This window comes from Mesorhizobium sp. B2-4-6, assembly GCF_006442775.1.
GTDB lineage: Bacteria > Pseudomonadota > Alphaproteobacteria > Rhizobiales > Rhizobiaceae > Mesorhizobium.
Window position 1 is genome coordinate 1,015,206 of sequence record NZ_VFVI01000001.1, and the last position, 54,632, is coordinate 1,069,837.

56 protein-coding genes and 1 other RNA gene (2 of these 57 cut by a window edge) are annotated in these 54,632 nt (G+C 64.1%); 31 read left to right on the plus strand and 26 right to left on the minus strand.

Features of this window, described 5'->3' with window-relative positions; translation table 11 throughout:
• From FJ957_RS04805 to FJ957_RS04815, 3 genes are all read right to left on the minus strand, one after another.
• Positions 1 to 769, minus strand: the 5' portion of a protein-coding gene (locus FJ957_RS04805; RefSeq protein WP_140829039.1) for an aminopeptidase P family protein. 1,076 nt of this gene lie to the left of the window's left edge; only the first 769 of its 1,845 coding nucleotides appear in the window; its start codon is at positions 767 to 769; the stop codon falls past the left edge of the window.
• Positions 770 to 870: 101 nt separating this feature from the next.
• Entirely contained in the window at positions 871 to 1,743 is an 873-nt protein-coding gene (locus FJ957_RS04810; RefSeq protein WP_140829555.1) for a 50S ribosomal protein L11 methyltransferase, read from the minus strand.
• Positions 1,743 to 2,327: an SCO family protein gene (locus FJ957_RS04815; RefSeq protein ID WP_140829041.1), complete on the minus strand. Its 585-nt coding sequence runs from the start codon at positions 2,325 to 2,327 to the stop codon at positions 1,743 to 1,745. Before FJ957_RS04815 ends, FJ957_RS04810 begins: the two co-directional genes overlap by 1 nt.
• A 201-nt stretch (positions 2,328 to 2,528) precedes the next feature.
• Here FJ957_RS04815 and FJ957_RS04820 point away from each other — a divergent pair, with 201 nt between their 5' ends.
• The 4 genes from FJ957_RS04820 (at position 2,529) to FJ957_RS04835 (ending at position 4,804) form a co-directional block, all read left to right on the plus strand.
• A complete protein-coding gene (locus FJ957_RS04820) occupies positions 2,529 to 3,035 on the plus strand; it encodes a cytochrome b/b6 domain-containing protein (protein ID WP_181180496.1) in 507 nt (168 codons plus the stop codon).
• Positions 3,036 to 3,177: 142 nt separating this feature from the next.
• Positions 3,178 to 3,606, plus strand: a complete 429-nt coding sequence (locus tag FJ957_RS04825; RefSeq protein WP_224600994.1) for a CreA family protein — start codon at positions 3,178 to 3,180, stop codon at positions 3,604 to 3,606.
• Positions 3,607 to 3,674: 68 nt separating this feature from the next.
• Complete coding sequence (locus FJ957_RS04830) at positions 3,675 to 4,316, plus strand: DapH/DapD/GlmU-related protein (protein WP_140829047.1); 642 nt, start codon at positions 3,675 to 3,677, stop codon at positions 4,314 to 4,316.
• A 206-nt stretch (positions 4,317 to 4,522) separates the two neighbouring features.
• Positions 4,523 to 4,804 carry a hypothetical protein gene (locus FJ957_RS04835; protein ID WP_140829050.1) on the plus strand — a complete coding sequence of 94 codons (282 nt, stop codon included), beginning with the start codon at positions 4,523 to 4,525 and terminating at the stop codon, positions 4,802 to 4,804.
• Positions 4,805 to 4,948: 144 nt separating this feature from the next.
• Here the strand turns inward: FJ957_RS04835 and FJ957_RS04840 are convergent, their stop codons facing one another.
• On the minus strand, positions 4,949 to 6,157 hold the full coding sequence (locus FJ957_RS04840; RefSeq protein WP_140829053.1) for a hypothetical protein: 1,209 nt from the start codon (positions 6,155 to 6,157) through the stop codon (positions 4,949 to 4,951).
• Positions 6,158 to 6,436: 279 nt separating this feature from the next.
• Here FJ957_RS04840 and FJ957_RS04845 point away from each other — a divergent pair, with 279 nt between their 5' ends.
• Positions 6,437 to 6,931: a low affinity iron permease family protein gene (locus tag FJ957_RS04845; RefSeq protein WP_181180497.1), complete on the plus strand. Its 495-nt coding sequence runs from the start codon at positions 6,437 to 6,439 to the stop codon at positions 6,929 to 6,931.
• An 8-nt stretch (positions 6,932 to 6,939) separates the two neighbouring features.
• Here FJ957_RS04845 and FJ957_RS04850 read toward each other — a convergent pair whose 3' ends face one another.
• A complete protein-coding gene (locus tag FJ957_RS04850) occupies positions 6,940 to 7,806 on the minus strand; it encodes an SDR family NAD(P)-dependent oxidoreductase (protein WP_140829056.1) in 867 nt (288 codons plus the stop codon).
• A 195-nt stretch (positions 7,807 to 8,001) separates the two neighbouring features.
• On the opposite strand from FJ957_RS04850, the gene FJ957_RS04855 reads away from it, so the two are divergent.
• Positions 8,002 to 8,283 (plus strand): hypothetical protein, encoded by a 282-nt coding sequence (locus FJ957_RS04855; RefSeq protein ID WP_140829058.1) that lies wholly within the window; start codon positions 8,002 to 8,004, stop codon positions 8,281 to 8,283.
• A gap of 3 nt (positions 8,284 to 8,286) precedes the next feature.
• Here the strand turns inward: FJ957_RS04855 and FJ957_RS04860 are convergent, their stop codons facing one another.
• Complete coding sequence (locus tag FJ957_RS04860; RefSeq protein WP_140829061.1) at positions 8,287 to 8,862, minus strand: TMEM175 family protein; 576 nt, start codon at positions 8,860 to 8,862, stop codon at positions 8,287 to 8,289.
• Between the two features lie 135 nt (positions 8,863 to 8,997).
• Here FJ957_RS04860 and FJ957_RS04865 point away from each other — a divergent pair, with 135 nt between their 5' ends.
• Positions 8,998 to 10,206: an MFS transporter gene (locus tag FJ957_RS04865; RefSeq protein ID WP_140829063.1), complete on the plus strand. Its 1,209-nt coding sequence runs from the start codon at positions 8,998 to 9,000 to the stop codon at positions 10,204 to 10,206.
• Positions 10,207 to 10,213: 7 nt separating this feature from the next.
• Here the strand turns inward: FJ957_RS04865 and FJ957_RS04870 are convergent, their stop codons facing one another.
• The 3 genes from FJ957_RS04870 to FJ957_RS04885 form a co-directional block, all read right to left on the minus strand.
• Positions 10,214 to 11,680 carry an MATE family efflux transporter gene (locus tag FJ957_RS04870; RefSeq protein WP_140829066.1) on the minus strand — a complete coding sequence of 489 codons (1,467 nt, stop codon included), beginning with the start codon at positions 11,678 to 11,680 and terminating at the stop codon, positions 10,214 to 10,216.
• 102 nt (positions 11,681 to 11,782) lie between these two features.
• Entirely contained in the window at positions 11,783 to 13,264 is a 1,482-nt protein-coding gene (locus tag FJ957_RS04875; protein ID WP_140829068.1) for an esterase-like activity of phytase family protein, read from the minus strand.
• Between the two features lie 516 nt (positions 13,265 to 13,780).
• Positions 13,781 to 16,411, minus strand: a complete 2,631-nt coding sequence (locus FJ957_RS04885; RefSeq protein WP_140829071.1) for a UvrD-helicase domain-containing protein — start codon at positions 16,409 to 16,411, stop codon at positions 13,781 to 13,783.
• A gap of 182 nt (positions 16,412 to 16,593) precedes the next feature.
• Between FJ957_RS04885 and FJ957_RS04890 the strand changes: the two genes are divergently transcribed.
• The 3 genes from FJ957_RS04890 (at position 16,594) to FJ957_RS04905 (ending at position 20,059) form a co-directional block, all read left to right on the plus strand.
• The gene (locus tag FJ957_RS04890) at positions 16,594 to 18,909 is read left to right on the plus strand and encodes a glucose/quinate/shikimate family membrane-bound PQQ-dependent dehydrogenase (RefSeq protein WP_140829074.1); all 2,316 of its coding nucleotides are present in this window, start codon (positions 16,594 to 16,596) and stop codon (positions 18,907 to 18,909) included.
• A gap of 658 nt (positions 18,910 to 19,567) precedes the next feature.
• Positions 19,568 to 19,846 (plus strand): hypothetical protein, encoded by a 279-nt coding sequence (locus FJ957_RS04900; RefSeq protein ID WP_140829075.1) that lies wholly within the window; start codon positions 19,568 to 19,570, stop codon positions 19,844 to 19,846.
• A gap of 12 nt (positions 19,847 to 19,858) precedes the next feature.
• Positions 19,859 to 20,059: a hypothetical protein gene (locus FJ957_RS04905; RefSeq protein WP_140829077.1), complete on the plus strand. Its 201-nt coding sequence runs from the start codon at positions 19,859 to 19,861 to the stop codon at positions 20,057 to 20,059.
• A 368-nt stretch (positions 20,060 to 20,427) separates the two neighbouring features.
• Here FJ957_RS04905 and FJ957_RS04915 read toward each other — a convergent pair whose 3' ends face one another.
• Entirely contained in the window at positions 20,428 to 20,865 is a 438-nt protein-coding gene (locus FJ957_RS04915) for a hypothetical protein (protein WP_140829084.1), read from the minus strand.
• Positions 20,866 to 21,092: 227 nt separating this feature from the next.
• Here FJ957_RS04915 and FJ957_RS04920 point away from each other — a divergent pair, with 227 nt between their 5' ends.
• Positions 21,093 to 21,995: a dienelactone hydrolase family protein gene (locus tag FJ957_RS04920; RefSeq protein ID WP_140829086.1), complete on the plus strand. Its 903-nt coding sequence runs from the start codon at positions 21,093 to 21,095 to the stop codon at positions 21,993 to 21,995.
• 159 nt (positions 21,996 to 22,154) lie between these two features.
• On the opposite strand, the gene FJ957_RS04925 is transcribed toward FJ957_RS04920, so the two are convergent.
• Positions 22,155 to 22,991: a DMT family transporter gene (locus tag FJ957_RS04925; RefSeq protein WP_246685768.1), complete on the minus strand. Its 837-nt coding sequence runs from the start codon at positions 22,989 to 22,991 to the stop codon at positions 22,155 to 22,157.
• A gap of 182 nt (positions 22,992 to 23,173) precedes the next feature.
• On the opposite strand from FJ957_RS04925, the gene FJ957_RS04930 reads away from it, so the two are divergent.
• Entirely contained in the window at positions 23,174 to 23,677 is a 504-nt protein-coding gene (locus tag FJ957_RS04930) for an Lrp/AsnC family transcriptional regulator (RefSeq protein WP_140829089.1), read from the plus strand.
• Between the two features lie 18 nt (positions 23,678 to 23,695).
• Here the strand turns inward: FJ957_RS04930 and FJ957_RS04935 are convergent, their stop codons facing one another.
• Entirely contained in the window at positions 23,696 to 23,893 is a 198-nt protein-coding gene (locus FJ957_RS04935; protein ID WP_027168755.1) for a hypothetical protein, read from the minus strand.
• A 145-nt stretch (positions 23,894 to 24,038) separates the two neighbouring features.
• Entirely contained in the window at positions 24,039 to 24,524 is a 486-nt protein-coding gene (locus tag FJ957_RS04940; RefSeq protein ID WP_140829092.1) for a thioesterase family protein, read from the minus strand.
• A 188-nt stretch (positions 24,525 to 24,712) separates the two neighbouring features.
• Here FJ957_RS04940 and FJ957_RS04945 point away from each other — a divergent pair, with 188 nt between their 5' ends.
• Positions 24,713 to 26,125, plus strand: coding sequence for an FAD-linked oxidase C-terminal domain-containing protein (locus FJ957_RS04945; protein WP_140829094.1), 1,413 nt, complete (start codon positions 24,713 to 24,715; stop codon positions 26,123 to 26,125).
• 93 nt (positions 26,126 to 26,218) lie between these two features.
• Positions 26,219 to 26,737: a hypothetical protein gene (locus FJ957_RS04950; RefSeq protein WP_140829096.1), complete on the plus strand. Its 519-nt coding sequence runs from the start codon at positions 26,219 to 26,221 to the stop codon at positions 26,735 to 26,737.
• Positions 26,738 to 26,761: 24 nt separating this feature from the next.
• On the opposite strand, the gene FJ957_RS04955 is transcribed toward FJ957_RS04950, so the two are convergent.
• A complete protein-coding gene (locus FJ957_RS04955) occupies positions 26,762 to 27,730 on the minus strand; it encodes a Dyp-type peroxidase (RefSeq protein WP_140829098.1) in 969 nt (322 codons plus the stop codon).
• Positions 27,731 to 27,925: 195 nt separating this feature from the next.
• Between FJ957_RS04955 and FJ957_RS04960 the strand changes: the two genes are divergently transcribed.
• Entirely contained in the window at positions 27,926 to 31,867 is a 3,942-nt protein-coding gene (locus tag FJ957_RS04960; RefSeq protein WP_140829100.1) for an AsmA family protein, read from the plus strand.
• Between the two features lie 36 nt (positions 31,868 to 31,903).
• Here the strand turns inward: FJ957_RS04960 and FJ957_RS04965 are convergent, their stop codons facing one another.
• The gene (locus FJ957_RS04965; RefSeq protein ID WP_140829104.1) at positions 31,904 to 32,332 is read right to left on the minus strand and encodes a helix-turn-helix domain-containing protein; all 429 of its coding nucleotides are present in this window, start codon (positions 32,330 to 32,332) and stop codon (positions 31,904 to 31,906) included.
• A gap of 171 nt (positions 32,333 to 32,503) precedes the next feature.
• Here FJ957_RS04965 and FJ957_RS04970 point away from each other — a divergent pair, with 171 nt between their 5' ends.
• Positions 32,504 to 34,306, plus strand: coding sequence for a chloride channel protein (locus FJ957_RS04970; RefSeq protein WP_140829106.1), 1,803 nt, complete (start codon positions 32,504 to 32,506; stop codon positions 34,304 to 34,306).
• A gap of 3 nt (positions 34,307 to 34,309) precedes the next feature.
• Here the strand turns inward: FJ957_RS04970 and FJ957_RS04975 are convergent, their stop codons facing one another.
• The 4 genes from FJ957_RS04975 to FJ957_RS04990 form a co-directional block, all read right to left on the minus strand.
• Positions 34,310 to 34,537, minus strand: a complete 228-nt coding sequence (locus FJ957_RS04975) for a ribbon-helix-helix domain-containing protein (RefSeq protein ID WP_127878830.1) — start codon at positions 34,535 to 34,537, stop codon at positions 34,310 to 34,312.
• 9 nt (positions 34,538 to 34,546) lie between these two features.
• Positions 34,547 to 34,744, minus strand: a complete 198-nt coding sequence (locus FJ957_RS04980) for a DUF4169 family protein (protein ID WP_140829107.1) — start codon at positions 34,742 to 34,744, stop codon at positions 34,547 to 34,549.
• A gap of 9 nt (positions 34,745 to 34,753) precedes the next feature.
• A complete protein-coding gene (locus FJ957_RS04985; RefSeq protein ID WP_140829109.1) occupies positions 34,754 to 35,284 on the minus strand; it encodes an SspB family protein in 531 nt (176 codons plus the stop codon).
• 116 nt (positions 35,285 to 35,400) lie between these two features.
• Positions 35,401 to 36,084 (minus strand): TetR/AcrR family transcriptional regulator, encoded by a 684-nt coding sequence (locus FJ957_RS04990; RefSeq protein ID WP_140829111.1) that lies wholly within the window; start codon positions 36,082 to 36,084, stop codon positions 35,401 to 35,403.
• A 209-nt stretch (positions 36,085 to 36,293) separates the two neighbouring features.
• Here FJ957_RS04990 and FJ957_RS04995 point away from each other — a divergent pair, with 209 nt between their 5' ends.
• Positions 36,294 to 37,499, plus strand: a complete 1,206-nt coding sequence (locus tag FJ957_RS04995; protein WP_140829113.1) for a multidrug effflux MFS transporter — start codon at positions 36,294 to 36,296, stop codon at positions 37,497 to 37,499.
• A gap of 44 nt (positions 37,500 to 37,543) precedes the next feature.
• Here the strand turns inward: FJ957_RS04995 and FJ957_RS05000 are convergent, their stop codons facing one another.
• Positions 37,544 to 38,104, minus strand: a complete 561-nt coding sequence (locus FJ957_RS05000) for an AAA family ATPase (RefSeq protein ID WP_140829115.1) — start codon at positions 38,102 to 38,104, stop codon at positions 37,544 to 37,546.
• A gap of 100 nt (positions 38,105 to 38,204) precedes the next feature.
• Positions 38,205 to 38,565, minus strand: a transfer-messenger RNA (tmRNA) gene (gene ssrA, locus FJ957_RS05005).
• A gap of 168 nt (positions 38,566 to 38,733) precedes the next feature.
• On the opposite strand from ssrA, the gene FJ957_RS05010 reads away from it, so the two are divergent.
• Positions 38,734 to 39,045 carry a DUF2853 family protein gene (locus FJ957_RS05010; RefSeq protein WP_140829116.1) on the plus strand — a complete coding sequence of 104 codons (312 nt, stop codon included), beginning with the start codon at positions 38,734 to 38,736 and terminating at the stop codon, positions 39,043 to 39,045.
• A 143-nt stretch (positions 39,046 to 39,188) separates the two neighbouring features.
• Positions 39,189 to 39,983, plus strand: a complete 795-nt coding sequence (locus tag FJ957_RS05015) for a thymidylate synthase (RefSeq protein ID WP_140829118.1) — start codon at positions 39,189 to 39,191, stop codon at positions 39,981 to 39,983.
• Between the two features lie 15 nt (positions 39,984 to 39,998).
• Here the strand turns inward: FJ957_RS05015 and FJ957_RS05020 are convergent, their stop codons facing one another.
• Positions 39,999 to 40,208, minus strand: coding sequence for a molybdopterin-binding protein (locus tag FJ957_RS05020; protein ID WP_040995706.1), 210 nt, complete (start codon positions 40,206 to 40,208; stop codon positions 39,999 to 40,001).
• A gap of 167 nt (positions 40,209 to 40,375) precedes the next feature.
• On the opposite strand from FJ957_RS05020, the gene modA reads away from it, so the two are divergent.
• The 4 genes from modA to FJ957_RS05040 all read left to right on the plus strand — a co-directional run bounded on the left by modA (position 40,376) and on the right by FJ957_RS05040 (position 43,436).
• Entirely contained in the window at positions 40,376 to 41,170 is a 795-nt protein-coding gene (gene modA, locus FJ957_RS05025; RefSeq protein WP_140829120.1) for a molybdate ABC transporter substrate-binding protein, read from the plus strand.
• Between the two features lie 22 nt (positions 41,171 to 41,192).
• Entirely contained in the window at positions 41,193 to 41,897 is a 705-nt protein-coding gene (gene modB / locus FJ957_RS05030) for a molybdate ABC transporter permease subunit (protein WP_140829122.1), read from the plus strand.
• Positions 41,894 to 43,006, plus strand: coding sequence for a molybdenum ABC transporter ATP-binding protein (gene modC / locus FJ957_RS05035; RefSeq protein WP_140829124.1), 1,113 nt, complete (start codon positions 41,894 to 41,896; stop codon positions 43,004 to 43,006). Before modB ends, modC begins: the two co-directional genes overlap by 4 nt.
• A gap of 88 nt (positions 43,007 to 43,094) precedes the next feature.
• Positions 43,095 to 43,436: a winged helix-turn-helix domain-containing protein gene (locus FJ957_RS05040; RefSeq protein WP_140755223.1), complete on the plus strand. Its 342-nt coding sequence runs from the start codon at positions 43,095 to 43,097 to the stop codon at positions 43,434 to 43,436.
• A 155-nt stretch (positions 43,437 to 43,591) separates the two neighbouring features.
• Here the strand turns inward: FJ957_RS05040 and cobF are convergent, their stop codons facing one another.
• Positions 43,592 to 44,356: a precorrin-6A synthase (deacetylating) gene (gene cobF, locus FJ957_RS05045; RefSeq protein WP_140829125.1), complete on the minus strand. Its 765-nt coding sequence runs from the start codon at positions 44,354 to 44,356 to the stop codon at positions 43,592 to 43,594.
• Between the two features lie 127 nt (positions 44,357 to 44,483).
• Between cobF and FJ957_RS05050 the strand changes: the two genes are divergently transcribed.
• From FJ957_RS05050 to FJ957_RS05075, 6 genes are all read left to right on the plus strand, one after another.
• Positions 44,484 to 45,497, plus strand: coding sequence for a DUF4424 domain-containing protein (locus tag FJ957_RS05050; RefSeq protein ID WP_140829128.1), 1,014 nt, complete (start codon positions 44,484 to 44,486; stop codon positions 45,495 to 45,497).
• Complete coding sequence (locus tag FJ957_RS05055; protein WP_140829131.1) at positions 45,497 to 46,015, plus strand: dihydrofolate reductase; 519 nt, start codon at positions 45,497 to 45,499, stop codon at positions 46,013 to 46,015. The genes FJ957_RS05050 and FJ957_RS05055 overlap by 1 nt, the downstream gene beginning before the upstream one ends.
• Positions 46,016 to 46,261: 246 nt before the next feature.
• Positions 46,262 to 47,377 carry an FtsH protease activity modulator HflK gene (gene hflK, locus FJ957_RS05060; protein ID WP_140829134.1) on the plus strand — a complete coding sequence of 372 codons (1,116 nt, stop codon included), beginning with the start codon at positions 46,262 to 46,264 and terminating at the stop codon, positions 47,375 to 47,377.
• On the plus strand, positions 47,377 to 48,318 hold the full coding sequence (locus FJ957_RS05065) for a protease modulator HflC (RefSeq protein WP_140829139.1): 942 nt from the start codon (positions 47,377 to 47,379) through the stop codon (positions 48,316 to 48,318). The genes hflK and FJ957_RS05065 overlap by 1 nt, the downstream gene beginning before the upstream one ends.
• A gap of 6 nt (positions 48,319 to 48,324) precedes the next feature.
• Complete coding sequence (locus FJ957_RS05070) at positions 48,325 to 48,510, plus strand: DUF2065 domain-containing protein (RefSeq protein WP_140829143.1); 186 nt, start codon at positions 48,325 to 48,327, stop codon at positions 48,508 to 48,510.
• 145 nt (positions 48,511 to 48,655) lie between these two features.
• Entirely contained in the window at positions 48,656 to 50,173 is a 1,518-nt protein-coding gene (locus FJ957_RS05075; protein WP_140829148.1) for a DegQ family serine endoprotease, read from the plus strand.
• Positions 50,174 to 50,218: 45 nt separating this feature from the next.
• Here the strand turns inward: FJ957_RS05075 and FJ957_RS05080 are convergent, their stop codons facing one another.
• Positions 50,219 to 50,791 carry a GNAT family N-acetyltransferase gene (locus tag FJ957_RS05080; RefSeq protein WP_140829154.1) on the minus strand — a complete coding sequence of 191 codons (573 nt, stop codon included), beginning with the start codon at positions 50,789 to 50,791 and terminating at the stop codon, positions 50,219 to 50,221.
• An 8-nt stretch (positions 50,792 to 50,799) separates the two neighbouring features.
• A complete protein-coding gene (serB, locus tag FJ957_RS05085) occupies positions 50,800 to 51,687 on the minus strand; it encodes a phosphoserine phosphatase SerB (RefSeq protein WP_140829160.1) in 888 nt (295 codons plus the stop codon).
• On the opposite strand from serB, the gene miaA reads away from it, so the two are divergent.
• A complete protein-coding gene (miaA, locus tag FJ957_RS05090; RefSeq protein WP_140829566.1) occupies positions 51,677 to 52,621 on the plus strand; it encodes a tRNA (adenosine(37)-N6)-dimethylallyltransferase MiaA in 945 nt (314 codons plus the stop codon). The two genes, serB and miaA, sit on opposite strands and share 11 nt — an antisense overlap.
• A gap of 125 nt (positions 52,622 to 52,746) precedes the next feature.
• Entirely contained in the window at positions 52,747 to 53,538 is a 792-nt protein-coding gene (locus tag FJ957_RS05095) for a GGDEF domain-containing protein (RefSeq protein WP_140829165.1), read from the plus strand.
• A gap of 178 nt (positions 53,539 to 53,716) precedes the next feature.
• Here the strand turns inward: FJ957_RS05095 and FJ957_RS05100 are convergent, their stop codons facing one another.
• Positions 53,717 to 54,632, minus strand: partial view of an ATP-binding protein gene (locus tag FJ957_RS05100; protein ID WP_140829167.1) — the final stretch only. 920 nt of this gene lie beyond the right edge of the window; 916 of the gene's 1,836 nt are visible here — the last part of the coding sequence; its start codon lies beyond the right edge, outside the window — the gene reads right to left on this strand; it ends in the stop codon at positions 53,717 to 53,719.

The following is a 54,632-nucleotide window of genomic DNA, read 5'->3' on the forward strand; positions in this document are numbered from 1 at the left end:
CAGCCAACTGCGTGAGGTAGGCCGCGACCTGGCGCGGGAATTTACGCTGGTCCATGAAGATCTGATGCTTGCCGTCGGCGGCCAGGATGGCGAAGCCGAGTGCCAGCGGCGTATGCGGCACGTCGCCGCCACGGATGTTGAAGGCCCAGGCCATGGAAGAGGGATCCGTCAGCACCGCATGGGTGGCGCCGTCTTTCTCGATCGCGCCCGCCAGCCGAGCCAGCTTGTCCTTGGCGAGCTCGCCGGCAAGGTTTTGCGGATGGATCTCGACAGGCGCGCGCGGCGGCTCCGGCTGGTCCTTCCAGATGATGTCGATGGGATTCTTGTCGAGCGGCACCAGAATAGCGCCGGACTGCTCGGCCGATGCCTTGAGCGCCTTGATCTCGCCGATCGTGTGCAGCCAGGGGTCGAAGCCGAGCCTCGCGCCCTTGCCGAGATTGTCCTTGATCCAGGCGGCCGGCGGATTGTCGATGAGGCTTTCGATGGTGAAGATCGAAAGGTCGACCTCGTTGCGCACCTGCAGCGTGTAGCGGCCGTCGACGAAGATGAAGGCGCGGTCGCGCAGGATTATGGCGACACCGGCCGAACCGGAAAAGCCGGTCAGCCATTTCAGTCGCGCCGAGCGGTCGGCGACATATTCGCCCTGATGCTCGTCGGCGCGGGGGACCATGAAGCCGTCGAGGCCGTTCTCGGCCAGCCATTGCCGCTGCAGCGCCACGCGCGGCTTGCCGACGGCCGGATCGCCAGCGGAATCAAAGGTCTGGAACATTGTGGGCATCTCCCTCGAAATGGCTTATCGCGACCGTAGCGCATGGCCCTGGAAACCGGAATCGATTTCGGCAGGGCCAGATCGGACGGATCTTGCCGGTCTCAACGCTTGAGATGGATGGTCACCCAGCCTTCGCGGTGCAGCGTGCGGACGTGCCGAAAGCTCTGGCCGACATAGGCCGAGATCACCGCGTCGCGCTGCCGGTCGAGGATGCCGGAGAGCACCAGCGAACCGCCGAGCCTGATATGCTTGGCCATCTCCGGCGCCAGCCGCATCAGCGGTCGGGCCAGGATGTTGGCGACGATGAGGTCGAAAGGCGCGCGCCTGGCGAAGATCGGATTGTGGAAGCCGGGCGCCGTCACCGTCTCGACCAGCGCCTTGACATGGTTGAGGCGGGCATTGGCCGCGGCGACCCGGACGGCGACCGGATCGATGTCGGTCGCCAGCACCGGGACATGCGCGAGCTTGGCGAGCGCGATGGCGAGCACCGCGCTGCCAGTGCCGAGGTCGAGCGCGTTGCGCGGCCGCTCGCGCAGCACCACGTCCTCCAGCATTTCGAGGCAGCCGGCGGTCGTGCCGTGGTGGCCGGTGCCGAAGGCAAGGCCGGCTTCGATCTCGATGGCGAGGTCGCCGGCGTGGCGCTTGGCGCGGTCGTGCGAGCCGTGGACAAGGAAGCGGCCGGCGCGCACCGGCTTCAAGCCTTCCAGCGAGCGCGACACCCAGTCCACGTCGGGAAGGACCTCGCGCTCGACGGGCTTCGGCAGGCCGAGACCGGCGAGGAGATCCTTGACCCGCGCTTCGACGGGATCGACGTCGCCATCGGCATAGAGCGACACTTCGTGGATGTCTTTTTCCTCGTCGAGTTCCCGCACGGCGATCGGCAGGCCGTCATCCTCGAAGGCGGCGTCCAGCGCCGCGAAGATGCGGTCGGCCTCGACCTTGTTGGCTGTGAGATGGAGCCGGGTCTGGCCCATCATGTTTGCCCACCGGCAGCCAGCCGCTTCAGCTTGGCGATAGCGGTGTCGGCATTCTCGCCATAGGCGATGGTGCCGGCGAAATCGCCCTTGGCGTTGAGCAGCAGCACCGAAGCCGTGTGGTCCATCGTGTAGTCGCCGTCGCCGGTGTCGACCTTCTTCCAGTAGATGCCGAAGGCCTTGGCCATGGCATGCACCTTGTCCGGATCGCCGGTGATGCCGGTGATGCGGTCGGAGAAGTTGCTGACATAGGTGTTCATCGTCTCCGGCGTGTCGCGCTCCGGATCGACGGTGACGAAATAGGCGTTGAGGTTCTTGCCGCTGTCGCCCATCGTCTTCAGCCAGCCAGCCAGCTCGAACAGGGTCGTCGGGCAGACTTCCGGGCAATGGGTGAAGCCGAAGAAGACGACGCTCGGATGGCCCCTGAAGGCGGCCTCGGTGATTGGCGCGCCTTTCTGGTCGACCAGCGTGAAGGGCGCGCCGAAGGGCTCGCCGCCATAATGGCCCCGGTACCAGTCGAATGTCAGCCAGCCGATACCCGCCGCCATCAGGACGAGAATGCCGACCAGGATTGAACGCATCATCAGTGAATGTCCGTCGCCATTGCCTTGGCAGGAAGCCAAGTTTGGCGACAGTCTTAGCGGGTCCACGCCGGGCGCGCAAAGATGTCGCGTTGCCGCAAGCGGGCGGGTATGCCGGTCGCGGCGCGAAGCCTTGCCGATCCTTAATTTGAACGGCTTTGCCTTCCAACTGTCTTCCATAGGAGTTTGGTGATGGAGCAATCGATGGCCCGTGCGCCGATATCGTCCTATTCGAAGACCCAGATCTGGCTGCATTGGAGCATCGCGGCGCTCATCCTGGTCCAGTTCGTCGCCCATGACGGCATGGAGCATGTGTGGCGCGCGCTGCGCCGCGGGCAGGAAGCCGCCGCCGGCGATTGGCCGCTGGCCTATATGCATGTCGTGCTCGGCCTTGCTGTGCTGATGCTTGCGGCCTGGCGGCTGTGGTTGCGGGCAACGCGCGGCGTCCCGCCGGTGTCGGGCATCGAGCATCCGGCGCTGCGGTTGCTCGCCAAGATCACCCATCTGGCTATCTACGCGCTCATCTTCATCGTGCCGCTTTCCGGCGCCGCGGCATGGTTCCTGCAAGTGCCCGGCGCGGGCCTGGTGCATGTCGTCGGCAAGAATGTGCTGCTCTATCTGGTGCTGCTCCACATCGCCGGCGCGCTCGTCCAGCACTTTGTGCTGAAGTCGAATGTGCTCCGGCAGATGCTGGCCTTCCGGCAGGCTTAGCCTCGTTGTGAGTCATCGGGGCGGCTTGCAAACGCCACGATCCTGTCCCACCTGACACCGGCAAACGTGAACCGTGGAGGCTTCCTTGCGAAAACTGATCGGCTTGTTCGCCGCATGTCTTGCCCTGAGCGCCGGCGCGGCCATGGCTGACGAAGTGGGCAAAGTGGGCGTCGACTGGGTCGGCAACGACATCATGGTCGACGCCATCAAGGACCCGAAGGTCGACGGCGTCACCTGCCATGTCGCCTATTTCGACCGCAGCATCATCGACCGGCTGCATAAGGGCAACTGGTTCGAGGATCCTTCCGATTCCTCGATCTCCTGCCGCCAGACCGGGCCGATCACCATCGGCGACATCGACATGGGCGAGGGCGGCGAGGAGGTGTTCAAGCAGGGCCTCAGCCTGATCTGGAAGAAGCAGGTGGTGAACCGCATCTACGACAAGAAGAACGAGACGCTGATCTATCTGTCGCATTCGCGCCAGGTGCAGAACGGCTCGGCGAAGATGTCGGTGACGACCGTGCCGCTTTACGGCCAGAACGTGGTGTGGACGAAGGGCAAGCCGCAATAGGCTCCGACAGGCTTGCCGGGGAACAGGTCACGCTTGCGGGGCCGTCCCCGCGAGCGTAAAGCCCCACGATGGATCGTCCTGAAAACCTCGTCCTCAAGGACCCCGAGCCGCGCGTCCACCCGACCGCGGAGTTGAAGGCGTGCAAGCTCGGTCGCTATGCCTCGATCGGCGAGCGGGTGATCCTGCGCGAGGTGACGGTCGGCGACTTTTCCTATTTCGAACGCCATTCCGAGGCGATCTACACGACGATCGGCAAGTTCTGCTCGATCGCCGCCAACAGCCGTATCAACGCGCTCGAGCATCCGATCGAGCGGCTGACGCAGCACAAGGTCAGCTACCGGCCGAACGAGTATTTCCGCTGGCTGGGCGTCGACACCGAATTCCGTGCGCGCCGACAGGCAAAATCGGTCAGTGTCGGCCACGATGTCTGGATCGGCCATGGCGCGGTCGTCATGCCGGGCGTCGCGATCGGCAACGGCGCCGTCATCGGCGCCAATGCCGTTGTGACGCATGACGTCGCGCCCTATACGATCGTCGCCGGGGTTCCGGCAAAGCCGCTGCGCCGGCGGTTTTCCGCGACAGTCGCGGCGCGTGTCGAAGTCCTCGCCTGGTGGGACTGGGCGCCCGAGAAACTGGCGAGCGCAATTCCCGACATGCAACTCATGCCGATCGAAGCCTTTCTCGATCGCTGGGAAGACAATACCCTCTGATCCATCTCTCCCCGATCTATTTACCATTGTCCGTAACCAAGGTTTTTAACGTAAAAGATTAGCGTTAAAAATTGGAAAACGAGGTGTATATATCGGAGTTACCACTCTGCGGTTGCAAGCATTTCCGCAAAATGTACAAGTCAATTCGGAGGTAAATATCGGGGTGAAGTTGAAGGAAACACCGAAAGCAACAAAGGAGAGTAGTCATGAAGAAGTTCGTATTTGCACTCACCGCAGCTGTTGTTGTTTCCTTCTCGTCCGCCGGCGCCTATGCCGGTGGCTGGGGTGGTAGCTCGGGCAGCCTTATCAACGTGTCGCCGAACGTCAATCTCGGCGCGTTGAATGGCGCGCTCAACGATAACAACATCCTCAACGGCAACGTCGTTTCGGGCATTCTGAACGGCAACAAGACCAATGTCGTTTCCGGTATCCTCAGCGGGATCGGTGTCAATGTCGGCAGCAACAACTACTCGCTGAAGAAGCACTGAGCAGAAGCGCGGATCGCTAGCATCCGCACCAGACAGGAGGGGCTCGCACACCCTCCTGTCTGTCGTTTTCACGACAATCCGGCAGGACTATGTGGCCAGTAGAACTATGTGCGGTTTTGCGCTCTGGAATTTGCGTTGGACGAATCAAATATTGGTACGCACGCCGACGAAGGCGTCGACCGTGTTTTCATGCTCGTCGAGAATGGTCTTTACTTTCTGCGAGTAATCGACACGGAACACGATGTTCAGCGACTTGGTGGCGCCCCAGGTCGCTTCGGCATAGACGCCCTTGCTGCGCTCGACATTTTCGAGCAGCAGATTGTCCTTGAGCTGAGCAAAGATCCCGGTGCCGACGGCAAGATTTTCGCGCAGCTTCAAGCCAAGCTCGAGTTCGGCACGGCGCAGCCATGAGGCGAGCGGGTCGTCGGTGTCGGATGTTTCGTAGCGGGCGAAGCAGGTGCCGCGCAGCTCGAATCCCTTCGGCAGCGGTTGGACGAAATTTGCCTGCCAGGCCGGCAGGACGCGCTGGTAGATCCCGTCCGCGCCGCGCAGATACTGCACGCCGAGCGCCAGGCCGAAACTCGAGCCGTCCTTGCCCTTGAAAGCCGCCTCGGCCTGCGCGGTGTACTGGAAAAAGGAAAGCTGGAGCGGCGGGAAGCCGACACGTTCGACTGAAGCCAGCAACGCCGATGTCGAGCCGCCGAACGCGTATTCGCCGACGGTTCGCGTCAATCTTGCCGCCATCTGGGAAAGGATGCGGTCGGCGTGAAGCTTGGTGGGCGAAATGAGATCGTCCTGGAAATGGGTGTCGCCGACCTTCTCGATGGTTTCCGTGGCCTCGATGGTGAGCGAAGTCGCATTGCCGAGATCGATGCCGAGCTGCCCTTGAACGCTGAGGATCTGCTTCAGCTCACGCGTGCCTATAATGAACGGGCCGATCTCGAGATCGTCGCCGGTGCTCTGCACGCGATAATCGAGCGTTCCGCGCAACTCGAGCCCTGTCTCCAGGCGCCGGAAAGCTTGCGCCGACAGCGCGAGCGAGCGGTCGTCCTCGATCGAGACCCTGTTGTAGCGCGATGCCTCGAAATCGGCATGGACCCTGGCATTGGCGTCGGCATCGCCCCATTGCCGGTCGATCGAGCCACGCAGCAGCGTGTACCAGTCGGCGACGGCGCGATCGCTGTCCAGCGCGTTGGTGGTCCAGTGCTGTTCTATGCTGCCGGTGATCGTCGGATCGGTCGCGGGATCGGCTTCTGCCGGAGCGCAGACCAGCAGAAAGCCGAGGTACGCGGCGCTGCCAAACAGTCTGGAGGAGAGGTGACGCGTGACAGGACGGGGCGTTTCGATGGTCATGCACCGCGCTCTGATCGTGAGCGCCCCTTCCGCCATGCGGGGGTGGCGCAGCGGAAGGGGCTTGGAGGTAAACCGCCGTGAAGCGGAAGGAACAGGCTTTCTAGCCTGCACCGGCACTATTGCAAACAAACGGATAAGGTGTTTTTTCACGCGCCTGCGCTTTCTGCGTGTGGTCGATTGCAGCCGCGTGCGGACAGGAAAATCCGGCCCCTGGGAACCGGAGCGGCGGCAGCTTGTTTCTTCGCAAATGCCTGCGCAGCTACGGTTCGAGGGACTTGCATGATCGAGAAAGTTTTTACGCGGATAGCCAACCGGGTGGCGCATCTGGCGGGCCTGCCGTCTACCTTCGCCGTCTGCGTGCTGATCGTGGTTGCATGGGCGTTGAGCGGACCGTTCTTCGGCTTCTCGGACACCTGGCAACTCGTCATCAACACCGGCACCACCATCATCACCTTCCTGATGGTGTTCCTGATCCAGAACACGCAGAACCGCGACGGCGCGGCAATCCAGGCCAAGCTCGACGAGCTGATCAGGGTCGGCCGCGCCCATAATCATTTCATCGGCATCGAGCACTTGACGGAATCCGAGGTCGAGGAAATCCGCGCGAAATGCGAGGCGGCAGCAAAACGGCATGACCGCAAGATCGCCGAAACCGCCGCCGACAGAACCGTGGCCGGGAAGACCGTGTCCAGGGACAATCGCAAGGTCGCTCAGGCGGCCGCAAAGAAAGCCGTTGGGGGAAAGAGCGGCCCCAAGAAGAAAACTGCGGCATGACAGAACTGTCAGCGGTTCATGAAGGCCGCGAACGCGTCCTTGTGATCGGAATGCCAGCGCGACAGGGCAGGCCGGTTTTCGATGATGTCGCCGATCGCCCAGGCCATGCGCTTTTCATCCGTCGACCGCGCGACATCGTTGTCGGGGCACAGGATGTAGAAATCGTCGTCCACCAGCGATGCCAGCATGAAGTCGATCACCTGCTCGCCCGTCCAGGCGCCGGCGGGTTTTTCAGTCGCTCCCTCCGTCAGGCCGGTGAAGGTGAAACCGGGGATGAGCAAGTGGGCGGAAACCTTTGCTCCGGGTTCGTTGCGCAATGCGTGCGCCAGTCCTTCGGTAAACGTCTTCACGCCGGCCTTGGAGACGTTGTAGGCGAGGTTGCCGGGCGGCGTGGTGATGCCCTGCTTGGACCCGGTGTTGATGATCAGGCCCGGCTTGCCGGCCGCTAGCATGCGCGGCGCGAAGGCCTCGACGCCATGCACGACGCCCCAGAAATTGATGTCGAGCAGCCGCTTCCAGGCGTCGCGGTTCTCCCAGGGCTTGCCCGGATTGTTGCCTACGCCGGCATTGTTCATCAGCACCGACACCGCGCCGAAGGCGCCGTTGGCGAGATCCGCCAACCGGTCTACCTCCTCCGCCCTGGAGACGTCGGTGGGGATTGGGAGCACGGCGTCGTCGTCGGAGATCGCCGCGACCGCCTCTCTTGCCTGGTCGAGGCGCACGCCGCCGATATCGGCCAGCACCACCTTCATGCCCATCGCCGCGAACCGTTTTGCGGCGGCAAGGCCGATGCCGCTGGCGCTGCCGGTGATGACGGCGACGTTGCCGGAAGCGAAAGCGGGCAGGGTGATCTGGATCTTGGCGTCGCTGGTCATGGTTTCCATCCTTATGAGGGTCGGGCCGAACTTAACGCCGGACGTCGCCGAGGCAAGGCCGGTTCGTCCCGCATGTGACCGCAACAGCCGCAACGGGTTGACGGCAACAGCCGCAACGGGTTGACGGCGACGGCCGCAACGGGTTGACCATGGCGGCGCTCGCCGCGCATGGTGTGCCAAAAAGGAGTTCGGCATTTGACCGACTGGATCGGAATCCTGAAGGAGCAAACCGTCAACGGCGATCAGATGAGCCGCGAGGTGCCGAAGATGCTCGCCAATCCTGACATCAGCGAGGCGCAGGTGAAGACGCTGTTCGCGGCTCTGGAGCAGCAGGCGGATTTCGCCGAGAAGCTGCGGCTGGCGCTGGAGAAGTTCGGCCATGACTTTCCGATCATCAAGGCGGCCGAACGGCTGGAGGAACGCTACGCCGATCTTGCCGCCTCTGTGGCGGAAAAGCTGAAAGTGATGCGGAAATAGGCGTTATTTCTCCACTAACCGTTCGAAGCGCTTGTCCGGCACAAACCAGATAGTCGCCACCAGCACATAGATCGCCACGCTGATCCACTGGTTGAGGAAGCTGAGCAGGACGGCGGCGATGTAGAGCGCCAGCGAGATCTTGCCCTTTTTGTCGTGGCCGACGGCCTTGGCGAAGGTCGTGTCGGCGCCATGCAGATGGCGAAGCTTGATGATCAGGATGGCGTAGGCGACGGCGCAGAGCGCGAGGTCGATGCCATAAACGGCGACCGGCGCAGGCGCGAAATGGTTCTCTCCCATGAACGCCGTGGTCACCGGGATCAGCGACAGCCAGAACAGAAGGTTGAGATTGGCCCATAGCACGCGTCCGTCGACGCGCTGCACGGTGTGGAACATGTTGTGCAGGTTGTTCCAGTAGATGCCGACATTGATGAAGGAGAGCACGTAGCAGAAGAAGATCGGCCACTGCGGTAGAAGTGTTGAAAAATCCTCGCCGTGCGGCACCTTCAGGTCCAGCACCATGATGGTGATGATGATGGCGACGACGCCATCGGTAAATGCCTCGACCCGTCCCTTGCCCATGGTTCCTCCCTGTGGGCTGACAAAGCTACGCGAGGATTCCTCGCAAGACCATCCTATCAGGATTGTCAGGAGGGGGTTCGGTGGCTGGAACAGCGTCATTACATAGGCGTTGGGCTTGCAACGCCGGAGGTGCCGATGGCCAGCGACGCTCAAACCATGACGCGTGAGAATGAGCTTGACGGGGCCGCCGCAAAGGCCGCCGTCGCCGCCATGATCGCCGCGCTCTTTGCCGGCAGCACCGCGCTGACCCCGCTCTACGTGATCTACAAGCAGGAATTCGGCTTTTCGCAGATCACGCTGACGCTGGTCTATGCCGTCTATGTGGTCGGCAATCTGGCGGCGCTGCTGTTTTTCGGCCGTCTCTCGGATGTCGTCGGCCGCCGCCCCGCCGCGCTTGCCGCGATGGCTGTTGCGGTGGTCAGCGCGTTGTCCTTCCTCTTCGCCGAAGACCTCGCCTGGCTCGACATCGCCCGCGTCCTGAGCGGGCTCGGCATCGGCGTCGGCGCAGGCGCCGGTACCGCCTGGCTGGCCGAACTGATCGAAGGCAAGGACAAGTCGCGCGCCGCCGTCATCGCCACCAGCACCAACTTTGTCGGCCTCGGGGCCGGCGCGCTCGTGGCGGGGGTGCTCGCCCAATACGCGCCATGGCCGCTCAGGCTGACATTTGCCGTCTATCTCGTTCTGCTGGTGCTGGTCACCCTGCTGATCTGGCGCACGCGGGAAACCGTCTCCAGGCCTGGACGGTTCTCCGACGTCCCGCTGCGGCCGCGGCTTTCGGTGCCTGACGGTATCCGCGCGCAGTTCGTGGCGCCGGCGGTGACCGGTTTCGGCGCCATGGCGCTGGTCGGCTTCTACGCCGCGCTGGCGCCGAGCATTCTCGCGCAGCAGCTGCACGTGACCAATCATGCCGAAGCCGGCGGGCTTTTCTTCGAGCTGTCGAGCGTGGCGGCCATCACCATCGTCGGCACCGCCTGGTTCTCCAGCCGCTCCACCATGCTCGCGGCGCTGGCGCTGATGATCCCCGCCGTGGCGCTGATCGTGGCGGCGCAGGTCTACGCCTCGATGGCGCTCATGATCGCCGCGACGGCGGTCTGCGGCGTGGCGGCGGCGCTTGGCTATCGCGGCGGCCTGCAAGTGGTCAACCAGATCGCGCCGGCCGACCGCCGCGCCGAGGTGGTGTCGGCCTTCTTCATCTGTTGCTTCTGCGGCAACGCGCTGCCGGTGATCGGCATCGGTATCCTGTCCAGCCTGGCGAGCGCCACCGTGGCAAGCCTGGCCTTTGCCGGCATGATCATCGTCTTCTCGCTGGTCGCGCTCGGCTTTGGCGTCAGATACGCACGGTAGGTCTTGGCTATTCGGTCTCCGGCAGGAGCTGCGCGCGTTGGCGCGGCATGCCAAGGCCGGTGTCGGGCGGCTCGCCCGCCGCCGGCCGATCCTCGATCATGTGCATCGTGCGCCAGCGGCCGAAGCGATAATAGGCGGCGGCCAGCACCAGCGAAGCGATCGAGCCCGCCGGAAAGCTCCACCACAGCGCCTCCTGGCCGATGACGCTGCGCATGGAATAGGCAAAGCCGGTGCGAATGATCAACACCGAGATGATCAGGATGATAAGCGGCGGCATGACGGCGCCGGTGGCGCGCACCGTGGCGAACAGCACGATCGTGATGCCGAACAGGATGAACGACCAGGACGCTATCCTGTTGATGTGGGCGGCGATGTCGATCGCGGCGCTGTCGTTGCTGAGGAACAGGCTGAGCACCGCTCGGTCGAAGACGAAGAGCAGCGCCACCAGCGCGCCGGTCAGCACCAGGTTGAAGCCGACGCCGGACGCCGCGACCTTGCCGATGCGGTCCCAGCGACCGGCGCCGACATTCTGCGCCGCCATCGAGGAGACAGCGGCGCCGATCGCCAGAGCCGGCATCTGGATATAGGTCCAGAGTTGGGCTGCGATGCCGTAGGCGGCGGCGACCTGCGAGCCATAGGAATTGACGATGCCCATCACGGTCAATGCCGCGGCCGAGATGACGACCATCTGCAGGCCCATCGGGATGCCCTTGAAGACGACGATGCGCAGCAGGGCCGGGTCGGGCTTGAGCAAGGCGATATCAGCGCCCGCGAGCCGCAGCGGGTGTTTGCGGGCATAAAGCACGATCAGGATGGCGATCACGCTGACCGTCTGGCCTATGAGCGTCGAAGTCGCCGAGCCGGCGATGCCGAGCTCCGGAAAGGGGCCGATACCGCGGATCAGCAGGGGATTGAGCACGACGTCGAGGACGACCGCCAGCGCCATGAAGACAAACGGCGTGCGCGAATCGCCGGCGCCGCGCAGCACGGTCATGACGAAGGACAAAAGGTTCATCATCGGCACGGCAACGAAGATGATGCGCAGGTAGGCGCGCGCCAGCGGCAAGGCATCCGCCGGCGTGCCGAGCCCGGTGAGGATGGCGTCGACCCAGATCCAGCCGCAGACCGCGAACACCGCCGAAACCAGGAAGAAGAAGGTGGCGCTGGTGCCGACGATGCGCCTGGCTTCCGGCAGATCGCGGGCGCCGACCGCCTGCGCCACTAGGATGGTCGCGGCCATGCCGATGCCGAAAACGGTGCCGAGGATGAGGAAGAGCACCAGATTGGCGTTGGAGGTCGCCGTCAGCGCCGCCTCGCCTAGGAAGCGGCCCACCCACACGGCATTGATCGAGCCGTTCAGCGACTGCAGCACGTTGGAGCCCAACACCGGCAGGGCGAACAGAAGCAGCGTGCGCGGAATGGGGCCGCTGGTCAGGTCGCCGGTCCGCCGGCGGGTGGGCTTCTTGTCATTCATGGCAGCACCGAAAATGAATCAGGCCCGCGATGGTATCGCAGGCCTGATGGTCGTGCATCCTTTTCAGGATCAGCGGGATGACAGGCAATCGCCCGTCGCCGGCTACTGGCCGGCGACAGTGTTCCCAGACAGGCCGGGGAGCGTCACCTGATAGACGAGGAAGGTGGTGTCGACGTCGGCTCCATCCTCGGCCTTGTACGAAGCGCCGACCTGGAAGCCGTCCTGGGTGAGGAAGTCGTTGTCGTTGGCGACGAACAGGAAATAGTCGTCGGGGAGCTTCGGATCGAGCACGGAGACCAGCGACATCGCCTCCCACTTCTCCGAAAGGTTGTCCTTGTCGTTCGGCGCGCCATTGTGCAGGCCGAAGCGGCCGAGCTCGCCCTTGTCGTTGATGTCGATGAACGAGGTGAGCTTGGCCGGCGCCACCGACGGGTCGAGCACGCCCTTCGGCGCGACCGGCTTGTCGGCCGCGTCGAACGGACCGTTGGCGATATCGGTGGCGGCGGAAAGGTCGACGATCTCGATCTTGCGATAGAGCGACTCGTCGCCCTTGAGACCCTGGCCGTTGCCCGAGTCGCGCGCCAGCATCAGGAAGCTCTTGTCGGAGAGCGCGACGATCTCGCTCTGCGCGGCCACCTTGGTCTTGCCTTTGGCATCCTTGAACACCGGCAGCGGCACGACATATTCGTGCGCCAGCTTGAGCTGGGCGAGGTCGGAAGCATCATAGACCAGCGCGCGGGTGTTCTGGCGGGTCGAGCCGGAATCGCCGCCGTCCTGGCGCGCCGCCGACTGCAGCACGGCGATCAGGAACTTGCCGTCGGGCGTCATCGACATGCCTTCGAGGCCCTGGTTGTTCTGGCGGCCGGTCTCCGGGTCCTTCGGATCGGGCTCGGCGGCGCCCGGGCCGGGATTGTCGGAAGCGAAGTTCGGCTTGCCGTGGCGCATCGGCACCAGCGCCGCGGGCGGCTGCGTCGCCGACATCAGGTGACCGTCAGCCGAGAAGCGGTAGATGTTGGGACCATATTCGTCGGAGATGAACATCGTGCCGTCCGGCAGCCGCACGATCGCTTCGTTGTCCAACGCCAGCTTGCCGTTGTCGGCCTGCGGCAGGATCGGCATGCCGCCTGCGGCTTCGCGCACGCCGTTCAACGGATCGAGGCCGGTGGCGTCTGCGCCCTTGTCGTCGGTCAGAAGCATCGTGTCGGCGAGCGTCGCCTTGACGCCGGTCTGTTCCTGTCCGGCGGCGGGCGCCGCGCCGGGGGCGGTCGGGGCCAGCTCGATCGAGATGGTGTTGAGGCGCGGGCGATAATCGGTGGTGCCGACGACATTGTAGCCGCGATCCGGCAGCAGCCAGAGCGAGCCCTTGTAGCCGGCGCCGTCACGCGCCCAGGACTTGGTGTCGATCGCCATGCCGGAGCCCGAGCCGAAGGTCTCGCCGAACTTGTCCTTCTGGCTGGCCGGAATGCGGCCGATGCCGACCAGCCCCTTGTTGACATAGGCGACGCCGTCGGCGAGCGCCGGGGTGAGGGCAGTGAACAGGGCAAGCGCCGCGCCGAGCGCGACGGTTCGGTTAAGGTGTTTCATCGATATCCCCTTCTTGACGAGCAGAGCAGCCATTGGCTCAAAAAAGGCGCGGCATCGACGATGCGGCCAGCCCTGGCCGTCGAGCGGTCTAGGACGTGAACGTGATGGTTGCGTGACAGGCGGAGGTTCTTTCCTTCTCCCCTTGCGGGAGAAGCGCAACCATCAGCTCAGGCGGTTTGGTTTGCGGGTGGACTTTTGCTCCACGGAGTGCGGCGTTCGACGACGGCGTTGGCGAAGATGAGGAGCTTTCTGACGCAGGCGATGATGGCTTTCCTATGAGCTTTGCCGTTGCTCGTAAGGCGGCCGTAGAGAGCGACCAGAGCGGTTTTCCAGCGCTGGGATGCGGGCAATGCAGCAATTGAAGAGCGCTCGGCGGACACGACTGCGACTGCCGGCGATATGGCGCTCGCCGGTACGTTCGCCCGAGTCCTCGTGCAGTTCTTCAACGGGCTGATCATCATCCTGTCGCTGCTCGGCCATAAGTAAGACCAGGCAAGGTACAGGTGAGAGGGCAGGTCACACCGCCGCCACAAACCCGTCCAGCACGCGTTTCTGGCCGGCCTTGTCGAAGTCGATGGTGAGCTTGTTGCCGTCGATGGCCGCGATGTTGCCGTTGCCGAATTTCTGGTGGAAGACGCGGTCGCCGACATTGAAGGCGGACGGCGTGTCGGCGACGGATTTGGCGACCAGCTCGCCCTCGATGGTGCGGCCCTTCACCGAGGTGCGGCCGGCGCCGTAGCCGGAGTCTGTCTCGCCATAGCCGATGCGTTCCACCTGGTGGCCGGAGCGGGTGCCCCAGTTGCGGTCGGTCGCCTCGGTGCGGTTCGCCTGCGCCCGCTGCCAGCCGGGCGTCGCATAGGTGTTGGAGAAGCTGCCCTGGTCCTTGGCGCCGATATTGTCGAAGCGCGAGGCGCCGTAGGGATTCTGCCGACCGCCACCGCGCCCGGAAGCGAAGCCGCCGCCGCCATAGGGATTGCCGTAACCGCCATAGCTGTTGCCGCTGTCGGCGATATCGACATGGGTTTCGGGCAATTCGTCGACGAAGCGCGACGCGATCGTCGATTGCCACAGGCCGTGAATCTGGCGGTTGGAGACGAACCAGATATGCAGGTTCTTCTTGGCGCGCGTCAGGCCGACATAGGCAAGCCGGCGCTCTTCCTCGAGGCCGGAGCGTCCGCCCTCATCCAGCGCGCGCTGATGCGGGAACAAGCCTTCTTCCCAGCCGGGCAGGAAGACGGTCTCGAATTCGAGGCCCTTGGCCGAATGCAGCGTCATGATCGAGACCGCATCTTGCGACTCGCCCTGCTCGGCCTCCATCACCAGCGCGACATGCTCGAGGAAGGAACGCAGCGATTCATAGTCCTCCATGGAGCGGATCAGCTCCTTGAGGTTTTCCAGCCGCCCGGGCGAATCCGCCGAACGGTCGTTCTTCCACATGTCGGTGTAGCCGCTCTCCTCCAGGATGGTCTCGGCGAGTTCGGTGTGCGGGGTGGTTTCCAGCGCCTTCTGCCAGCGTTCGAAATTGGCTGCGACCTCGCGCAGCGCGGCACGCGGCTTCGGCTTCAGCTCGTCGCTTTCGGCGAGCGTCGCGGCAGCCTCCAGCATGGGGACGCGCATGGCGCGCGCCGTGTCGTGGATCTGGCGGATGGTGGCTTCGCCCAGCCCGCGCTTCGGCACGTTGACGATGCGCTCGAAGGCGAGGTCGTCGCCGCCGTTGGCGACGACGCGGAAGAAGGCCAATGCGTCGCGGATTTCCAAGCGCTCGTAGAAGCGCGGGCCGCCGATGACGCGATAGTTCAAGCCCAGCGTGATGAATCGGTCTTCGAAGGCGCGCATCTGGAAGGAGGCGCGCACCAGGATCGCCATGTCATTGAGGTTGTGCTTTTGCCGCTGGTAGGTCTCGATGGTGTCGCCGATGGCGCGCGCCTCTTCCTCCGAGTCCCAGGCCGCGTGGACATGCACCTTGTCGTCCTCGGGGTCGTCGCGGTCGGTGAACAGGGTCTTGCCGAAGCGGCCCTCATTGTGGGCGATGAGATGCGAGGCCGCGCCCAGAATATGCGCGGTGGATCGGTAGTTGCGCTCCAGCCGGATGATGGTGGCGCCCGGAAAATCCTTGTCGAAGCGCAGGATGTTGTCGACCTCCGCGCCGCGCCAGCCATAAATCGACTGGTCGTCGTCGCCGACGCAGCAGATGTTGACTTTGTTTTCGCTCACGGCCGGGCGCTCGCTGGCCTCCGCGGGGGCGGCCTGGCCGGCCGACGCCCGGTCGGACTTGCGGCCTTCGGCCGATGGGCCACGCCCAGAATTGGGGCGCTGTGCCAGGAGTCGCAGCCACATGTATTGCGCGGTGTTGGTGTCCTGATACTCGTCGACCAGTATGTATTTGAACCTGCGGTGGTACTCCTTCAGCACGTCCGGATAGGCGCGGAAGATGCGGATCGGGTGATAGAGCAGGTCGCCGAAGTCGCAGGAATTCAGCGTCTGCAGCCGTTCCTGATAGGCCTTGTACAACTGGCGGCCCTTGCCGTTGCCGAAGCTGCGCGCATCGCCTTCCGCTATTTCGTCGGGCCCGAGGCCCTTGTTCTTCCAGTTGTCGAGCATCTGGGCGAAGGTCTTGGCCGGCCAGCGCTTGTCGTCCAGCCCTTCGGCCTGGATCAATTGCTTGATCAGCCGCACCACGTCGTCGGTGTCGAGGATGGTGAAATCCGACTTCAGCCCGGCCAGCTCGGCATGTCTGCGAAGCAGCTTCACGCCGATCGAGTGGAAGGTCCCGAGCCACGGCATGCCTTCCACATTGCCTTCGCCGATCAGGTGGCCGATGCGCTGCTTCATCTCGCGCGCGGCCTTGTTGGTGAAGGTGACGGCCAGGATCTGCGAGGGGAAAGCCCTGCCGGTGGCAAGGATATGGGCGATGCGGGTGGTGAGCACCCGCGTCTTGCCGGTGCCCGCGCCGGCCAGCACCAGAACCGGGCCTTCGGTCGTCTCGACGGCGAGGCGCTGCTCCGGGTTGAGGCCTTTCAGATAATCGGGCGCGCCGTTCTGGCCGCTGCGCGCCGCCATGGCGCGCGCGGCTATGCCGGATGGAGCCGCCGCCGGCCGCGCATTCGGTTCATCGAAAAAAGGCATGTCTTCGGAAAAGCCCGACATCGCTCCCGAATGTAGTGATTCGGCAGCGAAAGACCAGAACTGTCTACGTTTTGTTCTAGTTTTGCGTGTCTGGCCCCAACTTGACAGCCGGAGCGGGTGAGGGAAAGCTGCCTGCAGGGCAGGGACGGCTCGCCGTCGCCTGAGAGCGGCCGCAAAGGCGCAACAGTCGAAGGAGCACCGTCTTGGCTGTCACCATCACCTCCCTCGTCCTTTTCCTCATCGGTCTCATCCTCGGCGGCGGCGGCATCTGGCTCGCCGTGCTGGGCGGCAGCTGGTACTATCTGATCGCCGGCGTTATCTTCGTGATCACCGCCTGGCTGCTGTTCAGGCGCAGGTCGACGTCGCTCTGGCTCTACGCGCTGTTCGTGCTCGTCACTTTGTGCTGGGCGGTCTGGGAAATCGGCTTCGACTGGTGGCAGCTTGGTCCGCGCGGCGGTGTCATCGTGCTCATCGCCCTATGGCTGCTGACGCCATGGGCAAGGCGAGGTCTGCGGGGGCCGGACGGGCGCGCGCCGCTGATCCTGGCCGTGCTCGCCTCGCTCGCGGTCGCCGGTTATTCGATGACAGCCGACCCCAAGGATATCGGCGGCACGCTGGGCACCGAGAAGGTGGCGGCGGCCGCCAATCTCGGCGGCGACATGCCGGCCGGCGAGTGGCACTTCTACGGCCGCACGCCCTTCGGCCAGCGCTATTCGCCGCTCGACCAGATCACGCCTGACAATGTCGCGAAATTGCAGCCGGCCTGGACCTATCGCACCGGCGACGTGAAAGGCCCCGACGATATCGGCGAGACGACCTATCAGGTGACGCCGCTGAAGATCGGCGACGCGCTGTTCATCTGCACGCCGCATAATTTCGCCATCGCCATCGATGCCGCGAGCGGCAAGGAGAAATGGCGCTACGATCCGAAGATCAAGCTCGACCCCGACCGCCAGCACCAGACATGCCGCGGCGTGTCCTATTATGCCGACGCCAAGATCGCCGCCGGCCAGCCTTGCGCCGCGCGCATCTATCTGCCGACTTCCGACGCGAGGCTGATCGCGCTCGACGCGGCGAACGGGCAGGTGTGTCCATCCTTCGCCGAGGGGGGCACGCTGAACCTGATGGCCAGCATGCCCTATCCGAAGTCGGGCTATTACTATTCGACGTCGGCGCCGCTGATCGTCGCTGGAAAGATCATCGTCGGCGGCGCGGTCAACGACAATTACTCGACCGAGGAGCCGTCCGGCGTCATCCGCGCCTTCGACGCCGGCACCGGCGCGCTGCTGTGGAACTGGGATTCCGGCAATCCGGATGTGACGACGCCGCTGCCGGCCGGGCAGAACTACACGCACAACTCGCCCAACATGTGGTCGACCGCGAGCGCCGACGAGAAGCTCGGGCTGCTCTATCTGCCGCTCGGCAATCAGACGCCGGACCAGCTTGGCATGGGCCGCAGCGCCAATGTCGAGAAATTCTCGTCCTCGATCACCGCGCTCGACCTCAACACCGGACAATTGCGCTGGGTGCGGCAGACCGTGCATCACGATCTGTGGGACATGGACGTGCCGGCGCAGCCGTCGCTGGTCGACATCACCACGGCGAACGGCGTGGTGCCGGCGCTGGTCGGGCCGACCAAGCAGGGCGATCTCTACGTGCTCGACCGGCGCACGGGCGAGCCGATCATTCCGGTCAAGGAAGCGCCCGCGCCCGGCGGCGCGATCGAGGGCGATCATGCCTCGCCGACGCAGCCGGCGTCCGATCTTTCATTCAATCCGAAGCCGCTGACCGGCGCCGACATGTGGGGCATCACCATGTTCGACCAGCTGGCGTGCCGGATCGAGTTGAAGAAGCTGCGCTATGAGGGACGCTACACGCCGCCCTCGCTGCAGGGCTCTCTGATCTATCCCGGCAATTTCGGCGTCTTCAACTGGGGCGGCGTCGCGGTCGATCCGGTGCGGCAGGTGATGTTCGGCATGCCGACCTACCTCGCCTTCACCTCGAAGCTCATTCCGCGCGCGGACGTGCCGGCGCCGGGCGACAACACCAAGGGCAGCGAGCAGGGGCTGAACCGCAACGAAGGCGCGCCATACGCGGTGGTGATGGGACCGTTCCTGTCGCCGCTCGGCATTCCCTGCCAAGCGCCGCCCTGGGGCTATGTCGCCGGCGTCGACCTCAAGACGGGAAACATCGCCTACAAGCACCGCAACGGCACCGTCTATGACATGACGCCGCTGCCCCTGCCGCTGAAGGTCGGCGTGCCGGGCATCGGTGGGCCGATGATCACGGGAGGCGGCGTGGCGTTCCTGGGCGCCGCGGTCGACGATTATCTGCGCGCCTATGACCTCACCACCGGGAGGCAGCTCTGGCAGGCGAGGCTGCCGGCGGGCGGCCAGTCGACGCCGATGACCTATACGGTGGCCGACGGCCGCCAGTTCGTCGTCATCGTCGCCGGCGGCCACGGCTCGGTCGGCACCAAGCCGGGTGACTACGTGATGGCCTACACGCTGCCGAAATAGGTGCGGGTGAGGCCGGTCTGCTGCGGGAGCAAGAAGCCGGCCAGCAGGACGGTCAGGAGAAGCGACGCGGGTATGGCGAGAAGCCAACGAGCCTCCAGGACACTGTGCCGATGGCCTTCCATTTTTTCGTTCCAACCTTTTAAGACAGCTCCAGCGCGTAACCCGCCAGCGCTGGAGCCTCTGCTTCGTGCTCAACCGCCGTTGCGGGAGCTTCCGGCAGTCGGTCAACGGAGGGTCGGTTGGTTCGTTCCTGGTGCAAGTCCCCAGTCGGCTATCGGTTCCGACTGAAGTCGCACATCACAAGCATTGGTCCCAAGGACGAAACATATAGCCCGCTATCTCATTGTGTCCCCGACTGGCGGCCATGAGTCCCTTCATCGCCAGTTTATGGATGCCCGTCACCCAGCCGGATGGCGGGCATCCATTGAGGGGCGGGCAAGAGGTGGATGGTGTCGATTTCCAATGAGTTGCGAGACGTGAACATCCGTTACGAGTGCCCTAGCTGCCACTCGCCGATCGTCAAAACCGGTTCATGGTTCAAGGCGGTAAGCATCTTCAGGTGCGATGACTGCAAGACCAAATTGCGCCTTGGCTACTCGGCTAAGCTGGCCCTTTTCCAAAGGCACCGCAAGTCGGCGTAGGTCGGGAGCTCCATGACATGCGTATGAGCGCCCGCAATCCCTGTCTTACGGCACGGACGCCTTCCCGAGACAACCCTGATCTATCGGTGGCCTCAGTTCCGGGAAACGACAATAGTGCTCCCCACCGGGATGATCTCGGTGTCCTCGATCTCATTGCGACAAATGACGATTTCGCGACCGTTGCCGCGCAGACAGAGCAATTGGCTATTGCCGTGCTTGTGGTCATGGCAATCAGCTTCGTCGCCGGGCCGGTCTTGTTTGCGGCTCTCGTGCTTGGCGCCCGGCATACATACTAACGGAGGCAAACTATGATCGAAACTTCCAGATCCCTGGAAACCAAGGTGGCGGGTCTGCATGAGAGGATGCAGACGGCCAACGTCAGCGTGGATGATATGGTCGCATTTCAGAAGGTCGCCGACATTTTGGACAATGGTCGCGGCGGCATCGACGTCGATGACCTGATCGCACTGTCCTTTGTCATGTCGGATGAGCGCTCAGGAAAATGCTAAATGGGACCGGAGGCGTCAGCGATAATGGTTTTGCTTTCGTGCAGTTCGGGGTGGACTTGTCGGCCGCTCGAAATCTCGCCTCAAATCTACTCCGTCGATAAATGCAGAGCAGCCTTGGCGGATCGTTTGGCTAAGTCCCCTGTCGGCGAAATTATTGGCCAGTGCAGGGAGGTTGACGCCACGTTTACCGATTCGCTGCCACCTGGATATTCCGTCCTAACAATCACCCGAGGCACAAAAACTACGAACTATCTCGTTCCCCACAAGGCGGACTGAGCGGCTTCGCCAGCGGGACGCCTTCGGTCGTCAGAAGCGGATCGGCCCCCGCCCTCGAATGGCCGAGCCGCCCAAGACCTGTTCGGAACACTTCAAAGCCCGAGATGGCCCCTCAGGCTCGGCACCTGGTCCAGCACCTGGTTGGTCAGGTCCGGGCCGGCGGCGGCCTCGGCCTGCTTGATCAGGGTCTCGCCGGCCTGCTGGATCTGCGTCATGTCGAGGCCGGACGCCTTGAGCGCGGCGATGCCGTTGATCAGCGCGCCGGCTTTTTCGCCGAGCACGCCGCCGAGCGCGCCCTGCAGCGACGATAGAAGTCCGCCGCCCGAATTGGCCGCCGCGCCGGCGGCCATCACGTCGTATTTCTGCGCCAGCGCACCGGCGCCGGGGATCTGGTCGAAGAAGGACGAAACGCTGGTGCCTTCCGCCTCGTGCTCCAGCACGGAAAAGATGGTGCCGACAAGCTTCTCGGTGGTCGGCTCGTCGAGGCCGGCCTTCGAGGAAACGGTGTTGATGATGTCCTGGACGTTCATGGCATTTCCCTTTTCGTCATTCGTATCGGCGAGGCGGCTCAGCTTCGCGTCCTAATGTGACAGCACCATCAAGACTTTCGGAAATGACCAAAACGTGATGAATCAAGCTGGCTTGTCGGCGCAGCGGCTCTAGTACGACTCCCCAAGGGATCGTTACCCGGGCGTGACTGGACCGTGCAATTCTCGATCCTATCTTGCTGTTCACCCGCCAATCGTCGAGGACAGCCATGACCGAACCCGTCGCCAAGCCCGTCATCACGCAGCCCGTCATCACTCAGGCGATGATCGATGCCTATGACGAATACACGCATCTGACGCTCGACCGCCGCCGCTTCATGGAGCAGTTGACCAAGCTGGCGGGCTCGGGCGCCGCGGCGGCCGCGATCGCGCCGATGCTGGCGGCCAATTCCGCCCAGGCCGCGGTCGTCGCCGAGGACGACAGCCGCGTTCAGGGCGAGGACATCACCTATCCTGGCTCAAGCGGCGAGATGAAAGCCTATCTGGTCAAGCCGGCGGATCAGTCGGGCAAGCTCGGCACCGTCATCGTCATCCACGAGAACAGGGGTCTCAACGCGCATATCCGCGACGTCGCCCGGCGGGTGGCGCTGGAAGGGTTCATCGCCCTGGCGCCGGACTTTCTATCGCCGCTTGGCGGCACGCCCTCCGACGAGGACAAGGCGCGCGACATGTTCACCAAGCTCGACGCTGCCCAGGTAGCGGCCGACGGCGTGGCGACGATCGCCTACCTCAAGGGCCTCAAGGACGCCAATGGCAAGGTCGGGGCGGTCGGCTTCTGCTGGGGCGGCGGCGCGGTGAACCAGCTTGCCGTCCATGCGCCCGACCTCAGCGCCGGCGTCGCCTATTACGGCATGCAGCCCAAGGCCGAGGACGCCGCGAAGATCAAGGCGCCGCTGCTTCTGCATTATGCTGGGCTGGACAGCAGGACCAATGCCGGCATCGACGCCTACAAGAAGGCGCTCGACGCCGCGCATGTCGAATACAAGGTCTATGTTTATGACGGCGCCAATCACGCCTTCAACAACGACACCTCGGCCGCGCGCTACGACAAGAAGGCCGCCGATCTCGCCTGGGGGCGGACGATCGCTTTCCTGAAGGAGAAGCTGGCCTGAGGTGTGTTGATATTCAGGTAAGGCCGGGCTGCAAACGATGATTTCCTCCGCTTCCGGTGCTCACGTACTTGAGTACGCCCCGCTCCGGTTCTCGGAAGCCGCCGTTTTCGACTCGGCCTGACCTGAATCTCATCGCATCTCGACGGCGCAGTCGCCGGATCACTCCAAAGCGGGTTTGTGGAAAGCGACGCCGGCGATGACCAGCGCAATGCCGATGCAGTCGGTGACGCTGGGCACCTGGCGCAGGACGACGACGCCGATCAGCGTTGCCGTGAGCGGCAGGAGCGAGAGCATCAATGCGAAGCTCGCGCGCGGCAGCCGCGCCATGGCGAGCTGGTCGCAAATGTAGGGGATGACCGAGGAGCAGATGCCGACGCCGATCGCGGCGACGAGGAGTTGCGGCGACGAGAAGGCAGGCAGCGCCTCGCGAAAGCCGATGGGCAACACGATAAGGAAAGCGACTGCCATGGCGGTGCCGAGGCCGGCGATGCCGATGCCTGCCTGGGCGACGCGGTGACCGATCACGATGTAGCCGACGAAGAGGGCACCATTCAAAAAGGCCCAGAACAAGCCGACCGGATCGCTGGACCATTTCACGTCGATGAGCAGCAAGGTGCCGACAACGGCAACGGCGAGCGCAGCAAAGTTGCGCCGGCTGCGCAGGCCGACCACCGCGACCGCGATCGTGCCGACGAATTCGATCGCCGCCACCAGCGAGATCGGCAGGCGGTCGAGCGCCAGATAGAACGAGCAGTTCATCACCCCCAGGCAGATGCCGAAGGCCAGCAGCAGAAGCCGCTGAGCGCGATCCGCGCGGGCGAAGACGCGCCAAGGCCTTGTCAGTGGGGCGAAGATGACAGCGGCGGTGGCGATGCGCAGCCAAGCCATGCCGAGGACGCCGACCTGGGCGAAAAGCAGCACCGCGAAAGCCGGGCCCAGATAATGGAACACGGCGCTGACGCAGAACCAGGCATGCGGCGGCAACGCGTTGGCCATTCCAGCAAGTGTGGTGGGGCCGGCGAGGGCGGGGCGGGGATCGATATCACCGCCGGCCTGCTTTGCAGCCGGAATTTGCGTTTGAACTCTCATAGGAGCATTATCGCAGGCAAAATTCATAGAATATATGCGTAATGAATGGCTTGATGCCCAGTTTCGCTTTCTGATGGAAGAGATTCGATTTGAAAAACCTTCGAAGTGAAAATGTCGACCTCGACGCGATCGATCTGAAGGTCCTGCGTCTGCTGGAAAAGGACGCGCGCATCAGCACGGCGGAACTGGCGCGCGCGGTCGGGCTGTCGGCGCCGAGCGTGGCGGAGCGCATCCGCAAGCTGCAGGAGAACGGCGTGATCGAGGCCTATACGGTCAGGATCAATCCGGCCGCTCTCGGCATGAAGCTGTCGGCATGGCTGAGAATAAGGCCCGTGCCGGGACAGCTTTCGGTGGTAGCGGACATCATCCGCGAGCTGCCGGAAATCGCGCAATGCGACCGGGTCACCGGCGAGGACTGCTTCATCGCGCTCGCCCATGTCGGCTCTGTAAGCGAGCTCGAGCGGGTGATCGACCGGATCATCCCCTATGCGATGACCAACTCCGCCATCATCCAGTCGTCACCGGTCGAGCCGCGCTCGCCGCTGGCGGGTTCAAGCCGCTATGACTGGGCAGCTAATACTGGGCAGCGATGATGAGGCAGCGACGATGGATCAAGCGTGGCCGCGCTTCATGCGGGCCTGCTTCAGAATGGCGCGCCAGCGGATCATGTCGAACGGAATAGGTTCGTTGTTGTTGGCGATGTGGAAGATCTCGTTGTTGACGTTCTTCAGCGATCGCCAGAAATCATAGTCGGTGATGCGTGGATCGGCCGCCAACCGTTCCACTTCGACCTTGATGTCGGTTTTCATGCACTGTCCTCGCACCGCATCCCGCCAGCCGCCCGCGCGTAAACCCGGTAGGGCGGTTTTCGAACGCACCGGTGAGTCGTTCAACGGACTCAACCGACTTGTTCACGTTAAAACCTTGGTAAGGTTAACGCGGGCGCGCGGGTTTTCAAGCACTCTTGCGCTTGATGCCGATCGAGCGACCGGCGCGCTCCGGCATCGGCAGCGCCGCATGGGCGGCGCGCATGGCCTCCAACTTGGCCATCACGTCGGCGGGGAAGGGGGCGACCTTCGGTCCTTCCATGTCGACATGCAGCGACAGCGTTTCGGATGTGGCGGCAAGCCAGCCGTCGACATGGCGGATTTCCTGATAAGTTCTCAACCGCTTGTCGTCATGATCGATGAGCTGGAACGATACCTTGACCGTGTCGTGGAGATGCAGCTCGCGTACGTAGCAGACATGGACTTCCGCGGTGTAGACGCTGAGGCGGCGCTCCTTGGTATAGCTCGAGTCCACTCCCATCATTTCGAACGCTTCGTCGGTGCCGCGATCGAACAGCACGTTGTAATAGGCCATGTTGAGATGGCCGTTATAGTCGATCCAGTCGTTCTCGATCGCCAATGGGCGGGAAATGATGGGCGCGGGGATCGTCATATGGTTTCCTTGAGCGTCGCTGGACAGAGCGTAGTTGGTGAGGTTCTCTTTGTTCTGGCGCAATTCCGGCTGGGAGGGCTTCGGCGAGAGGCCAAGCCTAACCCCTTCGCACTTTTCCTGGAATTGCTTTACGCATCATCCATAGCTGCATAACAAGGGTGGCCGCTGGTCCATTCGCGGAGGAATTCATGGCTTTGAGCGACCTCAGTCCGGTCGAACGCAACGAGGAAGGCATCGCCGCGGTGCTCGGCATCCTCAAGCAGCGCTTCGGCGAGCGCTTCCAGACCGGCGAGGCGATACGCGGCCAGCACGCGCACACCACCACCTATATCCCGACCCAGGCGCCCGACGGCGTCGCTTTCGTCGAGACGACCGCGGACGTGCAGGAGATCGTACGAGCCTGCGCTGTCCACCGCGTGCCGGTCATCGCCTTCGGCGTCGGCTCCTCGCTCGAGGGCCACACCAACGCGCCGGGCGGCGGCATTTCCATCGATACGTCGCGCATGAACCGGATCCTCGCCGTCAATCCGCAGGATCTCGACTGCACCGTCGAGCCCGGGGTGACGCGCGAGGACCTCAACCGGCATTTGCGCGACACCGGCCTGTTCTTTCCGATCGATCCGGGCGCCAACGCGTCGCTGGGCGGCATGGCGGCGACAAGGGCTTCCGGCACCAACGCGGTGCGCTACGGCACCATGCGCGAAAACGTGCTGTCGCTGACCGCCGTCATGGCCGATGGCGAGACCGTGACGACCGGCAAGCGGGCGAAGAAAAGCTCGGCCGGCTACGACCTGACGCGGCTTCTGGTCGGTTCGGAAGGCACGCTCGGCGTCATCACCTCGCTGACGCTGAGACTGCAGGGCATTCCGCAGGCGATCTCAGGCGGCGTCTGCCCGTTTCCAAGCCTGGAGATCGCCTGCAACACGGTGATAGCCACGATCCAGATGGGCATCCCGGTGGCGCGCATCGAACTGGTCAACGCGCTGCAGATGCGGGCGATGAAGAATTATTCCAAGCTCGACTATCCGGAGAGCCCGTGCCTGTTCGTGGAGTTCCATGGCAGCGAGGCCGGCGTGGCCGAGCAGGCCGAGATGTTTGGCATGATCGCCGAGGAGAATGGAGGAGGGCCGTTCCTGTGGACCAGCGTCGCGGAGGAGCGGACAAAACTCTGGAAGGCGCGGCACGACGCCTATTGGTCGTCGCTGACGCTGCGCCCCGGCGCCAAGGGGCTGTCGACCGACGTCTGCGTGCCGATCTCGCGGCTTGCCGAATGCGTCATGGAAACCGAGGCCGACATTGCCGAGATGGGGCTTGTCGCGCCGATCGTCGGCCATGCCGGCGACGGCAATTTCCATGTGCTGGTGCTGATGGATGTCGAGAATCCTGAAGAGATCGCGCTCGCCGAGAAATTCGTCGCCCGGCTCAACATGCGCGCGATCGCCATGGAAGGCACCTGCACCGGCGAGCACGGCATCGGCCAAGGCAAGGTCGGCTTCCTGCGCCACGAACTCGGCCATGGCGTCGATGTCATGCGCACGATAAAGCAGGCGCTCGATCCGCTGAACATCATGAATCCCGGGAAGATACTGCCGTCGACGTAGATATTCTCCCGCTTGATTGCATCGCCGTTTGGTCGCAGACTCGGTCCCGGAGATCCGAGACGGGCGCAGGCTTCATAACGGAGGATCGAAGCGATGGCGATTTCACGCAAGGAAGAGGCTCGCGCGCTTAGCGTGGATGAACAGGATCTCGTTGCGAAGTCGCATCATCCCGCGGTTCAGGAGCTTGCGGACGCCGAACTTGCCAATCTGGTCAAGCTGTTGCGGGAACGGCGCGACAAAGCGCAAACCGAGGCGCATCGGCGGCGCCGGGAAATGCGCGGCAAGGGTGCTCCGAAGGGCGCCGTGGCGTCGAAGGCCGACGGCGGATCCCGGTTGAAGCTGGAAGTCCTCGCAATGGCCATGCGGCGGTTGAACGGCGAAGCCGAACGACGCCGTCAGCTCGCTTCGCGCCTCTCGTTGGTCGAGAACGCCCGCAAGGCGTTGGCCAGCAAAAAGGCCGCCGCCAATGGGCCGGACTTCAACACGCGCACGGCGCACGGAGGCGCGCGGGCGATAGCAAGCAAAAAGGCGCAGAGCCTGGTTCGGCCGGCGGAGCGTGGCCGTCAGCGAAAAGCGGCGGCGGTGGCTCAGGCCAAGCGCGACGCGCGGTAAGAAACTCTCCTGGGCTGGTGCAGCTTATTCCTGCACCCCTTCGGTCAATTTCTGCAGCATGGGCCGTGTCGGCGCGAAGAACGTCGTGCCGGTATGCGGCGTCGAGAAGTCGAGCAGCCGGTCGTAAGCGCCTGGCGGTTCGCCGACATACATGCGCTGCAGCATCTTCTCGATCACCCAGAGATAGCGCGTGTAACCGATGAAATAGGTGCCGAACTCGTTCTGGCCGGGGCGGCCGAACGGCATGTTGTCGCGCAGGATGTCGTATTCGTTGCCGGCGTCGTCCTCGATCGTGGCCAAGGACTTGTGCGACTTGCGCGGCTTGTCGTCATCATCGATCTCGATGTTGTCGATCTTTGTGCGGCCGATGATTTCTTCCTGGACATGCGTCGGCGTTTTGCCCCAAGCGGCCATGTCGTGCAGGTATTTCTGCACGACGACGTAGCTGCCGCCGGCAAAGTCGCCGTCCTCGTCGCCGACCAAGGCGGAGGCGGGCAGGTCGAGGCCGGTCGGATTGGCGGTGCCGTCGACGAAGCCCAGCAGGTCGCGCGCGTCGAAATAGCGAAAGCCGGACACCTCGTCGGCGACGGTCACGCTGGCACCAAGACTGTTCAGTATGATGCGCTCGAACTCGAAGCACATGTCGGGCCGCTCGGCGCGGATGTGGAAAAGGAGATCGCCCGGCGTCGAGGGCGCCGAATGCGCCGAGCCCTCGATCGGCGCGAAGGGTTTCAGCTCGCGTGGCCGGCGGTTGGGCGACAGGCGGTTCCAGAGCCCGGCGCCGATGCCGGCGATGCAGGACAGCCGGCCCGACAGGTCGCGGAAGCCGACATTCTTGACGAGGTCGTCGAGCTCGCCCAGCACCGAAGCGACATTCGAAAGCGCCGCCCTGTCGCTGCCGACGGTCACAACAAGGAAAATCGCGGCTTGCGACAGCGGCGCGTCGACGCTCTGCGCGTCGATCGGCACTCTATCCCAGTTCTTGCCTGACATCGGGAACACTCCGTGTTGGGTTCAGATTCATGGTGGCCAAGGGCGCGGCCGGAAGGGCAGGAATTTGCAAAAGAGATATCGCGACCGCGAGCGGTCACGCAACTGGAGACGTTGGCGGCTGTCGCACGCTGAATTGCCTCTTTATCGACACGCGGATGCGGGTAGAGTGCGGCTGACTTTCAACCCGGGAAACAGATGCTCGCCCGCCTGTTCGTGATCTTCGGTGGCCTGTTCGTGCTGGTGCTGTGCGCGGCGCTGGTGGTGCCGTATTTCATCGACTGGACGGGTTACCGAGGCGATTTCGAGCGCGAGGCGAGCGCCATCCTCGGCCGCAAGGTGACGGTGAAGGGCGACGCGACGGCGCGGCTGTTGCCGTTTCCGTCGGTGACCTTCTCCAATGTGGAGGTGGCGGGAGGGCCGAAAGGCCAGCCGGCGATGACGGTCGAGACCTTTTCCATGGATGCCGAGCTTGCGCCATTCCTGCGCGGCGAGGTGCTGATCTTCGACATGCGGCTGGTGCATCCGAAAGCCACCATCAACGTAGCCGGCGACGGCACCGTCGACTGGACGCTCCGGCCCTCGACGCCCTTCGACCCAGGCCAGATCGCGATCGAGAAGCTGTCGGTAACCGAAGGGCAGATCGAATTGCGCCACGCCGCCGGCGGGCGCAGCCATCTGATCTCGGAGATCAACTCGACCATTTCGGCCAAGGCGCTCACCGGCCCATGGCGCATGGACGGAACGCTGCGCTTCGACGGCCTGCGCGCCGACGTCTCGGCTTCGACCGGCAAGGCGGAGCCGGACGGCCAGATGCGGCTCAGGCTGAAAGCGGATCCCGATGCCTATCCGCTGATCATCGAAACCGACGGCAATGCCGGCATCGTCAAGGGCGCCGCGGTCTATTCCGGCCAGTTCAAGATTTCGGGTGACGACAGGAATTCGGCCCAATTGCGCGGCAACGAGGGCCAGCCGGTCAAGATCAGCACCGGCAAGCCCGACCCAGGCTTCCGGCTGAACGGCAAGTTCGCGCTCGACCACCAGAAGCTCGATGTCGACGAGTTCCGCTTCGAGACAGGGCCGCTCGACAATCCCTATACCGCCGACGGCAAGGCCTCGGTCGATCTCGGCCTGAAGCCGCATTTCTCGGTCGAGGCCAGCGGCGCGCAGGTGCAGTTCGACGAGGCCGTCGGCGGGGCCGCCGGCGCCGGCTTCACGCTCGACCAGCGCATCGCTGCATTCGAGAGGACGCTGCAGCACATGCCGAAGCCGACCATACCGGGCACGGTCGAGGTCAGGCTGCCGGCGGTGGTGGCGGGCGACACGACGGTGCGCGACGTGCGGCTGTCGGCCGAGCCGGTCGAAGGGGGCTGGTCGGTCAAGTCGCTCGCCGCGACGCTGCCGGGCCGCACGACGCTCGAAGCCGACGGCATGTTGAGCGTGGAAGACCATTTCGGCTTCACCGGCTCGTTGCTGCTCGCCGTCGGACAGCCATCCGGCTTTGCCGCCTGGCTGTCGAAGGATGTCGACGAGGCGATTCGCCGGCTGCCCGCGGCAGGCTTCAAGGCCAAGGTCGATCTCAGCGAGAGCCGGCAGTCCTTCAGCGATCTCGAGCTCATCCTCGGCAAGGCGAAGTTTGCGGGCAGCATCGATTCCAGCCAGGCGGATGGCGCCAGGCCGTCGGTGCTGATGCGGCTGACGGGCGGCGAGATGGACCTGGACGGGCTCGCCGCTTTCGCCTCGATCTTCATCAGCGACAAGGGCGCCAACCGGTTTTCGGACCGCGATCTCGATTTCGAGATCAAGGCGGGTCCAGTCAGCGCTGCCGGGCTCAGCGCCGACACCGTCGACACGGCGCTGCGGCTGCGCGAAGGCCTGCTCGAGATCGATCGGCTTTCGATCGGCGGCCTGGCCGGCGCCTCGATCAGCGCCACGGGCCGGGTCAAGGATTTCCCGCAGAGCCCGACCGGCAAGCTCAACGCTTCCGTGGTGGCGGTGGACCTCAAGCCGCTGATCGACGTCGCGGCACAGCACTATCCCGACAATGGCGTGCTCAAAGGCCTGGCCAGCCGCGCGGCGGCCTATCCCGAACTGTTCCAGGACGCGCGCATCGATCTCTTGACCAGCGCCGCCGACAATGGCGACGGCACCACGGGCTTGGCGCTCTCAGCCCAGGGCACGGCCGGCGGCTCGGCCTTCTCGGCGTCGCTTTCCGGCAAGGGGACCACGGACAAGCTCTCCGAGGCGCCGGTGTCGATCACCTTCAACGCCCGCAACGACAATGCCACCACGCTGCTTGCGCTTTACGGCCTGCCTGCGCTGCCGCTCGGCATGCTCGGCCACGCCAACACCGACGTCTCGGCGAAGGGCTCGGTTGCCGGCGGTCTCGCGACCAGCTTCAACTTGACGGCCGATGATTTCAGGGCAGGCTTCGACGGAACAGTCGCCTCGACGGCGCAAGGCCCCACCGCCAAGGGCAAGGTCAGTCTCGATGCCGCCGATATCGAGCCGTGGCTGATGACGACGGGCGTAGGCCTGCCCGGCATGGGAACCGGGACAGCAACGTCGCTGGCGGCCGATGCCGATTTCGGCAATGGGCTCCTGGTGCTGAGCGGTCTCACCGGTTCGATCAACAAGGCGGCGGTGTCCGGCGACATCAACATCGACGCCAAGGATGGGCTGCCGCATCTTGCCGGGGCGCTGGCGCTCGACGAGCTCGACCTCGATCCGCTGGCGGTCTCGCTGTTCGGCGACCAGTCTTTCGCCCCCGCCAAGGGCGGCTGGCCGACGACGCCGTTCAGCCAGAAGTCGACGCTGCCGTTCAACGCGGATCTCGATCTCAACACATCGGCGCTCGCCGTCGGGCCCTTCGCCACGGCGCATGACGCTTCATTCTCGCTGAAGCTCGATCGCGAAGGCATCCACGTCTCCGACCTCAAGGCGAAGCTCTACGGCGGCGATCTGACCGGCCTGTTCGACCTGAAGAACACGGAGGGCACCGGCCTGTTCTCCGGCCAGATGAGGCTGGCCGGCAGCGATCTTTCCGCGGTTCTGCCCGGCGCCGGTATCGGCGGCAGCGGCGATCTCTCGACGGCGCTGTCGACCAGCGGCAAATCCATCGACGCCATGATTGCGGCCCTGTCCGGATCCGGCACGGCGGCGCTGAAGGGATTGAAAGTGGACGGCATCAATCCGGAAGGCTTTGCCGCCATGATCGCCAAGGCCGATGCGATCGGACGCGACATCGACACGGCCAAGACGGCGGAGTTCGCGCCCCAGATCGCCGGCGAAGGCAGCTTCGCCGCCAGCGATACCGATGTGGCCTTCACCGTCGCCAACGGCACGTTGCGGGCGCCGCCGATCAGCCTCGACAATCCCGGCGCGACCTTGTCCGCCGACGTGACGGCCGATCTCAACACGAGCACCGTCACGGCAAAGGGGGCGCTGACCTACCGTCCCGGCGACGAGGCGCTGGTCGGTTCCGAACCGGCCGTCAATTTCAGCCTGGCCGGTCCGCTTGGGGCTACCGCGGCCCGGTTCGACAGCGGGCCGCTGGCGCAGTTCCTGACGCAGCGCGCGCTGGAGAAGGAACAACAGCGCGTCGAGGCGATGCAGGCGGCGCTCTTGGAGAAGCAGCGGCTGCGGCGCGAGGTACGCTATTACGCCGCGCTGCAGACGGAGCGCTACAACGCGGCCGAGGAGTTGCGCCGGCAAGAGGAAGAGGCGCGGCGGAAGGCCGAGGCGGACGCCAAGGCGAAGGCCGAAGCGGAAGCGCAGGCACAGGCGGAAGCGCAGGCAAAGGCTGAAGCCGACGCGAAAGCCAAAGCGGATGAAGAGGCCAGGGCCAAGGCGGAAGCCGACGCCGAGGCTCAGGCCGAAGCGGACGCCAAGGCGAAGGCCGATGCACAGGCGAAGGCCGAGGCCGAGCAGCGGGCCGCGGACGAGGCGGCCAAGGCACAGGCCGATCGCAAGAAGGCCGAACAGGCGAAGCTGGAAGCGGCACGCAAGGCGGCCGCGCAAACGCCAAAGGCCGAGCAGGCGCTGCCCGGCGTCAATGATGGTTCGACTTCAGCGCCGGCGAAGCCGAAGGCCAACCCGTTCACGATCGACAATCTGCTGAAATCGCTCGACGGCGGTTGAACACACGTCACACACGTAGCGAATTAGCCACCGCGCTCAGGACTGTTCCTGGCGCGAGAGCAGGCGCCGCAGCATCGGCTCGATGCGCGAAAGCTCGTCGAGATGCACGGCCGACAAGTCGGCCAGGCGGTCGTCGGCCAAGGGTGTCAGTTGCAGCAGCACACGCCGGTGATCGCCCTTGTCCTGATCGCGTATGACCAGGCCCGCCTCGGTAAGGCGGTTCACCAGCTCCACCGCGCTGTGATGGCGGATGCGCAGCCGCTCGGCAAGCTCGCCCACGGCCACCGGTCCGCCGCCGGGAAATCCCTTGATCGCCAGCAGCGCCTGGTGCTGGCGCGGCGTGAGGCCCGCCTCGTTCGCCTGGACCTGACTGAATTCGAGAAAGCGGCGGATCAGATAACGGAATTGCGACAGCCGCTGGTAGTCGGCCTGGCTGATGGCGGGGCGTGATTTCGGCGGCGTCATTTCCCGACTTATGGTCTTTTCCCGAAAAAGCTCAACTGCCCGTCGCGGTCCCTGTCCAAAATGACGCGATGCAGCGATTGAAAACAGCCTTGCAGATTTATATCGTATTACGATATTAGGCCGCCTGAAACCGGACGGCCTTCGCGCCGCCAGAAAGTTCAGGCTCCCAAAATGAAACCTGCTCACGCCGGCAACGGCAATCTCCGCGACTTTACGACCGATCCGCGTGTTCTGCTGATCGCGGCCATTGCCGTCGTGGTGGCGACCGCTGGGCTCTTCGCCGGCATCGTACTTCTGCAGCTCATCCGTCTTGCCACCAACATCGCCTATTTCGGCCAGTTCTCGCTGGCCGAACTCAAGCTCGAGGACTCGCCGCTGGGCTATGCCGCCGTGATCGTCCCGGTGATCGGGGCGCTGATCATCGGCCTGATGGCGCGCTTCGGCAGCGAGAAGATCCGCGGCCACGGCATTCCCGAGGCCATCGAGGCGATCCTGCTCGGTCGCTCGCGGCTCGACGCCAAGGTCGCGGTGCTGAAGCCGCTGTCGTCGGCGATCTCGATCGGCTCGGGCGGACCGTTCGGCGCCGAAGGCCCGATCATCATGACCGGCGGCGCCATCGGCTCGCTGATCGCGCAGATGCTGCCGGTCAGCGACAATGAGCGCAAGACGCTGCTGGTGGCGGGTGCGGCGGCCGGCATGACGACGGTGTTCGGCACGCCGATCGCCGCCATCATGCTCGCCGTCGAATTGCTCCTGTTCGAATGGACGCCGCGCAGCTTCATCCCGGTCGCCGTCGCCGCGATCGTCGCGGAAGTCGAGCGCACGTTGCTGCACCTGCCGGGTCCGATCTTTCCGTTCTCAGGCACCATGGAGGTCTCGATCGCCGGACTGGGCGGCTGGGTGCTGGTCGGCATTGCCGCCGGGCTGCTTTCGGGCCTGCTGACGCAACTGGTCTATGCCTGCGAGGACGCCTTCCTGAAGCTGCGGATACACTGGATGTGGTGGCCGATGATTGGCGGCCTGGTGGTCGGCATCGGCGGTCTGATCGAGCCGCACGCGCTTGGCGTCGGCTACGACAACATCGCCAATATGCTCGACGGCCGCACCGTCGCGACTGCCGCGCTGCTGCTTCTGGTGGTGAAGGCCGTTATCTGGTCGGTTGCGCTGGGGTCCGGGACCTCGGGCGGCGTGCTGGCGCCGCTGCTCATCATGGGCGGCGCGATGGGAGCGGTGCTGTCGGGCATCCTGCCCGAGGCGAGTCCCGGCTTCTGGCCGCTGCTGGCGATGGCCGCGACCATGGGCGGCACCATGCGCGCGCCGCTCACCGCGACTTTCTTCGCCACCGAGCTCACCGGCAACACGCATGTCCTTGTCCCGCTGATCGCGGCCTGCGCCACCGCTCACGCGGTCACCGTGCTGTTGATGAAGCGCTCGATCCTGACCGAGAAAGTCGCGCGGCGCGGGCATCACCTCGTGCGCGAATACCGCGTCGATCCTTTCGCCCTGACCAGGGTCAAGGAGGTGATGACCACCAAGGTCGAGAGCGTGCCGGGGACAATGACGCTGCATGGCGCGGCAACCTTCCTGACCGCGCCGGACACCCGGCATCCGAGCTTCCCGGTGGTCAACGGAGAGGGACATGTGCTCGGCGTCATCGATCCGCCCGCGATCCTGCGCTGGCGGCGCGCCGGCAAGCATCGCGGCACGACGCTCGGCGAATTGCTCACCGGCAGCAAGATCACGCTGGCTTATCCGGACGAATATCTGGAGGCGCTTTCCGACAAGCTTCTGCTCGCCAATGTCTCGCATCTGCCGGTCGTCTCACGCGAGGATGAACGGCTCGTCGGCTATATCGGCTGGAAAGACATGATGCGAGTAAGGTCGAAAAAGCAGGCGGAGGAGCGCGACCGTGCGGCTCTGCTCAGCTTCGGCGCCAAGCGCAAGGCAGGGCAAAGCGTGGGCGATCGGGCTTAGGCATCACGACGCCGCGCCGCCGCGCTTCGCCCAGGCCAGCACATAGAGCCTCAGCGCGGACGACAGGTTGGCGTCGCGGGTGCGCGTCTCGTCGATCTCGGCGACCAACGCAGCGAGTGACAGCGAACGCTGCGCGGCGATGGCGATGAGGTCGTCGTAGAAAGGCTGTTCCAGGGAAAAGCTGGTGCGGTGACCGCGGATCGTTACCGAACGTTTTTCGACCGCGGCCATTGCAGGGACTCAGCGCTCGCCGGGGTCGTCGGGTTTTTCCCGGCGATGGCTGGCCACGAATTTCTCGGCCTTTTGCGATGCCAGCCGGTCACGCTCGCGCTCCGTCCTCGAGCGGCCGTGTAGCGCCCGGTTCTCGCCGGCCTGGCGTTCCTTCTCGATGCGCGCTTTGTGCTTGCGGGCCTGGCGGAGATTGACGACCTCGCCCATGGCGCCGGGCTACTTCTTGCGGAAGGCGTCGAGCGAAACGACGTCGGCGCCCTTGCCGCCGGTCTCGGCGACCGCCGGCTTCTTCTCGGCCTCGGCAGCCTTCTTCTTCGTTTCGGCCTTCTTCTCGGGGACGACGGCGATCGGCTCAGGCGCAGGAGCGGCGGCCTCGTCTTCGGCGCCCTCCGTCTTGACGTCGAATTCGAGCTCGAAATTGACCGACGGATCGTAGAAGCCGCGCACGGCGGAGAAGGGGATTTCGAGCTTTTCCGGCACGTCGGAGAAGGAGAGCCCGACCTCGAAGCCGGCATCCGTCACCTTGAGGTCCCAGTACTGGAACTGGATGACGATGGTCATCTGCTCGGGATAGCGCTCGCGCAGCCTGGACGAGATGCGCACGCCCGGCGCGCCGGTCAGGAAGGTGATGAAGAAATGATGATTGCCCGGAAGGCCCGTGCGCGCGACTTCGGCCAGGACCTTGCGCATGACACCGCGCAGAGCTTCCTGAGCCAGAATGTCGTAGCGGATGTGGTCGTCGGCCATCTGATGGTCGGGTTCCGTTGAATCGTCCGCATAGCTGTAATCAAGCTTGAGCGCGGCGTAAACCGCATATAGGCGCAAAGCCGTGAGGCCAAGAGGGGTACCGGCGATTTGATCGCTCAGGCGTGAACGAGCGCCGCCTGTTTGCCGGCTGGCGATTTCTTCCTCGCAAATGCGCTGAGGAAGGTCCGCACACCATTGGTGGCGGAGCTTAGCATCTCTTCCTCGGTCGGTGCGCCGCCCAGCATGAACGTGATCTGAAGCTCGGCGTTGACGAGGGCGAGGAACTGACGCGCCGCGACGTCGGGGTCGCCGATCGACAGATGACCGGCGAAGGCAAGCCGGGCGAAGCGCGCGGCAAGCGCCGACCAGGTGCGGCCCGGGCCTTGTTCGCGCCATTCGGCAAACAGTTCCGGATAACGCCCGCCTTCGGCCTGGATCAGCTTGCGCAGGAAACGGCCATCGCGGTTGCAGATGCAATTGCGGTTCATGCGCACCGCAAAGGCGACCAGGTCGGCTTCCAGGTCCGTGGGCTGATCGGGAAAGCTGGCGATGGTGGCGAAGATGCCCGCATTGCAGCGCTCCGTCAGGTCGCGCACGACGGCGACGAAGAGCTTTTCCTTATCACCGTGATGGTTGTAGACGGTCTGGCGTGAAACGCCGGCCTCGGCCGCGATCAGGTCGATATTGGCGCCGGCATAGCCTTCCCGACAGAATACGGAGGCAGCAGCCTCTACCACCGACACCCGCTTGGCCTCGTGGCTGCGTGGCGGGAAAGTGTCAGGAGAAATGCCGTGTTTCATGAAAATCTATATAGCGGTGATTGACGAATTGGACAAGCCTGTCTAAATTTGTGGACACAACCACAGGAAGTCTGCGCTGCCGAGACGAACAAGTTCGCTCTAGTGACGAATGAATTCGCTCTCAGGTGTCGGATTTCCGCGGGATGGAACGTCCTGGGTTCAGACGCCGATATTCGCGGCGGCAACCAGATCCGAAAAGAGCCTTAATCATGAGTCCAAAATTCCTCCGCATCGCGGTCGTGCTCGGCTTGTTGTCCGCGATCGGCCCGTTTGCGATCGATATGTATCTTCCCGCGCTGCCTTCGATCGGCCAGGATCTGCATGCCGGCACAGCCGCCGTGCAGATGAGCCTTCTGATCTTCTTCCTGTCGATGGGCTTCGGGCAGATCGTCGTCGGCCCGATCTCCGACATGGTCGGCCGCAAGGCGCCGCTTTACGCCGGCCTTGCGCTGTTCATGGTCGGCGGTGTCGGTTCGGCGATGGCGCCGACCATCGAGTGGCTAATCGCCTTCCGCTTCCTGCAGGGGCTTGGCGCCAGCGCCGGCATGGCGGTGCCGCGCGCCATCGTGCGCGACCTGCACACCGGCAATGAAGCCGCCAAGCTGATGTCGCTTTTGATGCTGGTGTTCTCGGTGTCGCCGATCCTGGCGCCGCTGACCGGCAGCCAGATCATCGAGAGTTTTGGTTGGCGCGCCGTGTTCTGGACGGTGACGGGTGCCGCTGCCTTGGCCACCATCCTGCTCGCCACCTCGCTCAAGGAGACGCGGCCGGTCGAAGAGCGCGCCGGCTCGTCCTTCGGCACGGCGCTTGCCGGCTACCGCTACCTGATGGGCGATCGCAACTTCCTTGGCCTCGTGGCGATCGCGGGCTTCGGCATTGCGAGCTTCTTCGTCTACTTGTCGAGCTCGTCCTTCATCCTGATCGACCATTACGGCCTGTCGCCGTCGGTCTACAGCGTGTTCTTCTCGATCAACGCGGTGGCCTTCATCGGCACGTCGCAGCTGACCGGGATGCTGGCCGATCGCTTCGGGTTGAAGCGCGTCGTCTGGGTGGCGGTCACCGGCTATGCCACGGTGATGGTGGCGCTGTTCGCGATCATGGCCTCGGGTGTCGACCGGCTCGACGTGATGGCCGCACTGCTCTTCGTCGGCTACGGTTTCCTTGGCCTCGTCATCCCGACAACCTCGGTGCTGGCGATGGAAGAACATGGCGAGATCGCCGGCACGGCCTCGGCGCTGATGGGTACGCTGCATTTCGCCATCGGCGCGCTGGCGATGGGCGTCGCCGGCATCTTCTTCGACGGCACGCCGCTGCCGATGGTGGCGGGCATAACGCTCTGCGCGGTGATTTCGTTCACGCTGGCCAAGCTGACGCTCGGCCGCTCGCGCGAAGCGGTCGAGGCGCCGGCGGAGTAGGCAATCACAGACCAGACAGAAAGGCCGGGCATGCCCGGCCTTTTTCATGTCCGTGGCAGTCCGACCTGATCGATGACGAAGCGCAATCGTTCCTCGACCGGAGCGAGAGGCAACGGCACCAGTTCGTAACCGAGCTCCACATAGACGCCGGTCACCGAGCGGAATGTGCGCTCGGCCTCGTCGAGCGTCTGCTTGCGCTCCTCGTCCTGGGTGAAGATCTCCGGCCAGGGCGGCGCGACGAAGACGCGGCGCGCGTAGCGGAATTTCCTCGCAGCGCTCGTGAGGTGGTCCGGCACCGGCAGGCCGCAGAGCCTGAGATAGCCGACCGAGTCGGGCGCGCCGCGATCGAAGAAGATCGGGCCCGGTGGTTCGGCATGCGCGGCGTGCCATGAGCGCAGCTCCCACGACAGCATCAGTTCGGCAAAGAGCGCGCGATCCTGCCAGGGAAGGGCAGGGCCGCCGATGGCCATCTGGTCGCGGATGATACCGCGACCGGCCTCGGGCGCCGTCGCGAAGCCCTGGGCCCGCAGCGCTTCGATCAAGGTGGTCTTGCCAGAACCTGGACCGCCGGTCAGCACGAAGAATCGGCCGCAATCGTTTTGCATCGCTTGTCCATTGAGGATGGGCGGCAAGGCTGTACGCCGCGCATCGAGCGCCGGACGAGCCTTGGCCGTTCGGTTGGTGGAAAGAAGCAAAAGAGGGGAAGGTGGAGGTTTCTGTTGCCAGGTACCTCCGAACCCCGCCTAGAAGTGCGAACCGCTAGGGCTTGATTTGAAGCGTTCGCGCCGCATTAAGCAGCGAGACGAGCTTCCGCATAGTTGTCGTTGGCAACTATAAGTTTAGCCCGATGACGGTGGTACAATGCCGGGCAAAAGTACGATCTTTACACCTTCGTCGATCCTATTTCGCCCCCAGCAAAAGCCGCTCCGTCAGCCAGAGCGGTTTTTGGTGGAGGCGCCGGGTACCGCCCCCGGGTCCGAACGGCTTATTTCATCGCCTGTTTATCGCCATAGTCGGTCAAGCCGACGAAACGAATATAGGGATCGATAACGGAAAAAGAAAGGCCAAACCGGCACTTATCCGATTATGCCAAACTGCGCAGCCAAGGGTTGACTTGCGCGGCCACTCAATCAAATCTCGCTGCCGGTGAGGAGTCTCCGACCTAACGCACAGGTTGCGTAGCGCGCCACAACCCTCACCGATCGGATCGGTGGCGCCGACGAGGGGAAGTTTGATGGCCGACTATCTTGCGGATGTGAAGAAATACGATGCCAGCGCCAGCGCCGACGCGGTCGATAAGATCGTCAAGCATCTGGGCATTGCGCTCAGGAACCGCGATTCCTCGCTGGTGTCCTGCACCGACCCGAAGGAGCTCGACCGCGTGCGGGAGAACTGGATCGGCAAGAAGCTCGGCATCGCGGATGCCGCAAAGGCGAATGCCTCTATCGAGAAGACCTGCAAGGCGATGCATGCCGACAACACCAAGAGCCGCGTGACCTTCTACTATCTGGTTGCCAAGGACCTCGGCAAACTCGGATCTCTGTAAGGCACAGCCACCCCGCGGCCGGCACGAAACCGTGCCGGTGCCGTGGGTTTTTTGGCGCGATCCATATCCGCAATCTGCTTTGCGGTGTTCGATCGGCTGTCGGTCGGGTATGATTGTCTGTTACCCGAATCGAGGCAGAGCCGATGCGCCAATATCTCGACCTGTTGAAGGATGTGCTGGAGAACGGCGCCGACCGCGGCGACCGCACCGGGACAGGCACGCGCTCGGTGTTCGGCTACCAGATGCGCTTCGATCTTTCGCGCGGCTTTCCGGTCACGACCACGAAGAAGCTGCATCTGAAGTCGATCATCCACGAGCTTTTGTGGTTCCTGGCCGGCGACACCAACATCAAATATCTCAACGACCATGGCGTCACCATCTGGGACGAATGGGCCGACGAGAATGGCGATCTTGGACCGGTCTACGGCAAGCAATGGCGCTCATGGCCGGACGGGCATGGCGGTGAGATCGACCAGATCGCGAATCTTTTGAAGGAGATACGCAAGAATCCTAGCTCGCGCCGGCTGATCGTCTCGGCCTGGAACCCGGCTGAAGTCGAGGCGATGGCGCTGCCGCCCTGCCACTGCCTGTTCCAGTTCTACGTTTCGGAAGGCAGGCTCTCCTGCCAGCTCTACCAGCGCTCGGCCGATATTTTCCTCGGCGTGCCGTTCAACATCGCTTCCTATGCCTTGCTCACCATGATGGTGGCGCAGGTGACCGGGCTGAAGCCCGGCGATTTCGTCCACACGCTGGGCGACGCGCATCTTTATTCGAACCATTTCGAGCAGGCGCGCGAGCAGATGCGACGCACGCCAAAGGCCTTGCCGACGATGTGGATCAATCCGGAGGTGAAAGACCTTTTCGCCTTCCGCTTCGAGGATTTCCGCCTTGAGAACTATTTTGCGGATGCCAACATCAAGGCGCCGATCGCGGTATGAGTGAGCCTCGCCGGCTCAGTCGATGCCGACCATGACGTCCGAGGCCTTGATCACCGCATAGGCCTGCTTGCCTTTCTCGAGCGCGAGGTCGGCGACCGCTTCGTTGGTGATCGAGGAGGTGACGATGACGCCGCCGCCGATGTCGATCCTGACATGCGAGGTGGTGGCTCCCTTGACGATCTCGGTGACCTTGCCCTTGAGGATGTTGCGGGCGCTGATCTTCATGCGTCTGTCCTTTGAGCTTCGCCGTTCCGTTTCGCATTCATCGTAGGCTGAGACCACGCCGGCGCACAATGCCGTGGCAGGCGAAAAGCCTTCCCTTGTTATGTTCATGCGGATATATCGATCCGAGGCTTTGGGCCGTACGGATTTTGAAACCAGGGAGAGATTCCATGACGGGCAAGGGTTTTGGGTTGAAGGCGGCAGCTATCGGCGGTCTGGCGGCAATGCTGATGGCGGCAGTGCCGGCTGCCCATGCCGACGACGAGGTGATCGTGTTTGCCGCGGCGAGCCTCAAGGACGCGCTCGACGCGGTCAACAAGGCCTGCGAGCCGGAAGTCGGCGAAGCCGCCACCATTTCCTACGCGGCGAGCTCGGCACTGGCCAAGCAGATCGAAGGCGGCGCGCCGGCCGACATTTTCGTCTCGGCCGACCTCGACTGGATGAAGTATCTCTCCGATAAAAAGCTGACCAAGCCCGATACCGAGGTGAAGCTGCTCGGCAACCAGATCGTGCTGGTGGCGCCGAAGGATTCCACGGTCGAGACCAAAGTCGAGAAGGGCTTCGACCTCGCCAAGCTGATCGGCGACGGCAAGCTTGCCATGGGCGATTTCAAGGCCGTGCCCGCCGGCAAATACGGCAAGGCGGCGCTGGAATCGCTGGGCGTCTGGTCGTCGGTCGAAGGCAAGGTCGCGCAGGCCGAGAATGTGCGCGCCGCACTGAAGCTGGTGTCGACGGGCGAGGCGGCGCTGGGCATCGTCTATGCCACCGACGCGCATGCCGAAAAGGGCGTCAAGGTCGTCGGCACCTTCCCGGAAGATTCGCATCCGCCGATCATCTACCCGATTGCCCAGACCGCGGATTCGAAGGACAAGGATACGGCTGCCTTCCTGAAATGCGTCGAATCGGCCAGGGCCGCCGAGCTCTTCAAGGAGCAGGGTTTCACGGTGCTCGCGCCGAGCAACTGAGAAAGAGCGCGCAAGCATAGCTATGAACTGGCTGCTGGACCTCACTCCCGACGAATGGAATGCGGTCCGGCTGTCGATCAAGGTGGCGACGGTGGCGATGCTCGCCAGCCTGCCGCCCGGCATCCTGCTCGCGCTCCTGCTCGCGCGGGGGCGTTTCTGGGGAAAGACCCTGCTCAACGGGCTGGTGCATCTGCCCTTGATCCTGCCGCCGGTGGTGACCGGCTATCTGCTCTTGCTCACCTTCGGCCGGCGTGGCCCGGCCGGCGCCTTCCTTGCCGAGCATTTCGGCATCGTCTTCTCGTTCCGCTGGACGGGCGCGGCACTGGCCTGCGGTGTGATGGGCTTTCCGCTTATGGTGCGGGCCATCCGGCTGTCGATCGAGGCGGTCGACCGCAGAATCGAGGCCGCCGCCGGCACGCTCGGCGCCAATCCGCTCTGGGTCTTCGCCACCATCACGCTGCCGCTGATCCTGCCCGGCCTGATCGCGGGCGCGATCCTTTCCTTCGCCAAGGCGATGGGCGAATTCGGCGCCACCATCACCTTCGTCTCCAACATCCCCAACGAGACGCAGACGCTGCCCTCGGCGATCTACACCTTCACGCAGGTGCCGGGCGGCGATGAAGGCGCGCTCAGGCTGACGCTGATCTCGATCGTGATCTCGATGGTCGCGCTGGTCGCTTCGGAAGTGTTGGCGCGGCGGGTCGGCCGGCGAATGGACATCGAATGACGCTCTCCGTCGATATCCAGCATCGCCTCGGCGATTTCGCCGTGGAGGCGCGTTTCGAGAGCGCCGGCCGGCTGACGGCGCTGTTCGGGCCGTCCGGTTCGGGCAAGTCGACGCTGATCAATCTGATCGCGGGCCTGATCCGTCCGGACAAAGGCCGTATCTCGGTCGACGGCAAGGTGCTGGTCGACACCGCCGCGCGCATCTTCGTGCCGATGCACAAGCGCCGAATCGGCATGGTGTTCCAGGACGCGCGACTGTTCCCGCATATGAGCGTCGCCGGCAATCTGCGCTACGGCCGCTGGTTCACACCGGCTTCCGAGCGCTACGCCAAAATGGATGCGGTGGTCGACCTGCTCGGCATCGGTCACCTGCTCGACCGGCGGCCGGCGAAACTGTCGGGCGGCGAAAGGCAGCGGGTCGCGATCGGCCGCGCGCTGCTTGCCAGCCCGAAAATGCTTCTGATGGACGAACCGCTCGCCTCGCTCGACGAGGCGCGCAAGGCCGAGATCCTCCCCTATATCGAGCGGTTGCGCGACGAGACGAAGATCCCGATCGGCTATGTCAGCCATTCCGTCGCTGAGGTGGCGCGGCTGGCAAGCGACGTGGTGGTGCTTTCGCAGGGCAAGGTCGCGGCGTCGGGCCCGACCGAGGCGATCATACGGCGGCTGGATCTGTTGCCGGCGGAAGAGCGTGCCGAAGGGGGCGCCTTGCTCGACACCGAGGTTCTGCGCCACGACGAGGCCTTTGGTATGACGGTGCTTGCCTCGCAGGCCGGCGAGATCCGCGTGCCGAAACTGGCGCGGGCGGCCGGCGCTCCGGTTCGCATTCGCGTCCGCGCCCGCGACGTGATGGTCGCCATCGAGAAACCCGCCGGACTCAGCGCGCTCAACATCCTGCCGGGAACAATCGTCAGCATGAAGCCGGGCGAGGGGCCCGAGGTCGAGATCGGCATCGATTGCCGCGGCGCGGTTGTGATCGCGCGGATCACCGAACAATCGCGGCAGGCGCTTGGTCTCAAGCTGGGAAGCCAGGTCTTCGCGGTCATCAAGACTGTGAGCTTCGATCGCGCAAACACCGGCGCCGGCCTGCCGGCCGAAGCCGACGTTTGAGGAGCTCGATCATGTCGCTATGTATATTTGGAATAGCGCTATCTTCCCGCAGGGACTATTGTCGTGCCGTGAAATCCGAGGAGATGAAATGCCGTCGCTCAGCCTGCGGATAAATCTCGATCCCGACGGCCGGATCGGCCCGGGCAAGATTGAACTCCTGGAGCAGATTGCCGCCTTCGGCTCGATCTCGGCCGCGGCGCGCGGCATGGAGATGTCCTACAAGCATGCCTGGGATCTGGTCGAAGATATGAACCGTGTGTTCGGCAAGCCGCTGGTCGCGGCGCAGACCGGCGGCCGAAAGGGCGGCGGGGCGCAATTGACATCGGTGGGTCTGGCCGTGGTCAGCCGGTTTCGCGCCATAGAGCGAGCGGCTTCATCGGCTGCCGCCATTCATATGCAGGCCTTGCAGGCGGAGATCGATGCGGGATGAGGCGGTAGGCAGTAGGCAGTAGGCAGTAGGCAGTAGGCAGTAGGCAGTAGGCAGTAGGCAGTAGGCAGTAGGCAGTAGGCAGTAGGGTATGATGTCCTGGATGCTCGAAAGCGAGGCCCCTATTATCTTACTGCCTATTCCTTACTGCCTACTGCCTAATCCCCTGGCTTCCTCAGCAGGTAGGTGTCCATGATCCAGCCCTTCTTCCGCCGGGCGTCCTCGCGAACCCTTTCGATTTCGGCGCTGACATCGCCCAGCCGGCCGGAAATGACGATCTCGTCCGGTGTGCCGAGATAGGCGCCCCACTGGATGAGGACGTCCTGGTCCGTCAGCGTGTTGAAGGCGCATTTGCCGTCGAGCATGACCACGGTCGAGCCGGCATTGGCGGCCAGGCCTTCCTCGGTCAGCCGCCGGCCGGTGGTGACCAGGATCGAATCGCCGATGCGGTTGAGCGCGGTCGCGTGGGCGGCGGCCAGCGCCTGGATCGCGGTGATGCCGGGGATGACTTCGAGCCCGAAACCGACATTGCCTCTGAGGCGAACGCGTTCGAGGATACGCAGCGCGCTGTCATAGAGCGACGGATCGCCCCAGATGAGGAACGCGCCGCAACCGTCGTCGGCAAGCTCGTCGCGGATCAAGGCCTCATAGATCTCGGCGATCGCCTCGTGCCAGTCGTCGACGGTTGCCCGGTAAGACGACGTCGGCTCGGCCCGAACCGGCACATCGAACTCGACACGGCGCGATTTCGGATTGGTGACGAAGCGGTCGCATATCTGCCGGCGCAAATCGGCAAGATCGTTCTTCTTCGCTCCCTTGTCGGGAATGAACAGCACGTCGGCACGGTTCAGGCCGTTGATGGCCTGTACAGTCATGTGGTCGGGATTGCCGGCGCCGGTGCCGATGACGAGAAGCTTGCGCATGGCGCTCTCCTGCCCGATCGATGGCGCGGTGTCCAGAAGTCCCGATGCCCGATGACGAAGGGCTTTGAAACGGCGCCCTGAAACGGTAGATGAAAAGACGCCCGGTATCGCCGTCGAGGAGGGGTCCATGTTACGCACCGTACTGACCGCAGCGCTGGCAATCATGGCCGCTCCGGCCTGCGCCAATGATTCCGTCGCCGAGCTCGGCACCGGCGGCCTGATCCTGTCGCGCAGCGATGCCGTCGCCATGCAAAGCGAGGATCTTTTCATCTCGCCGGAGAAGGTGACGGTCGACTATGTGTTCCGCAACAACACCGACAAGGATGTCAGCTCCATCGTCGCGTTCCCGATGCCTGACATCGAGGGCGATCCGAACGAGATGCCGGCGATCCCGGAAGCGCAGAGCGACAATTTCCTCGGCTTCGAGGTGACGATCGACGGCGTCGACGCGAAGCCTCAGCTCGAGCAAAGGGCGTTTGCGCTGGGCATCGACATCACCACGGACCTCAAGGCGCAGAACGTACCGCTCTATCCGTTCGGCGCCGCCGCCAAGGCGGCGCTGGCGAAACTGCCCAAGGATGTCGCCGAGGATTGGGAAAACCGCGGCATTATCATCGAGGATACCGCCGATGACGGCTCGGGCATGAAAACCGCCTATGCGCCGTTCTGGCAATTGCGCTCGACCTATTGGTGGCGCTCGACCTTCCCGGCCAACAAGGAAGTCCATGTTTCGCATCGCTATAAGCCCAGCGTCGGCGGCACTTCCTCGGTCAGTTTCTTCTCCGAGGGCCAGTTCCAGGGCCAGTATGCGGCCTACAAGACCCGCTATTGCATGGACGGCGCATTCGAGAATGCGGTCCGCAAGGCGGCCAAGGAGAATCCCGACGGCTATCCGAAATATTACGAGAGCCGGATCGCCTACATCCTGACCACGGGGGGTAACTGGGCCTCCGGCAATATCGGCAATTTCAAGTTGACGATCGACAAGGGCAGCCCCAAAAACCTCGTCTCCTTCTGCGGCGACAATGTCAAAAAGGTCGGACCGACGACGTTCGAGATCACCGCGAAGGATTTCTATCCCGAGCACGACATCGACATCCTGCTGCTGGAGCCGTCGGACAACGGCGGGAATGGCGGCTGATGGACATCGCGATCTATGTCGCCATCGCCGAAAACGGCGTGATCGGACGCGAAGGCGGCCTGCCGTGGCGGCTCTCCACCGATCTCAAGCGGTTCAAGGCCGACACGATGGGCAAGCCGATCATCATGGGCCGCAAGACCTATGAAGGCATCGGCCGGCCGCTGCCCGGCCGTCTCAACATCGTGGTGACGCGCGATAAAACCTGGCGGGCCGAGGGCATCGAGGTGGCCCACTCGCTGGATGACGCGATCGCGCTGGCCAGGGTGCGCGGCCGCTGCATGGCGGGAGCGGAGGAGATCTGCGTGGTCGGTGGCGGCGAGATCTACGCCCAGGCCTTGCCGCTCGCCGACCGGCTGCATGTGACGCACGTGCTGGCCAGCGTCGATGGCGACGCGCATTTCCCACCGATCGACCCAAATGTCTGGCAAGCCGTCAGCGCCGAGGATTTTCCCGCCGGCGAGAAGGACAGCCACGCCACGCGTTATACGGTTTACGAGCGCCGGCGCGACGATCGTTGACGACGACAAAGGGTCGCTACCGATCCAAATCGCATGAGACGGTGGCACATCGCGTTGAAAGCGGGTCAAGGCGTCCCTATAGAAGAACGGTGTGCAGCGGTACAACGTCCAACCGGACGCGCAAGAGGCCGCCGTAATACTTTGATTTTGGCGCATGATTCCTTTTCGAAAACCGATATGGGTTTTCCGGGTCATGCGTTAGGATTGCGCCGCAAGGCCTGAGGGAACCGGAGCGAAAGGACATTCATGCCCTGGAACGACAAGAGCGGTGGCGGCGGCCCATGGGGCGGCGGCGGCAATCAAGGGCCCTGGGGGCAGGGACCGAAAGGGCCAAGCGGCCCGCAGGGTTCGCCTCCCGATCTTGAGGATATCATCCGCCGCGGCCAGGACAGGCTGCGGCGCGCGCTTCCGGGCGGCGGCGGCACCAGCCCGGCCGTGCTCGGGCTGATCGCGCTGGCCCTCATCGTGCTGTGGGCGTTCAAGGCGATCTACACCGTGCAGCCCGACGAAGTTGCGGTCGAACTGCGTTTTGGCCAGCCGAAAGCCGAGCTTTCGCAACCAGGCCTGCATTTCCACTGGTGGCCGATCGAAACGGTCGAAACCGCCAAGATCTCCGAGCAGTTGGTCAGCGTCGGCGGCGGCTCGAGCAGCGGCTCCGGGCTGATGCTCTCCGGCGACCAGAACATCGTCAACGTCCAGTTCTCGGTCGCCTACCAGGTCTCCGATCCCAAAGCCTATCTGTTCGACGTCTCCGATCCCGACGGCATGCTGGCGCAGGTCGCCGAGAGCGCCATGCGCGAAGTCGTCGGCCGGCGCCCGGCGCAGGACATTTTCCGCGACGACCGCCAGGGTATCGCAACCGGGGTGCGCGAGATCATCCAGGGCACGCTCGACGGCTACAAGACCGGTCTCCAGGTCAACGCAGTCTCGATCGAGGACGCGGCACCACCTCGCGAGGTGGCCGATGCGTTCGATGAGGTGCAGCGCGCCGAGCAGGACGAGGACAAGTTCGTCGAGCAGGCCAACCAGTATTCCAACCAGAAGCTAGGGCAGGCGCGCGGCGAAGCGGCTCAGGTCCGCGAGGATGCGGCGGCCTACAAGAACCGCGTCGTTCAGGAGGCGGAAGGCGAGGCGCAGCGCTTCATCTCCGTCTACAACGAGTACGCCAAGGCGCCCGACGTCACGCGCAAGCGCCTTTATCTCGAAACCATGGAGAAGATCCTGAAGGACTCGAACAAGGTCGTCGTCGAGCAGGGCAACGGTCAGGGCGTGCTGCCTTACCTGCCGCTGCCGGCATTGCAGCCGAAAGCACAGCCGGCGCCGGCCCCTATGGGCGGCGTCACGACGGGAGGTAACCAGTGATGGCCAACCGTCTTCCCATCATCGCGGTCATCGCTGCCGTCCTTTTGTTTTTGCTCTATTCGTCGGTGTTCGTGGTCAATGCCGGCCAGCAGGCCATCGTGCTCAGGTTCGGCGAGATCATCGACGTCAAGAGCGAGCCCGGCATCTACTTCAAGGCGCCGTTCGCCTTCTTCGATGCCGACAGCGTGCAAATGGTCGAGAAGCGGGTGATGCGCTTCGACCTCGACAACATCCGCGTCCAGGTCTCGGGCGGCAAGTTCTACGAGGTCGATGCCTTCATCGCCTACCGCATCTCGGATCCGCGCACCTTCCGCGCGGCGGTATCCGGTCAGGTTGAACTGGCCGAAGCCCGCCTGAGGACGCGTCTCGACGCGGCGCTGCGCCGTGTCTACGGCCTGCGCGACTTCGAAGCCGCTCTTTCGGAAGAGCGCGGCAATATGATGCGCGAGGTGCGCGATCAGCTTCGCCCCGACGCGACCTCGCTCGGCCTCGACATCGAGGACGTGCGCATCCGCCGGACCGATCTGACGGCGGAGGTCTCGCAGCAGACCTATGACCGCATGAAGGCCGAGCGCCTGGCGGAAGCCGAGCGCCTGAGGGCTCGCGGCAACGAGGCGGCGCAGCGCATCAAGGCGCGAGCCGACCGCGAGGTCGTCGAGATCATCGCCGAGGCGCAGAAGGAATCGGAAATCCTGCGCGGCGAGGGCGAGGCGCAGCGCAGCGCGACCTTCGCCGACGCCTATAAGCGCGATCCGGCCTTCTTCGACTTCTATCGCTCGATGAACGCCTACGGCACGGCGTTGGACAACACCGGAACGACGATGGTGCTCTCGCCCCAATCCGAGTTCTTCCGCTACTTCCGCGATCCGGACAGCAAGCCCGGGCCGGCACCTGTCGCGCCTGCGACACCACCTGCAACGCAACCCGGCACCGCCCAGTAGCGGGCGGTGCAGGATTTTCTGGCGGCAATCGGCCTGGTCCTCGTGATCGAAGGGCTGGTCTATGGAGGGTTTCCGGCTTTGGCCCGGAAACTCGCTACTGAAGTGCTGTCGGTGCCGGAAAATGCGCTGCGGATCGGCGGGCTGGCGGCGATCGCCATCGGTGTAGGCATCGTCTGGCTGGTCCGCGGTTGATGAAATTCCTTGGTGCCGAAGCGATTGACGATTTATCTTCCGCCGATAGCTATAGCCGCAAACGTGCCTTATTTCTTGCCAACATGAATCGGACAGGCGCCTTTGCGGATGCGCCGTTCTTTTTCTGAAACACCGGGAGGCCACGATGATATCCGACACCCTGTTGCGCGCGGCGCGGCGCACCTTCTTCGCCGGCGCCACGGCATTCGCAGTCGGCATTGTTGCCGTTCCGTCCTTCGTCACGCCGACGATCGCCTCCGACGGACCGCCTTCGGTCGCCGATCTGGCCGAGCGCCTGCTTGGCGCGGTGGTCAACATCTCGACCTCGCAGACGGTGAAAGGCACGGAAGGGCCGGGCGCGGTGCCGATGCCGCAGCTGCCAGAGGGCTCGCCGTTCCAGGACTTCTTCGACGATTTCTTCAAGAACCGTGGCGGCGACAAGGGCGGTGCCGCGCAAAAAGTGCAGTCGCTCGGCTCCGGCTTCGTCGTCGACGCCGAGCAGGGTATCGTGGTGACCAACAACCACGTCATCGCCGATGCCGACGATATCGAGGTCAATTTCTCCGACGGCATCACGCTGAAGGCGACGCTCGTCGGCACCGACACCAAGACCGATGTCGCGGTGCTGAAGGTCGACCCCAAGGGCCACAAGCTGACGGCGGTGAAATTCGGCGATTCCACCAAGATGCGCGTCGGCGACTGGGTGATGGCGATCGGCAATCCGTTCGGCCTGGGCGGCACGGTGACGGTCGGCATCGTCTCGGCGCGCAACCGCGACATCAATTCCGGCCCCTATGACGACTTCATCCAGACCGACGCCGCCATCAACCGCGGCAATTCCGGCGGCCCGCTGTTCAATGCCGAGGGCGAAGTCATCGGCATCAACACGGCGATCATCTCGCCGTCGGGCGGCTCGATCGGCATCGGTTTTTCCATCCCCTCGCAGCTTGCGGCCGGCGTCGTCGACCAGCTTCGCCAGTATGGCGAGACGCGGCGCGGCTGGCTTGGCGTGCGCATCCAGCCGGTGACGGCGGACATCGCCGAAAGCCTTGGCATGGCGACCGCAAAGGGCGCGCTGGTGGCCGGCGTCATCAAGGGCGGGCCGGTCGACAACGGTTCGGTGCAGGCCGGCGACGTCATCATCAAGTTCGACGGCAAGGACATCCATGAAATGCGCGACCTGCCGCGTGTCGTGGCCGAAAGCCCGGTCGGCAAGGCGGTCGACGTCATCATCGTGCGCAAGGGCGTCGAGCAGACCGTCAAGGTGACGCTCGGACGGCTCGAGGACGGCGAGAAGCTGGCAAGCGGCGAGAACGGCAACACCGACCAGGGCAAGGGCGACAAGGCGACGCCTCCGGTATCGACGGCTTCGGTGCTCGGCATGACGGTCGGCGAGCTCAACGACCAGACGCGGCAGAAGTTCGGCATCGCGGCGGACGTGTCCGGCGTGGTCATCACTGATGTCGCCAAGGATTCGGCGGCAGCCGAGCGCGGCATCCAGCCTGGCGAGGTGATCACCGAGATCGCGCAGGAATCGGTCGGCACGCCGAAGGACGTGATGGACCGGATCGGCGCGCTGAAGGAGCAGGGCCGCAAGAACGCGCTCTTGATGCTGGCCTCGAAGACCGGGGAATTGCGCTTCGTGACGATCCGGATGGATTGAGTCGGGAAAGGCGCCCAACTAACTGGACTTCAACGAAGAGGGCGGCTAGCGAGCCGCCCTTTTTCGTGTCTGCCAGTCCTCGCGCGACAGCCTGTACATGACATGCCGCTTGAGATGCGGATGGCTGTCGGGAACGGCGGGATGGTCGAAATCGGCAGCGGGGTCGGCTCGCATGCCGAGCCGCTTCATGACGGCGATGGAGCGATGATTGCCAGCAACCGCGAACGACACGATTTCGCCGACGCCAAGCGTTTCGAAACCATAGGCGAGCCAGGCTTCGGACGCCTCGGTGACATAGCCCTTGCCCCAGAATTCGGGTGCCAGCCGCCAGCCGATCTCGATCGTGCCGGGCGCCAGCACGTCGATGTCTTCCGTTCCGGACAAACCGACAAAGCCGATGCATTCGCCGGTCGCGGCGATTTCGGCCGCGGCGAAGCCGTAGCCATCCTCATCGATCCAGCCGCGGACCTGGTCCATCTTGGCATCCGCCGCGGCACGGTCGCGGCGGAACGGGAAGAATTCCATCACGCGCTCGTCGGAGTTGATGCGATGGAAAAGCGCGCGGTCGCGCTCTTCCCAATTGCGCAGGATGAGACGCTCGGTGCGTATCGGCGTCATTGGAGACCTCACAAGACGAATTCATCCCGGCGGTAGCCCTGGAGATAGAGCAGCGCCGTCAGATCGCCATGATCGATGCGGATCCGGGCCTGCTCCGCCACCGCCGGCTTGGCGTGGAGCGCGACGCCGGTGCCGGCAAGGCGGATCATATCGAGGTCGTTGGCGCCGTCGCCGACCGCGATGGCATCGTCGGTCGCTAGTCCAAGCCGCGCCGCGATGTCGAGCAGCGCTTCGGCCTTGGCGGCGCGGCCGAGGATCGGCTCAGCCACCATGCCGGTGAATGTGCCGTCTTTCTCGATCAGCCGGTTGGCGCGGTTTTCCTGGAAGCCCAGCATGGCGGCGATGCGGCTGGTGAAGACGTCGAAGCCGCCGGAGACCAGCGCCGTCCAGGCCCCGTTGGCGCGCATCGTTTGCACCAACGCGCGGCCGCCGGAGGCGAGCGTCAGGCGGTTGGCGATGATACGGTCGACCACGGCTGTGTCGAGGCCTTTCAGCAAGGCGACGCGTTCGCGCAAGGCGGGCTCAAACGCGATCTCGCCATTCATCGAGCGCGCGGTGATCGCCGCCACATGATCCTTGACGCCGATTTCGTCGGCAAGCTCGTCGATGCATTCCTGGTCGATCATCGTCGAGTCCATATCGGCAAGCAGGATCTTCTTGCGCCTGCCTTCGGCGGGCTGGACGATGACGTCGACCGGCTCGGAAGCCAATGCGGCACGCAGATTGGCGGTCATTTCGCCGATATCGGGCGTCCGCGGCAAAACAAGATCGCAGGCAATGTCCTCGGCCAGCCAATCAACGGCGCTTGCGCCGGCGGCCCGCAAGGCCATATTCGCAAGCGAGGCCGGCACGGCGCGGGCTTCTGGACGGGACACTAAAGTGGCGATCAGCGGCATCGAACATTCCGGCAGGCAGGCGGGCGAAGGCCGCGTCAAGAACGCGATCCTGATAGCCGGGCCGACAGCCAGCGGCAAGTCGGCGCTGGCGCTCGATCTCGCCGAACGCGACGGCGGCGTCATCGTCAACACCGATTCCATGCAGGGCTATTCGGTGCTCGATGTCCTGACGGCGCGGCCGAGCGCCGCCGAAATGGCACGCGCACCGCATTTCCTCTACGGCCATGTCCATCCCTCCACGGCCTATTCCACCGGCGCCTGGCTGCGCGACGTCACGAAGCTGATAGAAGACGGCGCGCTGTCGGGCCGGCCGGTCGTTTTCGTCGGCGGCACCGGGCTCTATTTCCGCGCGCTGGCCGAAGGCATCTCGGACATGCCGGACATTCCGGCGTCCGTCCGCGAGCGCTGGCGCTACGAGCTCAAGGAACAAGGGGCCGAAAGGCTGCATCGCCTGCTGATGCGTGAGGATTCGACCGTCGCCATGCAGCTCAGGCCGACCGACGGCCAGCGTATCGTGCGGGCACTCGAGGTGCTCGACGCTTCGGGGCGCTCGATCCTGGAATGGCAGGCGGCGCGCGGCCGGCCGCTGATCGATCGCGACAGCGCGCGTTTCCTGGTCATCGAGCCGGACCGGCAGCAACTGGTGCGGCGCATCGAGGCGCGTTTCGACCAGATGCTCGACAAGGGCGCGCTCGACGAAGTGCGCCAAATCATCGCGCTCGGCCTCGACGCGGACCTGCCGGCGATGAAAGCGATCGGCGTGCGCGAGCTGCAAGCGGCAATGGCCGGACAGTCGGGTTTTCCCGAAGCGATCGAACGCGCCAAGATCGCGACCCGGCAGTATGCCAAGCGCCAGTCGACCTGGTTCAGGCACCAGTTGAGCGCGGAGTGGCGCAGGCTGCGGCCGGGCGACGAACCGGCGCTCCCGGACTGACGAAAAGCTTTTTCAATCAGCACCTTAAAATCCCTGGCTCTAATTCTCGCCAAGGTTGTCCGGGTTAACCGTCCGTAAGGTCCGCCATGCCATAACCTCAAGGGTTGCAGTGCCGCGGGGAGTAGATGCGTTTCCATAAGGCGGAATCCGCATTTTTCGTCTTTATTTTCGTGATCCTGGCCGCGGGCCTGGTGACCTTCCATGCCTATGGTCAATTGCAGGACATCGCCGCCGACCTCGACGCCGCATCGCGCGTCGACAAAATTGTCTATCTCAACAAATTGCTGTTCGTCACCGGGGCGCTGCTGGCGACCGCGCTGTTCTTCGGCACCTTCTTCATCTACCCGCTGATCCGTGGCCAGGTGCGGGAAGAGGGCAAGCTCAGGGCCATGACGGTTTCGCTCAGCGCCCGTTCGCAGACGTTCGAGCAGGCGGCGCTCACCGACGGTCTAACCGGAATGCAGAACCGCCGCTATTTCGACGATGCACTGCGCGAATATCTCCACGAGTTTCGCCGCATCGACAGGCCGGTCGGACTGATGATCCTCGATCTCGATCATTTCAAACAGGTCAACGACACGCATGGCCATGACGTCGGCGACGAGGTGTTGAGGGCCGTCGCCGCGTGTCTGAGGGGCATGACGCGTTATCACGATGTGGTGGCGCGGCTGGGCGGTGAGGAGTTTGCCGTCGTCACTCCCAACATGGATGTCGAATTGCTCGCCAGGTTCGCCGAACGCATCCGCAAGGCGATCGCCAACATGTCGATCATGTCGGGCAATGTGCGGCTGAAGGTCACCACCAGCGTCGGCCTTGCCGTCTGGGACCACAAGGAGAGCGCGGAGGATTTCTACCGCCGCGCCGACCGCCAGCTCTATGAGGCGAAGAAGCAGGGCCGCAACCGCGTCTGCGCCTAAGATTCCACCACTAAATTCGTGAGGCTGGCCGTCTGGAGGCGCTTTCTGCGCTTCCGGTGCTCACGGACCCAAATGTCCGCTCCGCTCCGGTTCTCGAAAACGGCTCCAGCCGACTCAGCCTGACGAATTTCCGGACGAGATTTACCCATTCAAGCGGGGCTTCAGGCAGAGCGGAAACTCAGTCGTTGAGCTGGCGCATGCCGAAGGTCGAGGGCTTCAGGCCGTAGCGTGTGTCGAAGTCGTCGTCGGGCTGGACGCGGGAAGCGCCGGTGGCCGGCTTCTTGTAGTCCGGGTCGCCGGCCTGGCGGGTCGAGTCCACGGTCTCGGCGAAAGCCATGGACTGCTGCGGCTTCGGCACGTTGCGAAGCCGCTCGACGATCATGGCCAGATCGACGTCGCTGCCATCCACGGAGGGCTCGACCTGCTCGCCTTTCGCGGTGCCGGGGATGAACTGTTGCGGCAGCTTCTCGAATTTCAGCCGCATGGTCGTCGCCACGCCTTCGCCGAAAGCGATGGCTTCGCGCTGCCCCATCGAGGACAGGAAAGCCAGCGTCGAGGCCGAGGAGTCGGCGATCGCCGAGCGGATGATCGCCTGGTCCTGCTCGTTGGCGAGGCGCATGGCGAAAAAGGTCGAGCATTGCGACAGGATGGTCGGGTCGAGCTCGCCCGGGCGCTGGGTGACGACGCCGAGATAGCAGCCATATTTGCGGCCCTCCTTGGCGATACGCGACAGCGCGTGGCGGGTCGGCGCGAAGCCGAGACGCGGGTCGGCGGGCATATAGCGGTGGGCTTCCTCGCAAAGCAGGAGCAGCCTCAGCCGGCCCTCGCTCCACAAGGCCAGGTCGAAGGCCAGGCGCGCCAGCACCGAGCAGACCGAATTGACGACTTCCGAAGGCATGCCCGCCATCTCGAAGCAAGTGACCGGGCGGCCATGGCTGGGAACGCGGAAAATGTTGCCGATCGTTTCGTGGATGGTGTCCTCGATCAGGCGCGAATTGAACATGAAGCGGTAGCGCGGATCGGCCGCCGCCGATTCGATGCGCGTTTTCAGCGACTTCAAGGTCGGTCGGTCGTTCTTGCTTTCGAGCATGCCC

Coding starts and splice junctions, on each gene's coding strand:
- FJ957_RS04810 (WP_140829555.1), bottom strand. CDS start 1,743: ATGGGCCAGACCCGGCTCCATCTCACAGCCAACAAGGTCGAGGCCGAC.
- FJ957_RS04815 (WP_140829041.1), bottom strand. CDS start 2,327: ATGATGCGTTCAATCCTGGTCGGCATTCTCGTCCTGATGGCGGCGGGT.
- FJ957_RS04820 (WP_181180496.1), top strand. CDS start 2,529: ATGGCCCGTGCGCCGATATCGTCCTATTCGAAGACCCAGATCTGGCTG.
- FJ957_RS04825 (WP_224600994.1), top strand. CDS start 3,178: ATGGCTGACGAAGTGGGCAAAGTGGGCGTCGACTGGGTCGGCAACGAC.
- FJ957_RS04830 (WP_140829047.1), top strand. CDS start 3,675: ATGGATCGTCCTGAAAACCTCGTCCTCAAGGACCCCGAGCCGCGCGTC.
- FJ957_RS04835 (WP_140829050.1), top strand. CDS start 4,523: ATGAAGAAGTTCGTATTTGCACTCACCGCAGCTGTTGTTGTTTCCTTC.
- FJ957_RS04840 (WP_140829053.1), bottom strand. CDS start 6,157: ATGACCATCGAAACGCCCCGTCCTGTCACGCGTCACCTCTCCTCCAGA.
- FJ957_RS04845 (WP_181180497.1), top strand. CDS start 6,437: ATGATCGAGAAAGTTTTTACGCGGATAGCCAACCGGGTGGCGCATCTG.
- FJ957_RS04850 (WP_140829056.1), bottom strand. CDS start 7,806: ATGACCAGCGACGCCAAGATCCAGATCACCCTGCCCGCTTTCGCTTCC.
- FJ957_RS04860 (WP_140829061.1), bottom strand. CDS start 8,862: ATGGGCAAGGGACGGGTCGAGGCATTTACCGATGGCGTCGTCGCCATC.
- FJ957_RS04865 (WP_140829063.1), top strand. CDS start 8,998: ATGGCCAGCGACGCTCAAACCATGACGCGTGAGAATGAGCTTGACGGG.
- FJ957_RS04870 (WP_140829066.1), bottom strand. CDS start 11,680: ATGAATGACAAGAAGCCCACCCGCCGGCGGACCGGCGACCTGACCAGC.
- FJ957_RS04875 (WP_140829068.1), bottom strand. CDS start 13,264: ATGAAACACCTTAACCGAACCGTCGCGCTCGGCGCGGCGCTTGCCCTG.
- FJ957_RS04885 (WP_140829071.1), bottom strand. CDS start 16,411: ATGTCGGGCTTTTCCGAAGACATGCCTTTTTTCGATGAACCGAATGCG.
- FJ957_RS04900 (WP_140829075.1), top strand. CDS start 19,568: ATGCGTATGAGCGCCCGCAATCCCTGTCTTACGGCACGGACGCCTTCC.
- FJ957_RS04905 (WP_140829077.1), top strand. CDS start 19,859: ATGATCGAAACTTCCAGATCCCTGGAAACCAAGGTGGCGGGTCTGCAT.
- FJ957_RS04915 (WP_140829084.1), bottom strand. CDS start 20,865: ATGAACGTCCAGGACATCATCAACACCGTTTCCTCGAAGGCCGGCCTC.
- FJ957_RS04920 (WP_140829086.1), top strand. CDS start 21,093: ATGACCGAACCCGTCGCCAAGCCCGTCATCACGCAGCCCGTCATCACT.
- FJ957_RS04925 (WP_246685768.1), bottom strand. CDS start 22,991: ATGGCCAACGCGTTGCCGCCGCATGCCTGGTTCTGCGTCAGCGCCGTG.
- FJ957_RS04935 (WP_027168755.1), bottom strand. CDS start 23,893: ATGAAAACCGACATCAAGGTCGAAGTGGAACGGTTGGCGGCCGATCCA.
- FJ957_RS04940 (WP_140829092.1), bottom strand. CDS start 24,524: ATGACGATCCCCGCGCCCATCATTTCCCGCCCATTGGCGATCGAGAAC.
- FJ957_RS04945 (WP_140829094.1), top strand. CDS start 24,713: ATGGCTTTGAGCGACCTCAGTCCGGTCGAACGCAACGAGGAAGGCATC.
- FJ957_RS04950 (WP_140829096.1), top strand. CDS start 26,219: ATGGCGATTTCACGCAAGGAAGAGGCTCGCGCGCTTAGCGTGGATGAA.
- FJ957_RS04955 (WP_140829098.1), bottom strand. CDS start 27,730: ATGTCAGGCAAGAACTGGGATAGAGTGCCGATCGACGCGCAGAGCGTC.
- FJ957_RS04960 (WP_140829100.1), top strand. CDS start 27,926: ATGCTCGCCCGCCTGTTCGTGATCTTCGGTGGCCTGTTCGTGCTGGTG.
- FJ957_RS04965 (WP_140829104.1), bottom strand. CDS start 32,332: ATGACGCCGCCGAAATCACGCCCCGCCATCAGCCAGGCCGACTACCAG.
- FJ957_RS04970 (WP_140829106.1), top strand. CDS start 32,504: ATGAAACCTGCTCACGCCGGCAACGGCAATCTCCGCGACTTTACGACC.
- FJ957_RS04975 (WP_127878830.1), bottom strand. CDS start 34,537: ATGGCCGCGGTCGAAAAACGTTCGGTAACGATCCGCGGTCACCGCACC.
- FJ957_RS04980 (WP_140829107.1), bottom strand. CDS start 34,744: ATGGGCGAGGTCGTCAATCTCCGCCAGGCCCGCAAGCACAAAGCGCGC.
- FJ957_RS04985 (WP_140829109.1), bottom strand. CDS start 35,284: ATGGCCGACGACCACATCCGCTACGACATTCTGGCTCAGGAAGCTCTG.
- FJ957_RS04990 (WP_140829111.1), bottom strand. CDS start 36,084: ATGAAACACGGCATTTCTCCTGACACTTTCCCGCCACGCAGCCACGAG.
- FJ957_RS04995 (WP_140829113.1), top strand. CDS start 36,294: ATGAGTCCAAAATTCCTCCGCATCGCGGTCGTGCTCGGCTTGTTGTCC.
- FJ957_RS05000 (WP_140829115.1), bottom strand. CDS start 38,104: ATGCAAAACGATTGCGGCCGATTCTTCGTGCTGACCGGCGGTCCAGGT.
- FJ957_RS05010 (WP_140829116.1), top strand. CDS start 38,734: ATGGCCGACTATCTTGCGGATGTGAAGAAATACGATGCCAGCGCCAGC.
- FJ957_RS05015 (WP_140829118.1), top strand. CDS start 39,189: ATGCGCCAATATCTCGACCTGTTGAAGGATGTGCTGGAGAACGGCGCC.
- FJ957_RS05020 (WP_040995706.1), bottom strand. CDS start 40,208: ATGAAGATCAGCGCCCGCAACATCCTCAAGGGCAAGGTCACCGAGATC.
- modA (WP_140829120.1), top strand. CDS start 40,376: ATGACGGGCAAGGGTTTTGGGTTGAAGGCGGCAGCTATCGGCGGTCTG.
- modB (WP_140829122.1), top strand. CDS start 41,193: ATGAACTGGCTGCTGGACCTCACTCCCGACGAATGGAATGCGGTCCGG.
- modC (WP_140829124.1), top strand. CDS start 41,894: ATGACGCTCTCCGTCGATATCCAGCATCGCCTCGGCGATTTCGCCGTG.
- FJ957_RS05040 (WP_140755223.1), top strand. CDS start 43,095: ATGCCGTCGCTCAGCCTGCGGATAAATCTCGATCCCGACGGCCGGATC.
- cobF (WP_140829125.1), bottom strand. CDS start 44,356: ATGCGCAAGCTTCTCGTCATCGGCACCGGCGCCGGCAATCCCGACCAC.
- FJ957_RS05050 (WP_140829128.1), top strand. CDS start 44,484: ATGTTACGCACCGTACTGACCGCAGCGCTGGCAATCATGGCCGCTCCG.
- FJ957_RS05055 (WP_140829131.1), top strand. CDS start 45,497: ATGGACATCGCGATCTATGTCGCCATCGCCGAAAACGGCGTGATCGGA.
- hflK (WP_140829134.1), top strand. CDS start 46,262: ATGCCCTGGAACGACAAGAGCGGTGGCGGCGGCCCATGGGGCGGCGGC.
- FJ957_RS05065 (WP_140829139.1), top strand. CDS start 47,377: ATGGCCAACCGTCTTCCCATCATCGCGGTCATCGCTGCCGTCCTTTTG.
- FJ957_RS05075 (WP_140829148.1), top strand. CDS start 48,656: ATGATATCCGACACCCTGTTGCGCGCGGCGCGGCGCACCTTCTTCGCC.
- FJ957_RS05080 (WP_140829154.1), bottom strand. CDS start 50,791: ATGACGCCGATACGCACCGAGCGTCTCATCCTGCGCAATTGGGAAGAG.
- serB (WP_140829160.1), bottom strand. CDS start 51,687: ATGCCGCTGATCGCCACTTTAGTGTCCCGTCCAGAAGCCCGCGCCGTG.
- FJ957_RS05095 (WP_140829165.1), top strand. CDS start 52,747: ATGCGTTTCCATAAGGCGGAATCCGCATTTTTCGTCTTTATTTTCGTG.